Raw genomic sequence first — 57,671 nt, forward strand, 5'->3', positions numbered from 1 at the left:
TGGTTATTGGGTTCAAGGATTTGGATTCTTACAATTTGCTAAAGGCAAAATTCAGAGATCGCTGATAAATGAACATCTCATTCTCCAATAACCATACAAAAGCAAAAAGTCCCATCGAAACAGGACTTTTTGACAGGTATTTTTTAGATGAGGATTCTTACCGGATCTTCCAAGAGACCTTTCAATGTCTGAAGGAAAGCCGAACCTACTGCTCCATCCACTACCCGGTGATCGCAGGAAAGGGTCACCTTCATAATGTTTCCTATTTTCATCTGACCGTCTTTCACGATCACTGTTTCTTTGATTCCACCTACTGCCAGAATACACGCATCCGGAGGGTTGATGATAGCTGTGAATTCATCGATTCCAAACATACCCAAGTTGGAAATGGTGAAGGTGTTACCTTCCCAATCCTTTGGCTGAAGTTCTTTGTTCTTTGCTTTTGCGCCGAGTGTTTTAGCCTGATTGGAAATCTGTGATAAAGACAGGCTGTCTGCAAATCGGATTACCGGAACAAGTAAGCCTTCTTCAACGGCTACTGCCATCCCGATGTGGATGTGATTGTTGTAGCGGATTTTATCACCCAGCCAACTGGAATTCACTTTTGGATGCTGACGCAAAGCAACTGCAGCGGCTTTAATTACTAAGTCGTTGAAGGAGATTTTCACTGTAGAAATCTCATTCATGCTCTTTCTGGCTTCGATTGCCTTATCCATGTTGATTTCCATGGTCAGGTAGAAGTGAGGTGCGCCAAACTTACTTTCTGCGAGACGCTTCGCAATCACTTTTCTCATTTGAGAAACCTTCTCTTCACGGAAACTCTCCTGACCTAAGACTGGAGCTACAGACTGAGCGGAAGCAGGCGCAGATGCAGCAACTGGAGCAGCAGCGGGGACAAAAGTCTCCACATCACGCTTCACGATTCTTCCGCCTTCACCGGATCCACTGACCAATCGAATATCAACTCCTTTTTCTTCGGCAATTTTTTTGGCCAAAGGAGATGCTTTAAGTCGATCACTTCCAACAGCCGGCGCAACTGCCACAGGTGCTGGGGCCACTGGAGTAGAAGGTGCGGCCACTTTTACTTCAGCGGCAGGCTCGGATTTAGCTTCAACTGGGGCAGAAACTTTGCCTCCTCCCTGCTGAGCTTTGAGCAAAGTTTGATAATCAGCTCCTTTTTCACCGATTACAGCGATGACTCCGTCCACAGCAACGCTGTTTCCGGCTTCAACACCAATGTATAATAAGACTCCATCTTCATAAGACTCCAATTCCATGGTAGCCTTATCAGTTTCAACTTCAGCGATGATTTCGCCGGATTTCACCGGGTCACCTACTTTTTTCAACCAAGTAGCAATTGTCCCTTCCTGCATGGTATCACTCATTTTCGGCATGGTGATTACCGTGGCATTAATACCGGATGTGTCTATTTTTTCAGCTGAAGCCTCAACTTTTGCAGGTTCTGCAGCTTTTGCTTCTGGCTTTACTTCTTCTGTTTTTGCAGCTGCTGGAGCAGTAGAGGAACCATTGAGCAAGTGCTCGTAAGCTTCTCCTTTTTCACCGATAATGGCGATTACCCCATTTACTGGTACTGAATCTTTCTCCTGAACTCCAATATATAAAAGGACACCTTCTTCGTAGGATTCGAGCTCCATGGTTGCTTTGTCGGTCTCTACTTCAGCAAGGATATCTCCCGGCTTCACAGTATCTCCAACTTTTTTCAACCACGCAGCGATCACCCCCTCCTCCATTGTGTCGCTCATTTTTGGCATTCTGATTATTTCGGCCATAGGTAATTTCGAGCTTGTTCGTTTTTAAAGAGTCCAAAAATAGATTTTAAAAATGCTTTATTCAAATTTATATCCTGTATTTTCCGTGCTGTTTTAGGCCATTTTACCCCATGCCACTGACTTCTGAAAGCTCCTATCGACGGCCTAATTGGCTCTTTAGCGGACACTTAGAAACGATTTATCCAGCTCTTTTCCGTAAAGTAGAATTACAAAAACCTACCCGGGAAAGAATCGAAACACCGGATGGAGACTTCCTTGACCTGGATTGGTATAGGGATGCTAACCCCCGCTTGGTGATCATCAGCCATGGTTTGGAAGGAAATAGTACTCGGCCTTACATGCTTGGAATGGCCAAAGAATTCATTTTGAACGGCTTCGATGTGTTGACTTGGAACTTCCGCGGTTGCAGTGAGGAAATGAATCGAAACCTGATTTTTTACCACAGTGGTGCTACTTATGATCTAGATACCGTGGTCACCCATGCTCAAGAAAGTTATCAGGAAATCTATCTGGTTGGGTTCAGTTTGGGCGGAAATCTTTCTCTGAAATACCTGGGAGAAAAAAAGTCCACTAACCCAAAACTTAAAAAAGGGGTCGCCATTTCGGTTCCTTTAGATTTAGCAAGATCCTGTGACAAAATTTCCTCCGGAGAAAATATCATTTATTCAAAACGGTTTTTGAAAACCTTGAAAGAAAAAGTGATCCGAAAATCATTGGCCTTTCCTGGAGAAATACCGGTTGGTCTCTTAAGGAAAATCAAAACTTTGAGAGATTTTGACAATTATTTTACCGGACCTTTGCACGGATTTGCCGATGCCGCAGAATACTATGAGGTCAACTCTTCCCTGTACTTTTTGGATCAAATTGAAGTGCCAACTTTGGTCCTGAATGCCCAAAACGACCCCTTTCTGAGCGAATCCTGCTTTCCAGTCCGCTTGGCAAAAAAGCTGGAACTAATTCATTTTGAATTCCCAAAGTTTGGAGGACACGTGGGGTTTTCAGGTCCTTTAGGAGAAAAAAGCTATTTCTCAGAGCAAAGGGCAGTTGAATTTATTACCCGCGATCTCTAACTTCCCCCACAAAACCCATTAACACCCTGACCATGTGCGGAAGATACTCCCTCAGCAAAAGTAAAATTGAATTGGAAGAGCGGTTCCAAGCCGAAATGCTGGCGGATTTCAAACCGAGGTATAATATTGCTCCGACTCAGTTGGTCCCTGTTATTACTTCCGACAGTCCAAAGGGATTTTCCTTTTTTTATTGGGGCATTACCCCTGACTTTGGACACAACAAACCCGTTTCCCAAAAACTGATCAATGCCAAAGCAGAGTCGGTAAACGAAAAAATTTCATTTAAAGGCTCTTTCCAAAGAAGACGCTGTTTAGTTCCAGCAGACGGATTTTTTGAATGGAAAAAACTCGGAAAAAAGACCAAAATCCCCTACCGGTTTACCCTTCGTGACGAAGATATATTTTCATTTGCAGGAATATGGGAGGAATATGAAACCGTATCCGGAGAATCCCAGCATACATTTTTAATTCTGACCACCACTCCAAATGAAGTCGTCGAAGAAGTACATGACCGGATGCCAGTAATCATTCCCCGAGATCAGGAAAAAAAATGGCTGGACAAATACTCCTCCGAGTCAGATCTGATGAAAATGCTGAATCCTTACCCAGCGGAATTAATGTTGAGTTACACTGTTTCTCCATTGGTTAATTCTGTCCAAAACGACTCACCCGGAATTATTCGACGTACTTCTCCAATGGACCAATTTGGGAATTACACCCTATTTGGATAAAACTGGAAACAATTTTCAACAGGAAGGCTTTTTTGTCGGATTGCCATCAAGTAGCGATATTGGCACTCCTTTTTGTTTTTAATTCAATAGACCCAAATGAAAATGAAAAAATCCCGAATCCTCGGAGCTGGACATTATGTACCTGAGCGCATTGTAACCAATGCGGAACTCTCCCAGATGATGAATACCAGCAATGAATGGATTGTGGAGCGAACTGGCATTCAGGAGCGTCGCTGGTTTACGCCCGGTGTGGATACCGTCACTAATATGTCTGCCAAAGCCAGCCGGATGGCAATGGAAAGAGCCGGAATCGAGGCCAAAGACATCGAGTTTATCGTTTTTGCAACCATTACCTCCGACTATTTCCTTCCCGGGAATGGCGTTTTATTGCAACGAGAACTAGGGCTTACAGGGATTGGAGCGTTGGACATCCGAAATGCCTGCTCCGGCTTTATTTATGCACTTTCGGTAGCCGACCAGTTTATCAAAACCGGGATGTACAAAAAAATCCTCGTGGTAGGCGCAGAAATTCAGTCCTCGGCACTTGACAAAAGTGACGAAGGGCGATCCAGCGCGGTCATCTTTGCCGATGGAGCTGGAGCGGTAGTACTGGGAGCTGTTGAACCCGATCAGCCGGGAATTCTAAGTACACATCTACATTCTGAGGGTGCCCACGCGGAGGAGTTGTATTGCATTGCTCCAAGCTCTAGCGGCAAGGTCAGAATCTCTCAGGAGATGATTGATCGGGGTGATTTTTTCCTAAAAATGAACGGAAATGCCGTATTCAAACATGCAGTGGTTCGATTCATGGAGGTAATCCAGGAAGCACTGGATTATAACGGAGTCAAAAAAGAACAAATCGACCTGCTCGTTCCTCACCAGGCTAACCTTCGCATCAGTCAATACATTCAGCAAAAGCTTCAGCTTCCTGATGAGAAAGTGTTTAATAATATCATGTATTTGGGAAATACGACTGCTGGAACCATACCGATTGCGCTTTCACAGGCATGGGAACAAAGTAGGTTAAAACCAGGTGACTTGGTTTGTTTGGCGGCTTTTGGATCTGGATTTACTTGGGCATCTGCTCTATTGCGTTGGTAAAAAATGGATGAGATCCAGACCCCAATTGATCTTGATCTTTGGTTGAATTCCGACCTTTTTCGGAGGCAAAACTTACTTAAAAGTCAATTTATCGCTATTTTGGAGGAGGTCGGAAATAATTTTCCCAATAGGGATTTGACAAGAATTTCTCCAAATTCCAGAGGTATCAAAATCTCCAAGGGAAATGATTTGTTGGGATTTCCTTATCAAGTGTTAGATCTAATCCGTGATTTTGACACTTTGGAAGGAGTCAATATCCGGCTGCTGAACTGGTTTGGAAATGGGTTTTTCATTACAGTTCTGATCGGAAAAAATAGAAATAACCCTATTAAAGAATTTCTTGAAATGGAATTTTCATTTGGCCAAAGTGAAAATCAATGGGACTACCCTGATCTAATTTTAACTAAAAACTTCACGACTAGCCAAGAGAAAATATCCAAGTCTGAATTGGGATTTCACCATTGGATCAAACGAGTTGATCTACTGCCCGAACCCCAAACCATTGTCAAATATCTTAATGGGGAACTAAAAAAAATCATTGGTATTCTGGAGCTTCCGAAAGATTAAAGCCGGAATTACCTTAATTTTAAACAGGAAAAAGATTCGTACGTAGTAACTATATCGAATCTTAATTACCGATCGTTTATTACTGGCTTTGCCGCGAGCTACCCTGAACCCTTCACGACATGAGATACTTGCTTTTAGCAGTTTTTACTTTCGTTTACTTTTCTGCTTTTTCTCAGGAACCCAAACTGATTCAACAATTCAGTTCAGATTCCACCATCATGGGAACCGGTGTAATTATCGGTAATCAACGAGAGGGGCTTTGGAAATTTTATAATCCCAAAAGTAACACCCTTATAGCAGAGGGCACTTTTTTAAAAGGGAAAAAAGAAGGGTCTTGGACTAATTATTACCCAAGCGGAAAAAAACGCGAGACAGCTGAATACCGAGATGGAAAGCTGTTTGGACCTGCCCAGTTTTTCGATGAGGAAGGGGCCCTTAAGAAACAGTTGATTTATCAGGACAGTGTTTTGGTCGGGAAATACACAGAATATTTCGGAAAAGCTGGAAATCCAAGTTATGTTGATCCAAAACAGGTTCAACTGGAAGGACAATATGAAAACGGAAAGCGTACCGGCCAATGGGTGACTTATTACGAATTTGGAGAATTGGCTGCCCGAGAGTTTTATGTGGAAGGACTTAGGGAAGGCCCATATTTGGAATATGACCCCGACGGTAATGTGATTACGGAAGCAGTTTATGTAAAAGGCCGGATGGAAGGCCCAATCAAAAGGTATGCTTTTACAATGCCTCTTGAAACGGGCACCTACCGAAACGGACAAAAAATTGGCGAATGGAAACGATACTTTCCGGCAACCAAAATCCTTGAAGCAGAGGAATATTATGATGACCAGGGAAATAAAACCGGCGATTGGAAATATTACTATCAAACTGGCCGACTAGCCCGAATCGAACATTATCAGAATGACATCGGCATTGGTGTTTGGGAAGAATATTTTCCAAATAAGGCACTCTCTAAAAGGAAAAGATATGAACTAGGGGTTCCCGTAGGAGAATACATCGAATACCACAGTTCAGGTCAAATATCGGTTCAGGGTCAATATGAAAACGGAGCAAAAAGCGGACTCTGGAAGAGTTTCTTTCCCGATGGACAAGTTTATTCCATTGGAGAATATCGAAATGACCTAAAAACAGGACTCTGGAAATACTTTAACAAAATTGGAATTCTGGTTGCGGAAGGAGAATATGTCCTTGGAATGGAAGATGGGCAGTGGTTCTATTACTACGACGGTGGACAACTCAAATCTGTAGGCAGCTACAAACTTGGGTTTGAAGATGGAATCTGGGGTCTTTTCTACGACAACAAACAATTAACCCAAGAAGAGTTCTGGGATAATGGCCGGTTAAAAAATGTCGGAGACTATTTCAACTACGATGGTTCGGCCAAACTTGACAAAGGAACGCTCAAAGATGGGGATGGGACCCGAATCACATACTATATCAACGGGCAAAAAGAATCAGAAGGCACTTTCAAATCCGGTAAAGCCGAAGGATTGTGGATTTTCTATCATGAAACCGGGAAAAAAGCTTCTGAAGGAGCCATGAAGGACGGGAAAAAGGAAGGCCCTTGGAGGTATTACAATTCAGCAGGAAGACTGGAAGACCTGATCAATTACAAAAACGACGAGATTGTCGAGGAGAACAAATTGTAATTACCGCTAGACTGTAAACATTGAGAACAGTCCCGGGTTAATCAACCAAATCATATACCCATGTTCGGACTATTCAAGAAGAAAACAGAAAAAGAAAAATTACAGGAAGCCTATGCCGAAATGATGGCCAAGGTGCATAAGCTATCACACTCCAATAGAACTGCAGCAGATAAACTAATGGCTGAAGCAGAGGAAATCGCTAAAAAAATCGAAAAGCTTTAAATTCAGAAAAAAGCATTTGAAACAGCTCAACGCTAATTTTGAATGTAAATATTTGGATTTTAAATATTTATATGTAAATTCAATTACCTTTTTGGACTTGTCCGCAGACTTTTTTTAAACTGGATTAGTTTATTTTAAGGGTGATTGAGCTTCGGACCAAAACTTATTTCTTTTTAAAGCCCGGGAAACCGGGCTTTTTATTTTCGGGAATAATCATCCTGAAGTCGAACGATATCATTCTCATCTGATGGATGAGTTGGGTCTGAATGCATCCAAATTTCCGCAACAATCCCCCAATTATTTGCACCGATCAATCGATGCCGTTGACCTTTCTCTAAGGAGACCACTTCACCCAAATTCATTACCTCAACCGGCCCCTGTTCATCAGTGGTGCTTTTTGAAATTGCTGAAGTTCCGGCAATGAGTTTCCAAAGCTCTGCTCTGCGAAAATGGTATTGCCAGGAAAGTCTTGCTCCCGGTGCAACTAGAAGAAACTTTGGACTTAACTTTTGCTCCAACTGCTCTTCTGAAAGCTCCACTTCTGAAAAAAATTCATTCTTGAATTTCAGAATCTGGGTTTCATCCAGAACAAAAAAACCTCCCCAAGGTCGATCCATGTCTTTGGCTGAGATTCGAAAACCTAATTCATGAAGGTAATTTTCAACTTCAATAAAAATCTCAGCTTTACTGAGATGTGGGTTAATAGTAAAAGATTCCATAGTCCAAAAATTTCTGGGCAAACATAAGTAATGTTCCTTTTGCAGAAAATAATGATCGGAAATTTTCAAATCTTTTTGAAAAACTAGGTTCTCTAACCAAATAAATCGAGTTTCCTTTCAAAAATCACTTCTCATTAATTAATTTTTTTTAGGAAGTATTTTTTGAAACCTAAAATTTCCCTTAATTGAGGCATTACTTGAAGCCATGAACCTAATAAACCCACAAGAAGTCATCTCCAAAATGGAAGGTGTGGTAGAAATCAAAAGCTACCTCAATAAAATCAAGATCATCAAAAACCTTTACCTAAAGGGAGCCAACACTGCAAGCGAAATCTGTAATGAGGTAGGAATATCCCTACCCACCGTTAATGCTCTGTTGGGGGATTTGATGAATTCAGGAGAAGTAATCAAACAAGGAAGAGCAGAGTCTCAAGGTGGCAGAAAGCCGGATCTTTACAGGCTAGCGGAAAATGCATTCTATGTCCTGTCAGTTGACTTGTCCAAGTTCAACATGAATCTAGCTTTATATTCCTGCACGCATGAGCTAGCCTTTGACAAAGAAGATCATAAGATTACCCTCAACAATGAGAAAGAAACTTTTGATCAACTCTGTGATTTGATCGAGCAATACCTGACAAAAACAAACATTCCTTCTGACAAAGTAATAGCCATTGGATTTTCAATGCCTGGACTGGTGGATTCCATCGGTGGAGTCAATTATACCTACCTGAGATTTGGAAAGAAAACGCTGCTGGAAAATCTTGAAGCTCGATTCCAAAAGAAAATCTTTTTGGAGAATGACGCCCGTGCCATGACTTTGGCTGAATTCAAATTTGGATCAGAACATAACCACAAAAATGTACTGGGTCTCTTTATTGGCTGGGGCATTGGGCTGGGAATCATCATCGACGGTAAAATCTATCAAGGTGCTTCCGGTTTTGCCGGGGAATTTGCTCACTCTCCTATTTTTGAATCCAGAGATGTTACCTGCACTTGTGGCAAAAAGGGATGCTTGGAAGCAGTGGCTTCCGGTACAGCAATCGTCAGAATGGCCGAAGAAGCTATCAAGCTGGACAAAGACAGCATCCTTGCCAGAATGGTCCGGGATCATCAAGGAGACTTGGAGCCGGGCTTAGTAGTGGAGGCCGCATTGGCAGGAGATCAACGAGCCATCACGATACTTTCAGAGGCTGGCCTGGATTTGGGGCGTGGTATTTCCATCCTGATTCAGCTACTCAATCCTGAATTGATCATAATTGGAGGATCTGTGGCAGAGGCCAATCAATACCTCATCACGCCAATCCAGCAAGCCTTGAACATCTATAGTATGGCGAAGTCCAGAGAAAAGTCCCAATTGGCCCTGTACCAACTCGGAAAAGATGTCGGGCTAATGGGTGGCGTAGCCGTTGTGAATGAAAAGCTGTTTGATGATGTAATAAACAGGTTGGGTTAATCCAACCTTTATTTCCCATGATTATTTTTTCCCGAATCCTGATATCCTCTTTGATTTTCGTGGGAATTCTTATTGGGTTTTCAAATGCTCTTTTCGCTCAGGAAAACTCAACCAAATTTGAAAAGCTTCCATCGAAGAAAACCGGCATTTCATTCAAAAATCAGCTCAAAGAAGACGGTCAAAACAACATCCTACGCTATGAATATTTCTACAATGGCGGAGGTGTAGCAGTCGGAGACCTCAACAACGATGGTTTGGATGATATTTTTTTTGCAGGAAATATGACCCAAAACAAGCTTTACAAAAACCTTGGCGAGTTTAAGTTTGAGGATGTCACTAGGTCCGCTGGGGTAGCAGGAAAAAACACCTGGACAACAGGTGCGAGTATGGCCGATGTCAATGGTGACGGACTTTTGGACATTTATGTTTGCTACTCCGGAAAAGGATCTCCCGAATCCAGAAAAAATGAACTCTGGATTAATCAGGGGGATTTCAAGTTTTTGGACAAAGCTGAAGAGCTTGGATTAGCCGACCCATCCAACAGCACCCAAGGACTTTTCTTCGATTTCGACAACGATGGCGATTTGGACCTTTACCTTCTCAATCATCACATTCAGGTCATAAATGAATTGGAATTTGATGCAGTTCGGCAAGTCAGACATCCTTATGCCGGGGACAAACTATATAGAAACGATTCAGGTAAATTCACCGACATCAGCGAATTGGCAGGAATCAAAGGTTCTGCATTGGGTTTTGGATTAGCTGTAATCGCTTCAGACATCAATCAGGATGGTTGGGTAGACCTCTTGGTAACCAATGACTATATCGAGCCGGATTACCTATACATCAACAATGGTGATGGGACATTTTCCGATCGGATAACCAATCATTTTCAGCACATCTCTCACTTCTCCATGGGGGCCGACATCGCCGATATCAATAATGATGGTCTTCCGGATGTTTTTACACTGGATATGCTACCGGAGGACAATGAGCGGCAAAAATTACTTTATGGACCTGAAAACTATGAGCAGTATGCCCTGATGATCAAACGCGGGTTTTATCATCAGAACATGCGAAACATGCTTCAATTAAATCAGGGAAGTGGATTTTTCTCAGAAATCGGACAAATGGCAGGCATATCCAATACCGATTGGAGCTGGTCAGCTTTGTTTTTTGACGCGAATAATGATGGGCAAAAAGACTTATTTGTAACCAACGGATATTACCGGGACTATACCAACAGGGACTTTCTGAAATACAAAGGGGATTATTATTTCAAGCAGGCTGTCGCAAAAGAAAAGGCAGACACGCTGCATTTGGTCACCTCGATGACATCCACCCCTGTTCATGATTATTTCTTTGAAAACAAGGGTGAGGTTAAGTTTCAAAACACTTCGCTAAGCGCTGGCTTTGGTGAAAAAAACTTTTCCAGCGGGGCAGCCTACTCTGATCTGGACAATGACGGTGATCTGGATTTGGTAGTCAATCACCTGAATGAAACCGCCGGAATTTTTGAAAACAAAAGCAATTCAGGCAATTGGCTTCAGCTTGAACTCAGTGGCAAGTCAGGAAACGCATATGCTGTTGGATCCAAAATCAGGGCCTACTCCAAGGGGAAAATCTTCTTTCTGGAGCAACATCCCGTGAGGGGCTTCCAATCCTCAGGAACTTACCGGCTTCACATCGGACTTGGCACAGCCGACCAAGTGGACAGCCTCCAAATCATTTGGCCTGATCGATCGCAATCCCTGCTCAAGTCTATTTCTGGAAACCAGCTTTTGAAAATAGATCAAACGGAGGCAAAACCTGTTTCAGTTGACCCAATCACTTCCCTTCCCCTGGTTTCCAAAACCTTAGGGCCGGATTTTGTATCCACTCAATCCAATGTCAACGACTTCAAGCGCCAACCACTGATGCTGACAATGCCAAGTCATCTGGGCCCAAGTCTGGCTCAAGCCGATTTGGATGGGGACGGAAATTCTGAGGTTTTCATTGGAGGCTCCAAAGGAACACCGGGAAGAATTTATTCCTTCAAAAACGGAACTTGGGAAGTTTATCGTGGTTTTAGATCCTCATCGGATTTCACAGATGCTGTGGCGATTTTCCATGATTTTAACGGAGACCAAAAGCCAGATCTTTTCATCGGCAGCGGTGGCTTTCATGATTACCTCAGCACAGATGAATCCCTCCGAGACCGACTTTATCTCAATGATGGAAATGGGGTATTGATAGCCCAGGGAGATTTTCCAAAATACATGATCAGCACAGGTGCTGCTGCAGTTTTGGATGCAAACGGAGATCGTTTTCCAGATCTTTTTGTCGGAGGAAAAGTCATTCCCGGACGTTATCCTGAAACTCCAGACAGTAAAATTTTAATCAATGACGGGAAAGGGAAGTTTACTGATCAGACAGCTCTTTTTCTTCCCAACAAAGGAAAACTGGGAATGATTACCGCAGCAGTTTCCCAAGATTTGAATGAGGATGGAACCGACGATTTAATCCTCGTTGGCGAATTCATGGCTCCAAGCGTCTTGATCAATCAAGGCGGGAAATCATTTGAAAATCAATCTAAAGGGTATTTCCCCTTAAATCTTTCCGGTTGGTGGTCCAATTTGACTCAAGCCGACATGGACGGAGACGGGGATTTGGACCTGATTGCGGGGAATTTCGGCCTCAATTCTCAACTGGTTGCCAGTCCAGAGAAACCGATCCGGTTATACTCAGCTGATTTTGACCAAAACGGTAGCATCGATCCGATTTTGGAATGCTATATCGGAGACAGTCATTACCCCTATCCGAGTCGGGATGAACTTTTGGATCAAATGGTCAGCATGCGAAGTAAATTCACCGATTATGCCTCCTACTCCAAAGCTAAGCTGACGGATCTCTTTACCCCCGAAGAGCTTCAAAACGCACAAAGATTGGAAATCCAAACCTTGGAATCCATGTATTTTGAAAACACGGGCACTGGATTCAAGCCACATGAGCTACCCAGAATGGCCCAGGCTTTCCCAATCTATTCCATTCTTCCAATTGATTTGAACCTTGACGGAAATCCGGATCTGATCTTGGGAGGAAACCAAAGTCAAACCCGCATCCGAATCGGGAAAATCGACGCGGGATTGGGATTGGTTTTGACGGGCGATGGAAAAGGGAACTTCAAACCCCTGACGCCTTCCGAGTCAGGACTAGGTATCAAAGGAGACATCAAATCCATGTTGAACCTGAAGACCGGAGATACCTCTTTTCTGATTTTTGGAATCAACCAGCAAAAACCCGAAGTCTATCAAATCCGATGAAAAAGCTCATTTCCCTTCTTCTTACCAGCTTTTTCCTCCCTTTGGGGGCTATTCATCTTCACGGACAGAACCGTGAGATTGATTGGTCAAAGATCTACTCTGAACAGCTTTTTCACATCACTGAGGTGATGGTCACCGATGTCGCCAGCCCGCCAGTAGCTGCCAGAATTTATGCTTACACCAATTTGGCCGCCTATCGGGTTCTTCAGGTAGCCAATGTGAAATTTGATCACGGGGACTTTCTTTCATTTTCGCAGATAAATAAACAGGTCGCTGATCTGTCGCTGGAACCAATCCAATCCCCTGAATTTGCTGCGATCTTTGCCCTGTTTTTGGTTGGTGAAAAAGTAATGCCCTCCGGCTATTTGCTTAAGGAAAAGCAAGCAGCTTGGCAGGAATGGGGATTAAAAAACAAAGTAATTACCAAGAAAAACCTGGAACAGCATCTGGCTTTTGCAAAAGCAGTAGCAGATCAGGTCTTGGGAATGGCTAAAAGCGATGGATACATCCAATTGACCGCACTTAACCGCTACAGTCCCAAGGAAGGGGAAGGTTTTTGGTACCCGACTCCTCCGGCTTATATGGCTGCGGTGGAGCCGGAATGGAAAACCATGCGGACTTTTTTCCTGGAAAATCTGGAAGAATACAAACCTGCCCCCATGGCCGACTTTGATCTTTCCCAGGGAAGTCCGTTTCAAATTCAGCTCCAGGAAGTCTATGATAAGGGTAAAAACCTAAGCGAAGAAGAGCAATTGATCGCCAACTTTTGGGATTGCAATCCCTTCAAAGTGGAATTTTCGGGACATATGGCCATAGGCGTCAAAAAGATTTCCCCAGGGGGGCATTGGATTGGGATTACCGGAATTTCCGCGCAAAAGGTAGGCCTCACTTTTTCCGAAACGACCTACATCCACGCCTTAGTGGCCATGACGCTTCATGACTCCTTTGTTTCCTGCTGGAAAGCCAAGTACGAAACAAACCGAATCCGTCCCGAAACCGTCATCAACGAAAAGTTGGACCCCACTTGGAAGCCCCTACTTCAGACTCCTCCTTTCCCGGAATACACCTCAGGCCACTCCGTTATCAGCAGCGCTTCTGCTGAGATTTTGACTGGGTATTTTGGTGAAAATTTCGGCTTCGTTGATTCCTCCGAGGTTTATTTCGGATTACCGGAGCGGGCCTTCGACAGCTTTTCTCAGGCATCGGACGAAGCCGCCATTTCGCGACTTTACGGAGGAATTCACTTCAGGGACGCCATCGAAAACGGGGTTGCTCAAGGGAAAAAAATCGGGAAATCGATCTGGCAGAAATTGGAAGAGTAGAATAACGCAAAAGCCGGAAAAATCCGGCTTTGAATTAGTTGGTCTGACCTGATTTAATGGATTTTCCAGGCACCGACTGGTAGGCGTATTCCAAGATCGACATCCGGTTTGAATACAGATCATTGCCAATCTTGATCCAACCATAGTGGGGCTTTTGACCAATGAAAAACCGAACTCCCACAATCCCATCCGGAATGGTACTCCAGTTACCTGACCAAGAAGGCGCTCCAGTTTGACGCTGTAATTTTGTAATCAATTTCCCTGCACTGAAATTCCACACCAAGTCGTTCTGATCGCTGGTCTCTCCAATTTCAAAATCCACTTCCAAGGGAATAGCTTCCTCTTCAATCAACAGCGCTCGATTAGCTCTGGAAGGAGATACCACATACTGATAATGATCTCCCAGCTGATTGGCAAAAAGGGTAACTCCAAATTGGAAATCAATTACTGCATCTCCGTCCAGGTCCAAAACTTTTGGAGTGCCGTAGGTAAAGAACTCTGGTTGAGTCAATTTTTTATGCACAATTTCTGACACAGGAGGCGATGGAACTTCAGGTTCCTCGTTGCATGCGCTCAAAAGCACCACTGAAAAAAGCAATCCTAAAAGTGGAGCACGATTAACAAATTTGACTGACATAAAGTGATACGTTGGTTTAGTTTTCTATTCCTTTCCAAGACGTGGGCCAATCAAAAAATGCTTCAAATCCCAGAAAAAACCCTAAATCTTCCTCGTACCTGTTCGCTTTCAAGAAGAAATAGATCGATTCCGGGCAACTGACGCCAATAAGTTTTGACTGATTCCGAATGCCGTTAATTCAAAATTGTTTTACTTGAAAACCAAACTCAGTCTTCAAAAATCCATGAGCACACTTTTCTATCCTTTTTCCATTCTGATGAATCTTCTTTTTTCGGTACCTGAAATTCAAGCCGAACCATCCAAACCCAACGTAATTTTGATTTTTGCGGATGACCTGGCTTATGGGGATTTGGGAAGCTATGGAGCGAAGGACTGGGAAACTCCAAACCTGGACCAACTGGCGACGGATGGAGTTAGGTTTACTCAGTTTTACGTTCCCCATGCAGTTTGCACCGCCTCCAGAGCGGCCTTGCTTACAGGAGCCTATGCCAACCGGTTAGAACTCTATGGAGCTCTCGATCATACCGCAACCCATGGGCTGAACCCAGAGGAAATTACCATTGCTGAAATGCTCAAAGCCAACGGGTACCAAACGGGGATAGTTGGAAAGTGGCATCTGGGTCATCAGCCGGAGTTTTTGCCCACTCAACAGGGGTTTGACAGCTATTTCGGGCTCCCTTATTCCAACGACATGTGGCCCAATCATCCGGAATCCAAAAACTACTATCCACCTCTCCCTCTGATTGAGGGAGAAAAAACCATAGCCTATCTGGAAGATCAACAGGAGTTGACTTCGTGGTACACCTACAAATCCCTGGAATTCATCGAAAAAAATCAAGAAAAGCCCTTTTTCCTTTACTTAGCCCACAACATGCCCCATGTCCCACTTTACGTTTCCGAAAAATTCAAGGGAAAATCAGAGCAGGGAATGTATGGCGACGTGATGATGGAAATCGATTGGTCGGTGGGTGAGATCCGCAAAAAACTGAAAGAACTCGGTTTGGAAGAAAACACCCTGATCATTTTCACCTCCGACAACGGGCCCTGGCTTTCATATGGCGGCCATGCAGGATCAAAAGGAAATCTACGAGAAGGTAAAGGAACCTCATGGGAAGGAGGAATACGGGTTCCGGCAATCTTTATCTGGCCTGGGAAAATCCCTGCCGGAATAATTCAGGACCAAGCCGCAATGACAATCGATGTCTTACCAACTCTGGCAAAAGTCACCGGATCCCAACTTCCACAACTCAAAATCGACGGTTCGGATATTTGGCCTTTAGTCATGGGGGAAAAGGCGGATTTGAAACCCTACTTTGCTTATTACAACCGAAACGAACTACAGGCGGTAATCTATGGAAAATGGAAACTGGTTTTCCCCCACACCTATCGCACGATTCCTCCCGGAACTGATGTTCGAAACGATGGAATTCCTGTAAAATACCTCAATGTCCAATTGGAGAAAGCTTCCCTTTTTGACTTATCCAAAGATCCCGGAGAAACGACCGATGTTTCGGCTCAGAATCCGGGGGTTTTGGCTCAACTTAACGGATTTGCTAATCAGGCAAGAGCAGATATGGGCGACGCGTTGACCGGAAAAGAAGGAACAGGAAACCGAAAAGCGGGAAGGATCGGTCCTTCCAATTAATGGGTTATCACAAGTTTTTTATCATAAAAAACTGCCAAGATTTCCCCAGAAATCGCATCCAAATAAACTTCCTGGCTTTGGATTTCTCCCTTGGAAGTCTTGCCGATTTCCTTGGAAAACACCCAAGAAAATGTGTTTCCTCTTGGATAAAACTCTAACCTTGGCATGATTTCGGCAAAAGATTCTCCAAATTCTTTAATTAGAGTCTGCCTGATTTCAGATTGACTTTTTAATTTCCAAGCCTTTTTCTCATCCGATTCCCACAGCATAAATTGGGGGAATTTGGGTGCTACTACCACAGCCCCATTATCCAGAAAAACACTTTCGGTCGTGTATTGGGCAATTCCATTTTCCCTATCACTGAAGGAAAAACAGATCCGGTAGGATGTCGTATGGGGAGCGTAATTATTGGGAACTCTCAATTCGTTAAGGCGATCAGTCTCAAAAATGTGCGCAGTGGAAATATAGATTTTTGAAAAGGCTTGATCACCTACTCGGCTTATTAGTTCCTCTTTGATTTTTTCTCTGACTTGTTGTGGGATTTCCTCCCATTTGCGAAAAGGTTTTGGATAATATTCCCGCATTGTAGGTGTGCCGCCCCATGAATGGAACAATCCTTTTTCCTGATCATGAAAATTGGGATCCAGTTCTAATTTCACAGTCAAGGTGTCAGTGCGGGACAAATCAACCTCTTGCCAAACTGGAAAATACTCCCGCTTATCAATACTGAGGAAAAACTTATTTTGCGATGAAGGAGGTACATCTCTATACGTCCCCCGAATAAAATGCACCCCATTTTTCCCAGACTCTACCGGGGCATAATTCAAATAACCATTCAAAATGATTTCAGCATCGTAACCCGAAATCTCCTGACCTGATTCTTTGTCTATGAATTTGAAATGGCTTTGGCCGAAAAGAATTACCGGAAAAACAATGAAAATTGAGGTAATGAGGAATCTGAAAAACATGGATCTTTTTTAACTAATTCAATAAATGAAAAATTATTGATAGTTCCCCCTCCAATCCACCTCTTTCACGAAGAAATCCAGCAATTCACTCAATAGAACTGACACCTCCCTGCGGGAGAGTTTCTTGTCAGTCGAAAATTCCCCTTCCAATGCTCCGTTTTTCCAGGCCAAGGAGAGATTCTCCTCGGTTAGTTCAGGTTGGATCATCTTCAGAAAAACCAACATTCTTGCTCCTGTAAGATGATCGCCCGAAGCTCCCCAAAAGTCCTTTAATTGGGAATACATCGGTCTCAATCCGTCTACCACTTCATATTCGGAGGCCAGTCGGTCAGGATAAAACCAAGTCTGATTTGCCCAAAGATAGGGAACACCCTCTCCCTTGAAAATTCCCGCAGCACCGGCCTTCTGCATGGCCTGAAAGTGAGGTTGGGCTGGATTCATATCCAAAAAAGGCATGATATAAGCATTTTGCTCAAGCAAAAGCTGCTGAACCCGTCGCACAGACACTTCTGAAAGTGGTTTCTTTTGCTCCAAAGCCACGGTAGCCAAAACTCCCGCTGCATGACCGATTCCCAATACAACGGGCTGAAGCCGAGAAGCACCGTTGACGATATTGGATACGGAAATGCTCTTTTCAGCCAAGATCAGTGCGGGATGATTCGCAGGAATTAAAGCCCCAAGCGGGACATTGTAGGAAGGAACCCGGATTTTAATAAAATCAATGGCTGGTGCCTTCAGATTTTTCTTGTGGTGATGGTCAATGGTGTAGTCTCCTACTGCAACCCCGGTTCGGTAAAGCGGACTGGGTGAAGCGTAAGGAGTTCTAACGTAGGGCAGGGTAAAATCAACTAATCCATAATATCTTCTGGATTCCCGATGATACGGTATCATAGGAAGTCCATCCTTGGTGGGATACTCATTTTCAGCCAAGCCCAAGTGCTTAAAGCCCAATTCGTGCTGAATGTAATAGACAAACCGCAACGTAGTCTGCTTTGCTTTTTCGATTTCGAGCGCCCGCTCTTCAGGACTTAATTCCACCAAATTGGCATAGTGATCATTTCCGCAATTGGGCCAGTTGATCATGTATTTACCATTGGGAAGCTTGCCGTAGTCCAGCATTTTTCCGCAGTCCAAAGTCGGGGCATTGTCCGTGGTGGGATCCGCATGTGCACAGGCACAGGCAAATTCGGCAGGGTCATAATTGGCAGGTTTCGGGATGGTTTTGTCTGCGCCGGCACCAAAATCCTGCAAAGTCGCCACAAAAGTCAAATCTTGAATAATGTCATTCGCCTCCTCTGGAGCAAATTCCTCCCCTATTTCCGCCCGGGCATCCATCCCCAAGCGATAAGGCAAACCTTGGGAAGCGGCCACATCCCCCAGTTCGGTGGCATCGATCAAAAGCGGCGCTGTCACCATTTGTGTTTTTCCATTTTTGGAAAAGGAAACTGTCCAAAGCCCGTTTTTGAAGTCTGCGCTTTTCCAGTCACTTTCCAGAGAAAAAGTCAAATCCTTCACCTCCGAGGCCTTTTTCTTCAGGATCTCATTCCCTACTTTGGGTTCAAATAGGGTATTGCTGACCCAGCCGGTGGCCAGTTTATCGGATCCACCGTAATAGTTCTCAAGTTCAGACTTGAACTCCCCCCAAATTCCGGAAGGTAATCGGTGATTGCCATCAATCGCCGAAACCCCAGCCGAAGTGAGCATTCCCCCCAACCACGGAGTGGATTCAATAATGAGGGTTTTGGTACCCAACCGCCCCGCTGAGATCCCGGCGGCAGTTCCACTGGCACCTCCACCGACAATAATTAAGTCGTAGGATTGTTGGCCAAAAGTGGTGATTTGAAAAAGTGTCAGGAACAAGCCTAGGATAAAATGTTTCATGATTGATTCGATGAGGTGTTTGAAATAAAAGGAAGGCAGGCACCAATCAAGGCTGCTTTCTCTTCAAGTTCTGAAACCCGAATCTGAAGAGGATAGTCAAATTTCTCCAGGTAGGATTTTGTATAGGGCAAAAACCGGTCAGCCGCTCGGGAGATTTTACCTCCCAGTACCACGCCCTGACATTGAAGTCGGATCACATAAATAGACAGAAACTCGCCCAGGGTCTTTCCAAATTGGGAAAAAACTTCCTCGGCTATCGCCTGGTCAAACTCTGGAGAAAGCAGATCTTTTACTCCGTAGACAGACTTTCCAAATCGTTCCTTCAAGTAGCCAACAAACCAGGCAGTCCCTAAATAATCTTCTGCAATTCCATCCCGAAATGGAGCGGTCCAGAGCTTGGCATCTTTGATTACTTCCTGGATTTTGATAGCAGATCCCAGTCCTGTGCCCAAAGTCAGCCCAATTGAATTTTCGAAATTTCGCCCAGCTCCAGCCAGACTTTCTCCGGCCAGAAAGGCCTCGGCATCATTGGTAAAGGCAATGGATTCCGGACTGATTCCCAAACGTTCTGCGAGGAGATTTTTCACCGAAAGCCCATAGAGCGACTTCATTTTACCCTGATCCTTGATCAGCGAAATTCCATTCGGATAGTCATAAGGACCCGGCATGGCGATCCCGATCTGTATATCCTTCCGATCTCCTGCAGCCTTGCGGATCACCGCTGACCAATCGGAGATAATCGCCTCCGAATTGCGGGAGGTGTCCACATCAGCTTCAAAAAAATCAACGGTTTGGGCATTCACTCCATCCCATTCCACTCGGGCTGCTGAAATATGAGAGCCGCCGATATCGACACCGATCAAGTTCATCACTAGTTGCCCGTTTCGGTGGCAGGATAAAAGGAATGGTACATTGCGTCCAACAATGTGCCGGTATTGTCCTCTGACATCTCCCAAAACATCGCCCCAGCCAATCCCTTTTCCTTGATATAGCTTACCTTCCATCTTAGAGATTCCGGGTCCTCGTAGGTAATCCAGGTGGAATCTTTCTCAGAAAATAAATAAGGTGCATGCCCTTTTATATCCCAATGTCTTTGGTAGGCTGAGTTTTTGGAAAGTGCCAAAACCTGCACATAGGGAAGACCCATTTCATATTTTCCTGGCTGAAAAAGTCCGTTTTCCTTCGAGGCTACTCCCTTCCACATGCGACCGTAAAACGGCACACCCAGAACCAATTTTTCAGCCGGAACTCCAAATTCAATATGCTCTTTCACAGCTGTATCCGCAGACCTGCCTTTCGCCCCACTTGGGAAAAGATTGGCGTGATGGCCGGTGGAATCATCCCCCGCAGTATAAAAATCATAGGCCATGATATTGATAAAATCGAGGTATTTCTGAGCCTCGGCTAAATTATTTACTTCCAAATACCCACGGAATCCACCGCTGGCGATTGTACTCAGGTAATGTTTCCCGTTCAAGTTGCCAACCGAATCGAGCGCTTCCCGAAAGCTTTTCAGCATTGCAACAAAGTTCTCTTTGTCCTCAGGTCGGTACGGGTTGTTGTCTCCGGGATATCCGGGATATTCCCAATCAAAATCCAATCCGTCGAGTTGGTATTTCAACAAAAAATCAATTCCTGATGCCGTCAGTTTTTCCCGGCTTTCCGGGGTCAAAACGGCGTCCGAAAAACCTTTGGAATGTGTCCATCCTCCGATCGAAACCATGATCTTCAAGTCAGGATTTCGCTGTTTCAATTCCTGAAGCTTCAGAAAATTCAGACTGTCTTTTTCAGCCCTTCCCTCCATATGTGTTACCATTCCATCGGCAACATTGGCAAAGGCATAATTGATGTGGGTGAGTTTTTCAGCAGGGATTTCATCCGGCTGGATGTCTTTCCAGCCTGCCACATAGCCAATGATGTGAAAGGAACGTGCTTCAGGGTCTGGGCTTTTTTCTTTCGGGGAACAAGCCAAAAACCATAAAAGCATTACTAAGGGCAGGTATTTCATGGACAAAAAGAATTTGAGTTAAAGTAAAATTAAAAAAACAGAGGTCTTGACCGAAATCAAAACCTCTGTCAAAGGAATTTAATAATTAGAAATTACTTTCCGCCATCCCACCAAACTTTGGTGGACATCAGGTCCGCACCCTGTCTGGCTATCGCAGCAGCGTAGTTTTCAGGATTTGAACCGATCTCTGACTCCCAGTATCTCAATCTTCTTGGAATGAAATTTCCTTCAAACGCATTCGGATCTTGGGTTGGAGTCAAAGCTGGAAAACCTGTTCTTCTCCAATTGGACCAGGATTCGATGTCATTGAGGTAGGTAGCTGCCCAGTATTCCTCACCGATCAATCTCAGCTTGTTGTTGGTATTTGCAGCATCAAATCCTCTTCCTGCAATGTAAGCCTGAATTTCCTGGCCGGTACGTGCAAAAGAAGGATCAAACTTTACCCAACTGGTAATAGCAGCTGTTACCCCTTTATTAAAGTGATCACTTGCACTGGTGGTAATCCAACCTTTGACGGCAGCTTCAGCCTTCATCAGTTCCACTTCACCATAAGTCAACAATGCATAGGGGTCTTCCCAATCCAAATACTTCAGGTTGAGCATTGAGAAGATCTGTCTTCCGATTGCATCATACTGAGCATCTTCAGCTGGTGAAAGAGCGTCCTTGATGTTGGTTGAATTATACCCGTTAGGCATTCCTTTCTGGGCTGCAGGATCAGTATTCCAAGTAGCAGAATTATCAGGATTACCGGTTCCACCTGACAAGATCATCAAGCGAGGATCCTTGTTGGTTACCATCCAATCAATGAATGTCTTTGACAGCTTGCAATCTCTGGAGTATTTATAGGTGTTCCAGTATCCGTCATTCAGACCATTTCGGTTGACACCCTGAGGTCCGGGAGCATACTTAATGTAAGCACTGTCGTCGTTGGACAACATGGCGCCGCTGGTGTTGGCCTCAATAAATACTTCTCTGGCTTTGGCCGCATCCACATTGCTCATTCGCATGGCAATTCTCATCAACAGGGAATTGGCAAACTTTTTCCACCTGGTCACATCACCGTTGAACAGGAAGTCCTGTGCACCTAGCGGGTTGGCAGAAGCTGAAAACTTATCTCTAGCCGCCTTCAGGTCGTCCACCATTTTGTAATAGACGTCCTTTTGAGCTTCATACTTAGGGAACCAATTTTCTTCACCTTCCAGGCCATATCCTGCCTGAGTGTACGGAATATCTCCATGCATGTCAGTCATTCGATGCAGGTCAAATACCCGTAATACAGTCGCGGCAGCATTCACATTGGCCTGTGCTGGATCATCTTTGGTTTTTCGGATGACTTCAGAGAAAAGTCTGATTACGTCAGTGAAGTGACGCTCCATGTAAGCACCGCTATAGCCAGCATTGTAGAAATATTTATCTCCGGAGAAATAACCAGCTGTGGAAGCTGTGTGCTGAATCATTGTAGCCGCATACAGCATGTTTGCTCGGGTGTTTTCATATTCCCCTCCGATTCTCAACGTACCCAGTGAAAACAGGTACCTCATGTCGATATCGCTCACCGCGTTGGGGTTCTCATTTAGGTCCAGAAGGGCTTGCTCATCGCAGGAAGTAGCGAAAAGCAACGCTGCCAAAGCCAGACCGGTCATTTTATTTAAAATTCTCATTGTTTCGATCGTTTTAGGTGATTCCTTCAGTCTTAGAAAGTTGCAGACAGGTTAAAACCAAAGCTTCTGTTTGCCGGCACGGAGAAATACTCAAGGCCTTGAGAGTTACCGGAAACGGTGTAGGCTGCTTCAGGATCAATATTTGGCGTATCAGACCAAAGCAAAGCCAGGTTTCTTCCAACCAATGAAAGAGAAAGATTCTGGAAAGGAGTCTTCTCGATCATCGTTCTTGGGAAAGTGTAACCGAAAGAGAACTCTCTTAATTTCCCAAAAGAGGCATCATAGACCACATACTCTGTGATATTGGAGTAGTTTTGATAGTACTGATCCAATTTGTACTGAGCAGGATTTGCAGCATTAGTAGGAATAGTCCAGGTTCCTGGTACATAATTATCCCCTTGCTTGGTCACACCGGATACGGTCAAGTCTCCGTTTCTTCCCACCAAAGTTTGCTCATGTAGACCCAACTGGTATGCGAAATAATCTGTACCGGACATGATGGATCCACCTGATCTGAAGTCAATCAGGAACATCAACCTGAAGTTTTTGTAGCTCAGGTTATTGGTCAAACCACCGGAAATCGGATGACGGCCTTCGGCAATTGTTTCATACCCAGCTGTTGCTACAGGGTAACCATCGGCAGTATACACTTTTTGACCGTTTACAGTCTGGTGTTTAAATCCAGCAATCATACCCAAAGGCTGACCCACAATGTGACGGATTCTTTCTCTTCTGACACGGGATTCATCCAGGTTGATAAACTGAATCGGTTCACCTGCAGCATTGGTACCCAAGCTAAGTACTTGAGAGATGTTGTGTGCGTAGTTGAAGGAAAGATCCCATTTGAAATCACCTTTCTGGATTGGGGTCACATTCAAGAGGAGTTCGATACCCTTATTTTCCAACTCACCGATGTTGATGGTGGTAGTATTAAAACCTGAAGTCGCAGAAATACCGGTATTAAGAATATCATCGGAAGTTCTTCTGTTGTAATAGGCAACATCAAGCCCCACTCGGTTTTCAAAGAATCTCAAATCTGCACCGATTTCATATTCATTGGAGGTATAAGGACCAAGATTGGAGTTAGGAATGGAACCGTTGTTGATTTGACCCAAGCTAGCACCTAAGTGACCAGCTCCCACCAAACCATAAGTCAGGTTCAACGCATATGGATCCGGAGCCCCGCCACCTACTGTAGCATAAGAACCTCTCACCTTTGCAAAGGTGATGAATTCCGGAAGGGATAACATATCAGAAACCACTGCGCTCAGACCTACTGAAGGATAGAACAATTTGCTATTTTCAGGAGAAAGGGTTGAAAACTGATCCTGTCGACCGGTTAGGTTCAGGAAAATCATGTTTTTATAACCCACATTGGCAGCACCGAAGTATGAGTTGATGCCATATTCAGAGAAACCATAGCCAAATGTCGGAGCCGCTACGTTGGTTACAGAATGGAAGAATGGAACTACCAGGTCGTTGCCTCCACCGGTTTTGTTTTCCAAAGTTCTTCTCATCATGTTGCCACCGACGAAACCATCTACGTCAAAGTCACCGAATTTCTTATCAAAGCCAACCAGCAAGTCAGCGTTGTTTTCCCGGATAGTTCTGGCGCCAGTATTGTAATCACCTCTAGGCTTGTAAGCAGTTCCGTAAGCTTCATAGCTGTAGTTGTCTATGATCTGAAAGTCAATTCCATATCGTCCTTGGACATACAGCCAGTCAGTGATGTCATATTTCAAGGACATGTTACCCATGATACGGTCAGTCACATCTTCTCTTCGGAATTGATAAGCCGCCCAATACGGGTTGGTCTGGAATACGTTACCCTGATACCTCAATTCAGTACCGTCAGCCAATGCCCCAAACTTATTAGGATCCCCTTTGATCACATCCAAAGGATAGTGACCTGGTTTTACGATCATGGAGAAGTTGGCATTTCCCGGGGAGTCGGACAATCGAGGTCGGTTTAACGCTTGCTGATTGGAATACTGTCCTACTACTGCCAAGGTGAATTTACCTTGCTGGGAATTGACATTGATGTTTGCCACGTTTCGGTCGTATCCTGAATTAGGCAATACGTCTTCGTTCTTAAGATTGGAGTAGGAGAATCGATAATTGGTTTTATCATTTCCTCCAAAAAGTGCTACGGAATTGTTCCAGGTAAATCCTTGTCTGTAGAAATCATTCAGTCCTTCTCCCAAATAGGAATAAGGTCTTTGCTGACCATCAAACTGAATTACATTCGAACCGTCCCATTTTGCTCCCCAGCCATTGGTGGCATCATCCAGGGCTTCCTGTTGGGTAGCAGATTTATTCCCGTCCCGACCAGCACCGTACTGTCTTTGAAAGTTTGTTCGGTCTACCACATTCTCCACTGTAAAGTTGGAGTTGAAGCTGACCCCAATCCCTTCTCTTGCAGTTCCGCTCTTGGTAGTGATCAAGATTACACCGTTTGCAGCACGGGCACCGTAAAGTGCAGCCGCAGTGTTTCCTTTCAATACGGAAATGCTTTCGATGTCATCGGCATTGATTGCAGCAAGTCCGTCCCCTGCGTCATTACCTCCCCACATACCAGCTGAACCCAAGTTGCCGGATTCGATCGGCACACCGTTTACCACATAAAGTGGCTGATCAGCACCAGTAAGGGAAGACCCACCCCGAATAACCACACGGGTAGATCCGGCAGCACCGGTAGAAGGAGGAGTTACGTTTACCCCAGCCACTTTACCGGTCAGGGCATTACCGACGTTGATCGCACGGGATTCAGTAAATCGGTCACCTCCCAACTGGGTGACTGAATAACCGAGTGATTTTTGATCCCGCTGCATACCAAATGAAGTCACGACTACTTCATTCAATTCATTGGCTTCTTCATCCAATACCACATTCAGTTCGGACTGATTACCCACTGTAATCTCCTTGCTGCTGAAGCCGATGAATGAAAAAACCAGAACGGACTGATCCGTTACCGAAATGGAATACTCACCATCCACATTGGTGGTAGTACCCGTCTGATTACTTTTGTCCAGGATGGTAACTCCCGGCATGGGAAGGCCATCTGTCGAAGCAGTGACCTTTCCCCTCAACACTCTCTGTTGACTCTGGGCGAGGGAAGATATCCCAAGCACCAAAACCAGAGCGAAAGCCATTGATAGAAACTTTCTCATAGGTGGTAATAAAAGGTTAGAAATAATTTGATTGGATTATCCGGACTAGGTCCGAATGCTTTTTGGGAGAGGGGTTCAAGTAGACCTTTCACCATATAATTTCGATTTGGAATTAAAAGCAGTTGAAAAAGACTTGATAAAGAGGGTTAAACCAATGATAAAAAGCCAATTAATCAATCCCACCTAAGTCTGTATAGTCGAAAGCTAAATAATCCAAATGTTCTTTCAAAAAGAATATTATGATTTTTTATCCAAAAACCGATTTCTTAATTGATTTTTTTAAAAAAGTAATACAATTGAAATGGCTTTTTTGGACTTAAAAATGAACCTTTCACCAGATTTTACCCACAACCCTTGGAAAAAGACAAAAAAACAGGGGCGTTTAGAGATACTTTGTCAAACTTTCTTGGCTACTTCTTCGAAAAATTCAAAAAACCCATTCAACTATCTCAAAGAATCACTTTTTTTCAAAGTATCAGAAAAACAAAAAAAGCCATCCCGATTGGGATGGCTTTTTGAGTGTCAATCCTGACCGGATTAACGGATAAAGAGCATTTCACGATATTTTACTAATGGCCAGCTTTCGTCATCTACCAAAAGCTCGAGCTTATCCACAGCGTAACGGATCTTGTCGAAATAGGCTTCTTTCACCTCTTTCTGATATCCTTTGGCCCGCTTCACGATGTCCTCTTCTTTATTGAGTTTCTTACGTGCCTCGGTCATTGCAGTCACGTTGGACTTCAAAGATTCGATATGCTTGGATACTTCTTTGATTGTATCTACGGCTGCAGAATGGTCCAGACCAAGCCCTTTCAGACCGTTTGCGTTCTCGATCAATTTGTTTTGGTATAGAATCGCAGTTGGGATGATGTGGTTCAAAGCAAGGTCGCCCATTACACGGCTTTCGATCTGTACTTTCTTTATAAAATCCTCCAACATGATCTCATGTCGTGCGTGCACTTCAATGTGATTCAAGACATTATGACGCTCATAAAGTTCTTTTGTAGACTTCTTAGCATACACATCCAATGCCTCCGGAGTTGACTTTAGATTGGAAAGTCCTCTTTTCTCAGCCTCTTTTGCCCACTCTTCAGAGTATCCGTCACCCTCGAATCTTACCTTCTTGGATTCTTTGATATACTTTCTCAGGACGTTGACAATAGCAATTTTCTTTTCCTTACCCGCGTTCATTTCTTTCTCAATGTCTTTCAACATCGCTTTCAAAACATCCGCAACGATGATATTCAACGTGGTCATCGGTCCGCCGCAGTTTGCGGAAGAACCTACTGCACGGAACTCAAATTTATTTCCGGTAAAGGCAAATGGAGAAGTTCTGTTTCTGTCGGTGTTGTCCAGGATGATTTCAGGAATCTTGGAAATACCCAACTTCATGTACATGTTATCGCCCTTCTCGATCTTGATGTTTCCGTTTTTCTCCAATTCATCCAAAACCTCAGACAAGGTCGCTCCTAAGAATACGGACATAATCGCAGGCGGAGCTTCGTTGGCTCCAAGACGGAAGTCGTTGGAAGCAGAGGCAATGCTCGCTCTTAAAAGGTCTGCATGGTCATGAACCGCTTTTACAGTAGCTACCAAGAATGTGAGGAACTGAAGGTTTTCTCTTGCAGAATTGCTTGGTTGAAACAAATTGATCCCTGTATCGGTGATCAAAGACCAGTTGTTGTGCTTGCCTGATCCGTTTACCCCTGCAAATGGCTTCTCATGGAACAATACCTTAAATCCATGCTTTTCAGCAACCTTATCCATCAAATCCATCAAAAGCTGGTTGTGGTCGATTGCCTTGTTGATTTCTTCAAAAATTGGAGCCACTTCAAACTGACCCGGTGCCACTTCGTTGTGACGGGTAGAAAGCGGGATACCCAACTTGTGCGCTTCAATTTCAAAATCCACCATGAAGTCCTTCACACGGGTAGGGATAGAACCAAAGTAGTGGTCTTCCAACTGCTGGCCTCTGGCAGGATTGTGACCAAAAACTGATCTTCCGGCCATTACCAAGTCAGGACGAGCATTAAACAGCGCCTTGTCCACCACAAAGTATTCCTGCTCGATACCCAAGGAAGGGATTACTTTGCGAACGTTACGGTCAAAAAGCTGACAAACTTCCACCGCTGCCTCGTTGACAGCCTCCATAGACTTCAACAATGGAGTCTTATAGTCGAGTGCTTCACCGGTATAGGCAACAAATATGGTTGGGATACAAAGCGTTTTGTCGAAAATAAATATTGGGGAAGAAGGATCCCATGCCGTGTAGCCACGCGCCTCAAAAGTGGAACGGATACCGCCGTTAGGGAAAGAAGAAGCATCCGGCTCCTGCTGTACCAACGCTGATCCTTTGAACTTTTCCATTCCGGCATACATATCAAAGAAGGAATCGTGCTTTTCAGCAGTCGAACCAGTCAATGGCTGAAACCAGTGAGTAAAATGGGTAACACCTTTGGAAAGTGCCCAGGTTTTCACAGCAGTTGCTACTTCTTCGGCAGTCGCAGGATCGATTTTGGTACCCTTATCGATAGCCTCCATCACCTTTTTAAATACCGAAGGCGCCAAAGAATTCTTCATTTGACCGTTACCAAAGACATTGGTACCGAAGTATTCAGAAATTTTCAAAGACGGAGGAGTAACAGTTACCCGAGGTCTTGCCTGAACCATTGCCAGGGCTTGTTGTCTTAGTGTTGCCATTTCTACAATAAGTGGTTTGATATTACACCCACAAAAATAGAAAAATATGTATCTAAAAAAGGCTTACCCCCATTTTTGAGGTCTTTTTTTGAAAAATTTCCACTTTTTTCAATTAATCATGGTATTTCAAAAGCCTTTTGGGTAAAAAAAGTGTGTTTTGGACAGAAAAATTGGAAAATTGAAAAAAGCCGGGGATTATTTACCTTTGTCCGCTCAAGATCAGAAGCGCATTTGTGAAAAAAGTAGCCTTTTATACACTGGGTTGTAAGCTAAACTTCTCAGAAACTTCCACAATCGGTAGGCAATTCGAGGAAAAAGGGTTTCTGAAAGTCGATTTTCAGGAAAATCCGGATATTTTCATCATCAACACCTGCTCGGTGACTGAGAATGCCGATAAGAAGTGTAAAAAGATTGTCAAAGAGGCTAAAAAGATCTCTCCCGACTCCTATGTGGCCATCATCGGCTGCTATGCACAACTTAAACCACGCGAAATCTCTGAAATTGAAGGTGTAGATGCCGTATTGGGTGCAGCGGAGAAGTTCCGCCTGATCGAACTACTCGACGGATTTGCCAAAGTGCAGGAAACCAAAGTCCTCGCTTCGGAAATCACCGAAGCCAAATCCTTCAACAACGCCTATTCCATCAATGACCGGACCCGAACTTTCCTCAAAGTTCAGGACGGATGCAATTACGGCTGTGCATTTTGCACCATTCCCCTGGCAAGAGGAAAAAGCAGAAGCAATACCATTGAATCTGTACTGGCATCAGCCCGGGAAATCGCAGCAACTGATGTGAAGGAAATCGTGCTCACTGGAGTCAATATCGGTGACTTTGGAATCGTGGAAGGGAAGCGGGTCGAGCGATTCGCTGATTTAGTGTTTGCGCTGGATGAAGTGGAAGGAATTGACCGATTCCGGATTTCCTCCATCGAACCCAATCTCCTGACCAATGAAATCATCGAGTTTGTGTCCCGATCCAAGCGGTTTGTGCCGCATTTTCACATTCCGCTTCAGTCTGGTTCCAATACGGTCTTACGAAGAATGGGCCGTCGCTACCTGCGCGAACTCTATGAAGACCGCGTGAGCAAAATCAAAACCCTCATGCCTAATGCCTGCATCGGCGTGGATGTGATCGTGGGATTCCCCGGGGAGACCGATGAGCTTTTCCTGGAGACATACAACTTCCTCAATGAACTGGACATCTCCTACCTCCATGTATTTACTTACTCCGAACGTGCAAATACCCGGGCAGTGGAGATGGATGGGATTGTTCCACTGAAAAAGCGAAACGAGCGATCCAAAATGCTCCGGATACTTTCTGAGAAAAAGAGAAGGAAGTTTTACGAAGAAAATCTCGGCAATACATTCACGGTACTTTTTGAAGAAGACGTGGAAGATGGCAAAATGCACGGCTTTACTGAAAACTACATCCGAGTGGCTGCCAAATACGACCCCATGCTGGTCAACGAACTCAAGCAGGTCACCCTCGACACTATCAATCCCTCCGGAAATGTAGAGGTCAGGGAACCGGAGATGGTGTATGAGCGGCATTGATTCCCAAAACATTTAAAATTTCACCACTTCGGGACTCTTAGACTGTTAGATTTTTTTAACCTCGGCACAGGGGCATTGGAGAAGTAGGATTTTACTTCCAAGGTTAGGAAATGGTGTTTTTTGTGTCGGACTGGTAATCCTAAAACATGACCTCAGAATTTCAAATTCCGAAGAACATGAGGAAAGTAAAGTCTTACTGGAAATTCAAACCTCCTTCCTACTCGGCAAACATGAATAAAACCTGCAAGGGCTTGGTCAATGGGTTTGGTGGAATCCTAATTGCAGATCTTTACCATCTCCCGATTATTGGGCTTTTGTAATGGCCGGAGGAGCCCATGATCCATCCATGGCTGCTTGCTCAGGACCATACACCCTCAAAACCAGATAAAACGGTTCCTTTGGAGCGGGCAGCCAATTTGCTTTTTGCTCTGAACCGGCAGGCATATCCGGTTGGATGTAGATTGTAAACCCACCATCCTTGTCATAAACCAAGCCTTCTGTGGTTGAATTTATCAGGAATCGATTGATCGGATTTTTGACCATGTACCCGGCCACACCATCTGCCTGTTTGTTGTACATAGTGATCGACCAGAAATACTTAGCCGGAGGGATATCCGACTTGTTGAAGTGGACTTTGTAGTTATGTTTGCTTCCGTCCAGGACTTCATTGTCGGCATCCACATAGGCTATCGGATAGAACGCTTCCGCCTTATCATTGGCATAGATTCCCACCATTACTGCGGCAGCCCGCAACAACCAGTCACCTTTGTAAAATTCCCTTGGCCCAAAGGCTTCCATCATATTCCAGCCATTTACCCTTTGGGCAATATTTTCGGCCTTATCCTGAATGTCGGCAATGGCAGCCTTTATCCCTTTATCAATGGCTGCAAGTACTTCTGGGGAATACTTGGTTGAATCGAAATCAGCACCAGGTGTTATGCCTATTTTCTCAAAGCGCTGAAGCGCCTCGCTATCTTCGGCATGAAAAGGCTGCAACATGCTCAAGTAAAAATTGACATATTTAATAAACCTGGCGTCTCCAAATTCTTCAGGATTGAGTGGCACCCAATCAATTTTAGGTACCGGCAAAGGCTCCTTCCCAATGAATTCATCTAGGGATTGAAGTTTGTATCCTTTTTGGATTTGAAGCACATTGGGGAGGTCATCATTTCCTTTGAGCTGGGTCCTTCCTATAATCGTGACAAACTGACTCTCGCTGTGAAAAACAGCCTTAAACTTATCTTTTGGTATTTCACCCTTGTAACCCGGTCCCACAAACAGGTAATCCCCAGCTTCTGTGCCCGTAGTACGGGTGCCGATGAATGCAAAATTGTGGGTAAAAAGGTCTATGCATTGAAACACATAGTATCTGTCCTTGATTTCCGGGATGGAGAGTACCATGGGTTCAGCCCTTAAATCCAGACCGAAGGGAGTGTAAGGTGTATCTCCATTCATGGTAACCACATCCTTACGGGTATCATCCGCGGGAATGGTATCATTCGTAATCCGGTTAAGGGGTCCGCGATAACCCGGGCTTTCGGGCATGGCAGAAAAGTATAAAGCCTGATACCCCATCAGCAAAGGATAGGAAAAAATATAGGCTTCTTTGGCAATCGATTCAGCCTCATCGATATCTGAGGTAAGGATGGACTGTTTTTCGGTAGAGCATGATAGAAACATCCATACCAAACCCAAACAAAGGGTAAGAGAAAACTTTTTCATTGCGTGCTTTTATTAATTGTTGGCAATCATTTTCGGGTTCACCCATTTTCCCTGCAATACCTCCTCCTTAGGGCCATAAAGCCTCATCACAGCATAAAAAGGACCTGAAGGAGCAGGAAGCCAATTTGATTCAAGTGCCTTACCCGGCGATTCACTCTGAATATAGAAGGTGATGGAGCCGTCTTTGTTTTTGACAAAACTATTGAGATGGGTAGAGCTTATCAGGTATTTGTTTAAGGAATTGTCGACCAACAGTTGAGTTTTCCCATCATACATGGTCAGTGACCAAAACGATTGCACAGGAGGCAATTGACCCGATTCAAATGTGAGGGTATACTTATGTTTGGAGGCATCGAGGGACTCCCCAAGGTGATCGGTTAGATACATTGGGTAAGTCGCCTCCTGAGCTGAATTCCCATAAATCCCCAAAAAAGCCCCGACAGCCCTGAGCAAATAGAAATCGTCGAATCCGTAATTTTCTTTTGCACTTTTTTCCAGGAATTCCCGGGTTCCAAATATTTTGGAGCTTCCCAATGGATCGGAAGACTGGGATTTGATAAAGGCATTCATCTCCTCGAATCCATCGCTCACGCCCTTTTTGATTGCCTCCTGTATTTCCGGATTGAAAGAAGTCAGTTCAAATCCCTGCTTAGTTCCAATTCCCAATTTTGCAAACTCCGCAAATAAAGAATCCTCCTTTTCAATAGGTTCAATAAACTGGACAACGGCATCAAAGTAGCGGAATGAAGCTTCGGTGAATTGATCTCCCTCCACCCATTCAGGAAACACATTCTGGAATTTATTTTCTACCGCTGCTTTGCCCAGATACTCGTTGAGGGTCTGTACCTGATATTCATTCTGCAGTTTTTTCACATTGTCCAGATCATTGGCATCAAGGAGTTGGGTGCGGATAATCGTAAAAAAGAGCCCTGTTTCGCAGCGCACTACCTGAGTAATACCTTCCGGAATTTCACCCTTCCAATTCTGGTTTGCAATCAGGTAGTTTCCTGCTTTGTTTCCGGTGGTCAAAGAACCGATGTAGAAAAAGTTGTGTGTATATAAATCGACCAACTGGAAGCTGTAGTATCGGTCGGGGTCCACTTCGGGAACTGACAAAACAAGGGGCTCATTTCGAATGTCACTCCAAAACATGCAATAAGGAGTGTCGGAATTTGGGGTAACAATCGCTTTATCCTCTGGGGAGAACAGTCGAGCTTCACAGGACTTTTCATTGAAGTCCCCCTTGTAATCGCCTGAGTTTTTATCAATGGCATTCGCATAGAGCGCTTTATAATTCATGACTAGGGGAAATCCATAAATGAATGCTTTTTTGGCTATTTCCCGGGCTTCGGAAGGATTAAGTTCTTCGGTTTTTTGGCATTGGGTAAAAAGGAGAATGCCCAAAACCAGGAGGAGGAAAAATCTGGATTTTTGTACCATTTGGTTTGTGTTGGTTGAATTGAAAAACTGATTTCAAAAAGAACTTGACTAAAGGAAGAATTAAAAAAACCTCCTCAAAAACATGCTAGCTAAGACCTGAAAAGCATGGCTGATATGGCTAAAACTTAGCTAAAAAGAGCCGATTTCAGGAAAATGGATCGAGCGTAATTGGTTTCAAGAGCTCAAAGAAATTATTTTTTTGGTTTTATTCAAGAAAAAATGTAATTCTAATACCTACCAATTTATCATTTCTTTATTATACTAACTTTTATTATCCCTTTAAAGCCATTGAATTCAAGCCTTCGTTGTAAATTTTCAAACTAGCCTAAGATTGGCTAAACCCCAGAAATTCTTCCGCCCATTCTGAGCAGGAATTAGATATAAGAGAGTGGTTGGTGAGTAATTTGTTAAGTACTTAAAGGGTAAGGATTCCGGCTTAGTCGGATTGTCTAGTCTCGGGTTAAAGTTGCCGAACTTAGCTTAAGCTGTGGGTTGTGATTTAGAGGGAAGGTTTCTTGACAGAAACGATCCAGTGAGAATTTGGATTTTGATACCGAGGTATGGAAAAGATTTCTTTTGGGTCGAATTGGAAATCCTACAACTTAGCCGCGAAGTGGTGAAACTTTTTCATCCCCCCTTCCATTCCTCCCATTTTTTTCTAATTTCATCCTAGGCAAAAACCATTTTTTGTGAAAGACCCAATACAATTACCCCTGATCGCCGACGAACCCTGGCTCGAACCTTTTGAAGCCGTCATCAAAAAGCGATACGACAATTTCCAATCCGCCATCCGCACCATCAACGACTACTCGGGCAGCATCCTCGAGTTTGCGAGGATGCACGAGTACTATGGCGTACACTTCGACAAAATCCGCAAAGGCTGGGTCTATCGCGAATGGGCGCCCATGGCTCGGCAGCTTTTCCTCATGGGGGACTTTAACTGGTGGGACCGAAATTCCCATCCCCTACGTCGAAACCACCGGGGCGACTGGGAGATTTTCCTGCCTTTTGAGCAATACAAAAACACCTTTGTTCACCAAAGCCGCATCAAAGTCCGCGTGATCGGTGCCAACGATACCGACCTCGACCGCATTCCGGCCTACATCCGTCGGGTGATTCAGGACGAAAAAACCCACGATTTCGCCGGCCAACTCTGGTTTACCGAAAAAGAATACGTCTGGACGGATCAGGATTATTCCCTCCAGGAAGCCAAGCAAATGCCCCTGATCTACGAATGTCATGTGGGCATGGCACAGGAAAAACTAGGCGTCGGCACCTACCGGGAATTTGAGAAACTCATCCTTCCCCGCATCAAAGCCGGCGGCTACAATGCCATTCAGTTGATGGCCGTGATGGAGCATCCCTATTACGGTTCCTTCGGCTACCACGTCTCCAATTTCTTTGCGCCTTCCTCCCGTTTTGGCACACCGGAAGAACTAAAGTCCCTGATCAACACAGCCCATCGCATGGGCATCGCCGTGATCATGGACATCGTGCATTCCCACGCAGTCAAAAACGTCAATGAAGGTCTCAACGAATTTGACGGTACGGATGACCTCTACTTCCACCCCGGCGCAAGGGGCTATCACGAGGGCTGGGATTCCAAGCTCTTCAACTACGGCAAATGGGAAGTGCAGCAGTTTCTCCTCTCTAATATCCGCTACTGGCTGGAGGAGTTTCACTTTGACGGGTTCCGATTCGACGGGGCCACGTCCATGCTATATCAGCACCACGGACATACTTCGTTCGATTCAGCGGAAAAGTACTTCAATGCCGAGGTGGACGAAGAAGCCGTGCTCTACTTCCAGCTTGCCAACACACTGATCCATGGCCTGAAACCCAAGGCCCTTTCCATCGCGGAGGAGGTCAGCGGAATGCCGGGACTCTGCCGAAAAGTGGAAGATGGTGGCATCGGCTTCGATTTCCGACTGGCTATGGGAGTACCGGACTTCTGGATCAAGACGCTCAAGCACAAGCTGGACGAGCAGTGGGACATGTTTGAGCTGTGGCACGAACTGACCAACCGACCCAAAAAGGAAAAATCCATCGCCTATGCCGAAAGCCACGATCAGGCGCTGGTCGGGGACAAAAGCATCGCCTTCTGGCTGATGGACAAGGAGATGTACTTCTCCATGTCGGTGCTGGAGCAAAACCTCGTGGTGGATCGCGGCATCGCCCTGCACAAGATGATCCGTATGATCACGCTCAGCTTGGGCGGCGAGGGCTACCTCAACTTTATCGGAAACGAATTCGGGCATCCGGAGTGGGTGGACTTCCCCCGACTGGGCAACGACTGGAGCTACCAATACGCCCGCCGGCAGTGGTCACTGGTAGACACCCCTCACCTGCGCTACCGCCAACTTGACCTGTGGGACAAGGCCATGATCCAACTGGCTCACGACTACCACCTACTGGCTACCCCGCCGGCGGAGCAACTCTACCTCGATCCGGACAAGAAGATCCTGGCCTACGAACGGGGCGGACTGATTTTCGTGCATTCCTTCCATCCGACAGAGTCCTTTTTCGGCCTTCCGATCCGCATGCCTGAGGAGGGCACCTATCACCTACTCCTCCACTCTGACGAGAAAATCTACGGAGGCTTCGAGCGTCTCGACAAGTCCATTTCCTATCCTACTGACCCAGACCAACAGGTGCATTTGTATGTGCCAAATCGGGTGGTAATGGTGATGGAGAGGAAGAAATAAAATAATATACTATTTGATTTAAGTGAAAATGAATGAACTTTTAATAACTGGAGAAATAAATGAAAGTGAAAAAAAAGAAATTGAAAAAATATTTCCAGATTATACTGTTATAAAACACAAAACAAAGTCACATTTACTATCCGAAGTAATTCAGATAGTTTTTTACAATTTTGATCTTTTCGTTTTTAGCAGAGATTTTATCCTATCGAATTCATTAAATCATTTTTTAAACAGAGTAAAAAAAATGATTGATTTTCTAAATTCAAAAAACAAAATTCCAAGTTCAGTTAATTTTCAAANACAGTATAATCTGGAAATATTTTTTCAATTTCTTTTTTTTCACTTTCATTTATTTCTCCAGTTATTAAAAGTTCATTCATTTTCAAATAACAATAAAAATATCAAATAAAAACACTAATATATATTTTTCATCTGATTCAGAGGGACTTGAAACAATGGTTAAACAAACTGAAAGTAATTTAGAGTTACTTCTTAAAAATGCAAAAAAAGGAAGTACTATTCATGTTATATTGGATAAGAATTCAAAATCGGTTAATACATTTTATCTTTAAATTAAAAATCATGAATTCCTTTAAATACATATTAGCCGCCATTCTATTACCACTATTAATCTCAAATTCTTTTGCTCAAAAATATCCAAGCATTGTTGAACCTCCAAAAGATTTACCTATTAAAGACGGGAAAATTATTTACCAAGGAGTTGTAGAAATTGAAGGCTCAAAAATGGCTGAACTTTATGGGTTTGCTAAAAAATTTATCGCTGAAAACTACAAAAGCACCGATGCTGCAATTGATATGGACGACACACTAAATGGAGTGATTGTTATGAAAGGAAGGGCTGATGTTCCTTTAATTTGGTATGAAACCAAGTCTGGAAGGCTAGAGAAAGTAACCGATAAGGCCTCCGTAAAGCATGTGTTGATTTTTGAAATGAAGGACAATAGATTAAGATACACTTTAAAGGATTTTGTCGCTGAGAACAGTGTAACTTACCAATCCCTGTATTCTTTTAGAACTATAGATTTTGAAGTTACAATTGAAGAACATTTAGACCACAGAAAGGCTTTTGACTTAATCAAGGAGCCAAAAAATAAGGATATGGCATCAGCCAATTATTCAGGTGCATTTCTAGTTGGGGTTCATGAATTTTTTACAATTTTTTCTTCTAAAATAGAACCTTACATGAAAAGCCAAAAATCTGAGGATTGGTGATTCCCCTACATAAGCGTAGACTTATCCACCCCCCACTGATCGTAGGCTGCAACTACGCTCTCCTATTCAAATGGATTTGCAATTCGCAAAAAACGCTCGAATTTGAATTAGGCTAATTACAAATTGGAAAGAGAAAATTGGTTAACCCCGGTGAAAAAATCATGATAGCCTGTGCAAACTTGGAGTTTTGTTCCTCAACATAAGTTTGTTCCAGGCCAACAAGAAGGTGCTTCGAAAACCGCAACAATTCATGTACCCGAAACAATGCCAGCAAAACCTTGAGAATAAACTGAATAGCGTTGTTTGATTGTTAAATTTACCAGTACTGGATCAGGATAGTTAGAGAAACACCCTATCCAGTCTTAGCGAATCTAGAATCGTAACAAGCCGTGAAAAATGAAAAATCTTGTCCCCTTTTTATTGGTCGTATTGATCGGGTGTGATAGTCGCAAGGATTCTCCTAGCTATCGACTTGTTGCAGAATATGAACCAACAGAATACGTTTGGATTCCATGGATGGAAGGTGTTATCGATAAGAGCATGCCAGCGGCTGATCCACTTATTATTCAGCTTTGCAAGGAAGTCATTCCCTATTCCAAGGTACTCCTTTGGATCCCCGATGAATCAATGATAGAGGGAATTAAATCAAGATTGATCAAGGAAGGGATAGACACTGCCAGAGTGCGATTTCTCAAGGCAGATCCCCCGGGAGCAACCACAGATGTGAGTCCAGTATTTCTTACCAATGGGAACGGTGAACTTGCTACCGTGGATTTTGATTGGGCTTGCTATGGACTTACTTCTTCCAAGGAACAATGTGCTGAATTTTCCGACCCCGATTTTGACATCAAGCTTGCTCAAAGCCTACATATTCCTGTTTTAGCTAAGTCAAGTCTTGTATGGGAAGGAGGGGGAAAGGAAAATAACAGTAAGGGAACTCTACTTCTGGTTGAGCAACATGAGTTTCAGCGAAACCCCGGCCTTTCAAAGGAGGAAATAGAGCAGGAATTCAAGAAAAAACTAAATATCAAAAAGATCATATGGCTAAAAAAAGGCTTGTGGGAAGACGAGTACAGAATTGAGTTACCGGGAAATATATGGCCCATAGGTGCAGGGGCTCATGTCGATGAATTTTGTCGGTTTGTCAATGACAGCACAATCATGATTTCTTATGTTCCTGAAGAGGAGAAGGACAAGGACCCCATCACGGCAGAAAATTACAGGCGGATGGAGGAGAATTATTCCATCCTGAAGAATGCAACCGATCAAGATGGAAATTCTTTCTCCATTATCCGTGTCCCGGTGGCTGAACACTATATTTTTAAAATGAATTATGACGATATCATTTCATACAACCGTTCTTATTATCCCAAGGCTAAAAGCGGAGATACTGTCAACATTATTGCTGCTTCCAGTTACCTTAATTTTTTGATCGTAAACGATGCAGTCATTACAGCAAAATACTGGCGTGAAGGCAGAGATGAGGCAAAACGAGTTAAGGATCAACAGGTTTTTGACATTTTTACCAAAGCATTTCCCGATAAGAAAATTATTCAAATCGATATGGAGGGATATAACAATGGAGGTGGTGGACTTCATTGTTTAACCTATAACCAACCCTTTGGAGTTACACCAGGCTAAGCGTAGAATTGGCAACTGACTGAGCGTAGTCTGCAACTACGCTCTCCTATTCAAATGAATTTGCAATTCGCAAACAAAGCTCGAAGCTGGATTAGGCCTTTTACAAATTAGAAGGAATAGTTGGGTGTAGTTACCTAGTTTACCCAGTTCCCCATATCCTTTCGGGTTTCCAATTCGATTCATTTCCCCTCCCTAAAATCCCCACGACTGCCGGTTTTTTTCAATTGTTAGGAATTAGCATAACTTGAAAACCACATTTCACCAACCATCAAAATCATGGCAAGTATCAATCCCCACATCAATTTCAACGGCAATGCAGAGGAAGCATTCAACTTTTATAAATCCGTATTTGGCGGGGAGTTTGCGAAAATCATGCGCTTCAAAGACCTGGCAAGTGCTGAATTTCCAGTTGCAGACCATGAGGCAAACAAAATCATGCACATTGCTTTACCCATCGGAAACAATGTGTTGATGGCCAACGATGTGCCTGAAATCCTGGGACGAACCAACGAAAATGAGAACAGAAGCAAAATTGTAATCAGTGCCGAAAGCAAAGAGGAAGCAGATAAATTATTCAACGGACTTTCTGCCGGCGGACAAATTGAAATGCCTATTTCTGACAGTCCTTGGGGCTCCTATTTTGGGATGTTCAGAGACAAATATGGCATTGAATGGATGGTGGATTTTGATCCAAACTATAAGGGGCAAATTTAATCCCTACTTATCAGGTACCCCCTCTCACTTCAAAACTCTAATTACCGAGTTCCAAAGTCCTTTATCCAAGTTCGGAACCTCAATGTTCCGGTTCCTAACCTCGACAAACAGTAAAAAAGACTCGAAATACCGGTTCTGAACCTCGGCAAACAGGAAAAAAGACTGGAAATACAGGTTCAAAGACTCGAAATACAGGTTCCGAACCTCGACAAACAGTAAAAAAGACTGGAAATACAGGTTTTGAACCTCGACAAACCGGTTCAATCACTTAAAATACAGGTGCAGGAGCCCGAGTTTTAGTTTTTTCCCTCCTGCTTTCCCTTGGCCCAAGTTTCTTTCCTTTTTGATTTCTCTTATCCATCCCAGTCTTCAAAGACAGGGGGGCATTGACTCCACCAAATTGTCCTCCTTCGGACAAAAATGTTCACAATCAATTGGGCCAGATGGACTAAAACCTAATTTCCGAGTTGTTTGAAGCTTTTTTGGCTTGGCACTTCCTTGGCAAAACCAGTTCTGTACAACGGATCAAAAACGGAAAGGTGCCCCAGGCTTCTCTTCCGCTCCTTTGACAATCACTTAAACCTAAACCAACAGACTGTACAGACCATGTGGAAAAATTACCTGAAAGTCGCCTTCCGAAATCTGATGAGGTACAAGATCTTTTCCTTCATCAATATTTTCGGCTTGGGGGTGAGTATGGCGCTCAGCTTAGTCGTCATCACACTCGTCCTCGACCAATATAAATACGACCGGCATAACAGTCGCAAAGACCGAATCTACCGGGTCAATACCCTGTCGGAAAAATACAAACCCACCGCCACCACAACTATGGCCCTGAAGGAAGTGCTCCTCACGGAGGTGCCCGGCGTGGAAAAAGCCGCCCGAATCAAACGCGGTTTTGGAAATATGAGCATGATGGACTTCAAACAGGACGTCAACATTCCGATCACGGGATACTTTGCCGATCCGGAGATTTTGGAGGTATTCGAACTCGAGCTCGAATCCGGCAATCCGGCCACTGCCCTATCCGAACCTTACTCTGTAGTATTGACTCAGGAGACCGCCAGAAAACTGTTTAAAAATCCCGATCCACTCGGAGAAACAGTCAAAGTAGGCGATCAGGGTGAGTATAAAGTCACGGGAATTCTCAAGGACAAACCTGATCAAAAATCCCACCTCATGTTTGAGGGATTGGCTTCTTTCTCGACAGTTCCGAGTTTGAATGCAGTGGACAGCACCGCACAAAATTCCCTGGAATCCTGGAGCAGTGTCTATGAGGGCTATCTCTATATTCTCCTGGAGGAAGGACAATCCAACGCCGGAGTCCAGCAGCAACTGCAGCAGATTGCCAAGGCTCACTATGCGGCAGACGATCCGGAAAAGCATGGTTTTGCTCTACAGAGTCTGACGAATATCGCCATGGGACCGGACGTCAACAATGCCATCGGACCATTCCTTCCCCGGATCTTTGTGATTTTTCTGGGAGCATTGGCGGCGATTGTCATGCTGACCTCCTGCTTCAACTACACCAACTTGTCCATTGCCCGTTCGCTGACCCGGGCCAAGGAAATCGGCATCCGAAAAGTCACCGGAGCCAAGCGCTCCCAGATTTTCCTTCAGTTTATCTCTGAGGCAGTCCTCACGGCTACCCTGGCACTGGCATTTTCCTGGATCATCCTGATCCTTGGCAAACCCTACCTGATGAACCTCCGGCTGGTGCAGCTGCTCCGCTGGGATTTTTCGACCTCGTTGGAGGTCTATCCTTACTTGATCGGATTTGCACTGCTCGTGGGCTTACTGGCTGGATTTTTTCCTGCGGTGATCCTTTCTTCCCTGCAGCCGATTCGGGTGCTGAAAAGTTTCGGAAGCATCAAACTGCTTTCCCGATTTGGCCTGCGCAAGACCCTGTTGGTGATGCAGTTTGCCATCTCGCTGATTTTTATCGTCTCGGCAATTTTAGTCTACCGTCAAACTGATCTTTTCCTGAACAAAGACCGGGGATTTGAGGTGGCGCACAAGGTTTTGGTCAAACTCAACCAAACTAGCGCGGAGCAACTCAAGGCCGAACTGATCCAACAGAGCAATGTGGAAAGTGTGTCAGCCGTGTCCCACATCCCGGGTGCCGGGGTGATCATGGGCGATGAGTTCAAAGTGAGTTCGGAAGCCGAGAAACAGGAAATGGACTACTTCCATGTGGACGAGGACTACCTATCCAATATGGGCGTGAAGCTTCTTGCGGGGAAAAATTTCAGTCCCCAAAATCCCGAATCCAACAAGACCAAAATCCTGATCAATGAACTGGCCGTGGAAAAGTTTGGGCTTGGCAGTCCATCGGAGGCTGTCGGTCAGGTGATGTACCGGGGAAATGATCCTGCACTGTATGAAATCATCGGTGTGGTGCCCAATTACATCCACCGGCACATGCTGATGCAGGACGCACCAATGGCTTTGCTGTACAATCCGGAGGAATTCAGCCAGCTTCAGGTCAATTATTCCGGAAGCGATGAGGCGATAGTTGCCACCTTGAATGCTGCCTGGAACAAGGTCAATCCGGACCTGAAAATCAATTACCAGTTTTTCGAAGTGGAAATGAACGAGATGTACAACGTGTTCTTTGGAGTCTTGGGCAAAGTGGTGGGCTTGGTTGCATTTTTGGCCATTACGATTTCCTGTCTTGGATTGCTTGGAATGGCAGCCTACGCCGCAGAGGTCAAAACCAAGGAAGTCGCCATCCGCAAATCCATGGGAGCATCCGTTCCGGAGATCGCATGGCAGTTGTCCATGGGTTTTGTCAAACTGGTAGGAATCGCCATCCTGTTTGGACTCCCGGCGGCCTGGTTTGTCAATAATCTCTGGTTGGAAAACATGGCCTATCGCGTCAACATCGGTGTGGGGACCATTGCACTTTCCCTGCTGTTTATTCTGGTTTTGACGGTGCTTACGGTGGGTTCCCAGGCGCTCAAGGCAGCCTTTATCAATCCCTCCACCAAACTCAGGAATGAGTAAGATTTAGAAGCTTCTCCGATAAAAATGCAAAGCCGAATTGGGTCGAGGAATCGCCCGGTTCGGCTTTTTCCATCCTTGGATATAAGGAAAATCTCCTTTTATTTACCTCACAATAAGCCAACTACAGTCCAGAATTCCGCTAAATTTTCGTCTTCAAAACCTGCTTCATGCCAAAAAACTACTTTTCCTGGGTGAGCATTTTTATGCTGCTTCTTTCCCTAATCGCTTTTTCCGACAATCTTTTTTATGACATAGGCCAGGAAAGCAACAGCGATCCCAAGTTCATTGTCCATGGGCTGTTTTTCCTGGCCTGGTTTGTCATCCTGGTTGTTCAATCCAATTTTATCCGAAAAGGTGACATCCGAGCTCACCGAAAATGGGGCATGTGGGGAATGGGTATCGCCTTAGGGGTGATCTTGAGTACGTTTTATGTCTTTTATGCGGTCTATGAAGGTTGGGAGGCGATGCCGGGATTTGTCAAAGTCAACCGGGTATTCACCGTCAGTTTTACTGTGTTGGTTGCCTTAGCTTATTGGAAACGCACTTATCCTGCTTTACATAAGCGATTCTTGTTTGTAGGAACCTTTTATGTGCTGGGACCGGTGATTGATCGGGTTGGGGGAAAGTTACTCGGAGAGAGCCTGCTCAACATCGTTTTCGTGGAAGGGATTATTTGGAATGGCCTTTTTATTTCTCTTTTCCTTTACGATAAACAAACCCTGAAACGGATTCACCCAATCAGTTGGATTGGCTTCATTTGGTTCTATATTTTTTGGATTTATTCGATTCTTGCTGAATAATTACAACTTGGCTCTTGGGCATTTTTTTCTTTTAGAATCCCTATGAAAAACCTCCTCAAATCCACTAACCTAACCTTGGCCTTATGTGCCATTTATTTGGTTGCGCTCTTTTGGATCATCGTGCTGAAATTCAACATCAGCGCCTACCATGCCGGCGTGGAGCAGAACTGGATTCCTTTTCCTGCGCTTTTTGGAATGGAAGGCCAGGGAGACCGGAATGAGCTCTTGCTGAATGTTTTCATTTTTATTCCTTTTGGATGTTATGTAGGGATTTTGAGGGAAAAATGGAGTTTGAGTCAAAAAGCAGGGCTGTTTTTCTCCATCAGCTTTCTTTTCGAAATCAGCCAATACATTCTGAAATTCGGAGCCTTTGATGCAACGGATCTGATCAACAACACTCTTGGCGGACTGCTGGGGCTTTGGGTTTTTCAAGGACTTGAAAAATCACTCGCCAGCCGGTTGAAAGCTCAAAAAATCATCAATCTCATTGCCTTGGTGGGAACGGTCGTTATTTTCTTTATTCTACTTTACCTAAAAGTGAATAATATCTGGATTTTCCGAATGGAACTTCTTTCCCGGTAGGAATAAGCAGCTAAGGTCAGGGAGATTACTTCGCCATTTCACGCACCACTGGAATCGTGATTTTTTAGCCTAGCCGGAAAAGTTTGACTATTTTGATGAATCTAACTCCACCGAAGATGACTTTTCCCAGCCACCAGAAATTGATTTCTTTTGCCTTCTTTCTAAGTATTGGGATTTTGGCAATTACCGGTGTTTCCAATGCCCAGCAAACCGGTAAAACTCCCCCCAACTTCATCATCATCTTTGCCGATGACCTGGGCTATGGGGATTTGGGCGTGTTTGGAAATCCGACGATCCGCACGCCCCATTTGGACCAGATGGCTTATGAAGGTCAAAAATGGACCAATTTCTATGTAGCCGCTCCTGTTTGTACTCCAAGCCGTGCGGGCTTGCTGACCGGAAGATTACCCATCCGCTCGGGCATGACAAGCGACAAGCGGGGAGTTCTTTTCCCGGATTCCAAAGGTGGCCTACCCCAAAGCGAACTGAGCCTTGCCAAAGCGCTAAAGTCGAAAGGATACCAAACGGCTGCAGTAGGAAAATGGCATTTGGGACATTTGTCTCCCCACTTGCCCACAGACCACGGATTTGACAGCTACTTCGGTATCCCCTATTCCAACGACATGAACCGTACGGAGTCCATTGAAGGGAAAAACTGGATCGATGCCCAGATTCAATTGGCTGAGGAAGAAAGGTTTCAGGTTTATAATGTTCCTCTAATGCGAAATAAGGAAATTATTGAACAGCCCACAGACCAGCGAACCTTGACCAAGCGCTATACCGAAGAAACCATTGCGCAAATCAAAGAAATGAAGGATGGGCCATTTTTTATTTACTTGGCTCATTCTCTGCCTCATATTCCCCTGTTTCGCTCTGAGGAATTCAAGAATGTGTCTCAGGCAGGTATTTATGGCGATGTGATCGAAGAAATCGACTGGTCTGTGGGGCAGATTCTCCAGACTTTGAAAGACGAAGGCCTGGCAGAAAACACCCTGGTGGTCTTTACCTCCGACAATGGTCCCTGGCACATCTTCAAGTCCCAGGGAGGTTCGGCTGGAATGCTCAGAGGGGCAAAAGGAGGAACTTTTGAGGGGGGATTACGGGTGCCGACGATTTTCTGGTGGCCGGAAAAACTGAAACGAGGCGTGGTCATGGATATGGGAACGACACTTGACATCCTCCCTACGTTTACCAAATTGGCAGGGGCTGAATTGCCAAAAGACCGGGAATATGACGGGTATGATATTTCCCCCCTTCTGTTTGGGACAGGAAAAAGCCAGCGGGAGGTGGTTTTTTATTACCACGGCACCCAGGTTCGGGCGCTGAGATGGGGAGATTACAAAGCCCATTTCATCACCCAAAATGAGTATGGATTCCAAACCGCTCATCCGATCACCACACCTCCATCTGAAATCCCCAACCAGAAAACACCACAGGATCCGCCCTTGCTTTTCAATGTTTCCGTTGATCCGGGTGAGCGATACAACATCGCCGAAAATCACCCGGATATCATCGCAGAGATCCGAAGGATTCTTGAAGCCCACTTGGCCACTTTGAAACCCGTGGAGAATCAGCTGGAAAAATAGGAAACTGAAAATCAGAGGACTTACCCATTTGGCCTGTTAAAAACCTCGTGCTTTTTGCTTTGAAAACCTTTATTATCAATCAGTATACCCCCACTTTTCACCATGTCCAATATTCAATTGATCATCGAAGAACGGGCTGCCGATATCGGTAAATTTCTCGTAGGCCGTCTCCTTCCTTTCCGCCAAAAGCGAATGATCGGGCCATTTATATACCTCGACCACATGGGGCCTGTCAAGCTAAACAAACGGGACCAAATGGACATCCTGCCTCACCCGCACATTGGGCTTTCCACTTTGACCTTCCTGTTCGAAGGCAGTATCATGCACCGTGATACGCTTGGAAACGCAGTGGAAATCCAGCCCGGAGCGGTTAATTGGATGACTGCCGGGAAAGGGATCGTTCACTCCGAGCGTACCCCGGATCACCTGCGAAACGAAAACAAAATCATGCATGGATTGCAGATCTGGGTGGCCTTGCCAAAAGATTTGGAGCAAATAGATCCCGAATTTTTTCACATCGAAGCCCAGCAACTTCCAAGCTGGGAGGAAGATGGACTACAGTTCAAATTGGTGGCCGGCGAAGTCTTGGGACATCGCTCCCCAGTACCCGTCTATAGCCCGCTTTATATGCTGGAGATCAAAAGCACCAAAAGACAAACTGTAAATCTGGAAGGAAAACTTTTCGGAGAAAGCGGTCTGTATATCCTCGAAGGAGGGATTGAGAGTGAAGAAAACCGATTTGGTCCAAAGCAAATCCTGGTGGCAAAGAATGCTACCCTTTGCGAATTCACCATCGAAGCCAACAGCACAGTCTATATTTTTGGAGGGGATGCTTTTCCGGAAGAACGGTTTATTGACTGGAATTTCGTCGCTACCAGCAAAGACCTCATTCAGGAAGCCAAGCAAAAATGGATCGCTCAGGAATTTGACAAAATCCCCGGAGATGAAGAAGAATTTGTTCCTTACCCTACTTTTCCCAAGAAATAACCATGGCCAAAATCACAGCAAGCATCAAGAAAGAACTTTATAAAACCGAGATTCACTCTTCCTCGGGTAATGTGCTAATCTCTGATGAGCCAGAGACCGTAGGAGGAAAAAATCTGGGATTCTCACCGTCGGAACTCTTGGCTTCTTCCCTTGCGGCTTGTACCAGTGCCACCCTGCGAATGTATGCCGACCGCAAAGGCTGGGGCTTGGAAGAAGTAAGGCTGGAAGTCAGTCTGGAAGTAAACCGGGAAGAAAACCGAACAGAGATTCATCGGAAAATTGAGTTGATCGGAAACCTGGATCAAACCCAACTCAACCGGATGCTCGCCATTGCCAATGCCTGTCCTGTGCACAAAATTCTGAGTGGGACGATTGACATTCAGACGGAACTTTCAGTCTAAGATTGACTGGGAAAACAGTTCAAAAAAGTAAGCAGTGATCTGTATCAGTTTGCAGAAATACTGCTTACTGCGACTGGGAACCGAACACTACTTTTTCACCCTAGGATCCTATGTGGCAGAAACCAAAAAAAGCGGCCCCTTTCGAGACCGCTTTCTTATTTATAATCCTCTTTAGCTTTTACGCCAAGTCGAATCTGTCCAGGTTCATTACCTTGTTCCAGGCTGCCACGAAGTCTTTGACAAACTTCGCTTTGCCGTCTTCGCAAGCGTACACTTCCGCATAAGCTCTCAATTCAGAGTTGGAACCGAAGATCAGGTCTGCACGGGTTCCGGTCCACTTCGGCTCGCCAGTTTTGCGATCGCTGCCTACGAATACATTGTGCTTGTCAGAAGTCGCTCTCCAGGTTGTTCCCATGTCAAGCAAATTCACGAAGAAGTCGTTGGTCAACTTGCCGGGAGTAGCGGTGAAGACACCATGCTTGCCACCGTCCCAGTTGGCACCCAAAGCTCTCATACCACCCACAAGGGCTGTCATTTCAGGAGCAGTCAAGGTTAACAACTGTGCTTTGTCAATCAATGCTTCCTCAGCCTTCACCGAGCAATCAGCACTCATGTAATTGCGGAATCCATCAGCCCATGGCTTCAACCACTCGAAGGAATCCACTTCAGTCTCTTCCTGGGTAGCGTCTGTACGGCCTGGAGTGAATGGAACACTCACATTGAATCCGGCATCTTTTGCTGCTTTTTCCACTGCTGCGCAACCGCCCAAGACGATCAAGTCTGCCATGGAAACTTTCTTTCCACCAGCAGCTGTGCTGTTGAATTCTTCCTGGATGCTTGCCAATACACCCAATACCTTGTTCAATTGAGCAGGGTTATTGGCTTCCCAGTTTTTCTGAGGCTCCAGACGGATACGGCCACCATTGGCACCTCCTCTAAAGTCAGAACCACGGAACGTAGAAGCAGAAGCCCAAGCCGTAGAAACCAATTCAGATACGGTCAAACCGGAAGCCAGGATATTAGCCTTCAAGCCTGCGATGTCCGCTGCATCAGCCAAAGGATGGTTTACTGCAGGAATTGGATCTTGCCAGATCAGATCTTCAGCAGGCACTTCAGGACCTTTGTAACGTGCTTTTGGTCCCATGTCACGGTGAGTCAGTTTAAACCAAGCTCTAGCAAACGCATCTGCGAAGTAGTCAGGGTTTTCATAGAATTTTCTGGACACCTTTTCGTACTCGGGATCAAATCGCATGGACAGATCCGTTGTCAACATGAAAGGCTTGTGGAATTTGCCAGGAATGTGCGCATCAGGAATTATAGCCTCAGCATTCTTAGCTACCCACTGATGAGCGCCAGCTGGGCTCTTGGTCAGTTCCCACTCATATTCAAACAAGAACTTGAAGTAATCATGTCCCCACTTGGCAGGAGTTGAAGTCCATGCACCTTCCAATCCGGAAGTGATGGTATCAGCACCATGACCGGTGCCATAGGTACTATTCCAACCTGTGCTCATCTCCTCGATGGAAGCTCCGGCAGGCTCAGGACCTACATATTTGCCCGGATCAGCTGCACCGTGTGTCTTACCGAAGGTGTGACCACCCGCGATCAAAGCGCAAGTTTCCTCATCATTCATAGCCATACGGCCGAATGTCTCACGGATTGCCTTTGCTGCCAAAAGTGGATCTGGCACCTTGTTAGGTCCTTCCGGATTCACATAGATCAAACCCATTTCGGTAGCTCCCAGTGGATTTTCCAATGCCTCTGGATTACGGTGAGCAACCCATTCTTTCTCAGAACCCCAGTAGATATCCTGCTCAGGCTCCCAAACGTCTGCACGGCCACCTCCAAATCCAAAGGTTTCAAAACCCATGGATTCCAAAGCCACGTTGCCGGTCAGGATCATCAAGTCAGCCCAGGAAAGCTTCTTGCCATACTTCTGCTTCACTGGCCAAAGGAGTAAACGCGCCTTGTCCAAGTTGGCGTTGTCAGGCCATGAGTTCAATGGAGCGAAGCGCTGCGTACCGGTACCAGCACCGCCACGTCCGTCCTGAACTCGGTATGTACCAGCACTGTGCCATGCCATACGGATCATGAATGGACCATAGTGACCATAGTCAGCCGGCCACCAGTCCTGAGAAGTGGTCAACACTTTTTCGATATCAGCCTTTACTTCAGCCAAGTTCAATGACTCGAACTCCTTTGCATAGTCAAATCCTTCTTCCATTGGGTTAGAAAGAGAAGAATGCTGACGAAGAATGTTAAGCTTCAATTGGTTTGGCCACCAATCAACGTTCTGCTGGCCTTTGCCTGCTGCTGCAGCCATAGAGCCATTGTGGAAAGGACATTTTGAGATGTCTCCTCCGTTTTTGCCGTGTGTATCCATAGTTTGTCGTTAAGTTAAATTGAAATGTATGCGAATTTAGAAAAAGGAACCCGTATTAAAATTATTTTCCGATTGATAAAAACTATGACTCTTGTCAGGAAATGGAAGGTCACTAGAAGAAAACAATTGCAGTGATGAGTCGCAGCTGTTAAGAGTTAAAATTCCTTGGAAAGTAATTCGAGAGAACGCAATAATCGGGTGATTTCCGGATGGGTTTGGTCATCAGGACTATGGATGGAAAAGCTGCTTAGTTCTTGGTTTTCATTGAGGAGCGATAAAGAAAAAGTAGTTCCGTCAAGGACAAATCGATTCGGATTTTTTAGATGAGATTGCTCCACCAAATTATTCCATTTGCTGACCATGAGGTCGATTTCTTCCAGCACTTTTAGATCCGTAATCACCAACGAATCGGAAACATATGTCGTCTTGGATTCGACAAATTCCCGCAGGAGAATTCTTTTTTCGTCAGAGGGTTTTTCCAAAACTGAGGTAAGGAACAGGCTATCCGCTGCACTACCTTTCGCCGAGAAAATCTTTTCTTTGATGATCAAAATCCCACCATCCTCACCGCGCTGAAGCATATAACTTATTTCCTCCTGAATAGCGCTAGGCCTTTTGGTAAGACTCAGTTCGTACTTTAATGGAGATTGGCTGAAAGCGAAAGTTGCCAAAAAGAGTAAAAAGAACGATAGGAAAGCATTTTTGATCATAACTTAACTTACGAATAATTTAAGACCATGTTTTTCCCAAAAAATCAAATTTTCCAAACTAAATTGAAAGACAGGGAAAATAGCTTGCATATAAATTAGTTTCAGCTTCCTTTCATTAAACCACAATAGCCACATAGAGGCACATAGGTTTGATTTTAAAGAGCTTCCTTATTTGGTCTGGTGTATTATTATAATGGTTTTTTAAAAAAGAAAATCCATTGGGAAGAAACAGAATTAACCATTACCTATCAACTCCACTTTTAAAAAACTTTGCGCCTCAGAGCCTTAGTGGCTAAGCATTTTTTTAGCCTTAATGGCAAACTCTCAAAAAGGGAAAATCAACAGCGCATGCTGACTGACGGTGTTAAAATCCCTCCACACCCGGTTTAGTTCAGTATGCGTTTTAGCCGCCTCGAGACCGGCAAAAGGATACATCCTGGCATTGGAATCACGACAGACTTGAGTAAGCTTTCGGCTAGTATGACTAACTGATTTCAGGGAATTCTTGGAAATCTTTCCCTTTTTCTCCAATTCTTCCCAACACTCCTTGACTTTTCGGTAAAACTTTTTTCGCATAGATTCCAACTTTTCAGAAGTCTTGTTATCCAGCTTTTTGAAGTGCCTCAATTGATTTGGATCATATTTCCGAATCTCGTTTCTTCTCCAAAAAGACTCCCTGATCAGCTTTTGCAGATGTTGGGTGATTCCCAAAATATTCACCGCAAGTGTCGCTTCCGCAAACTGCAAAAAGGGAAACTTATATACAGCTTCCGGACGGGTGGCTTTTCCGGGTATAATCTCAAAAGCCCGATTCAGCGGAACTTGAAGATTCTCGGTTTTGAACGCATGGCTACCTGTGGCAATCATGCCCATATAGCTCCAGCCGTCGAGGATTTCCACCTCTTCTTTTTGGAGGATAAAGGCCTTGACCAAAGGTTTTCCTGCTTCATCCAGGATAGGCTTCCCATCCTCCAGAATTTCGCAGTTTGCGGTAAAATGCGTGGCATGTAATGCGCCTGAAGCATAAGTCCAGCTTCCTGAAATCTGATAAGACTCTCCTACCCGATCAGCTTTTCCTCCCACAAATCCACTTCCTGCCAGACAAACCTTGGGATCGGCAAATATCTCCTGACTGAGTTTTGGATCCAAAAAACCCACAAACCAACCGGCACCGGCACATAATGTCACGGTCCAACCCAAACTCGCATCCAGTTGAGCGATCTTCTCCTCCAAACCCAAGGCTTCAGGCAAAGTCAAACCTAGACCGCCAAATTCCTTTGGGACAAACAGCTGGAACCATTTTTCCAGGTAAATCAAGTCAAGCATTTCCGGTGTAAGGCTTCCCAGTTTTTCGGCTTTGGATGCCCAGTCGGAATTGATGAGTTCTGAGGATATCATGAAGCTAGATTACGAATAAAAAATCCAGGAGGCTATTCTACTTTCCCAATAGCTGGGCTCTTAAAATTTACTCTCGCAAAGACGGTAAGTCGCAAAGAAGTCAAACCTCTTAGCGACTTTCGCGGCTCTGCGAGAAGTACATTATTTGTCATTAAGGACTTTACTATGCTTCTTTCCCAAAGTCACTTCTTCTTTTTCTGGGCGGCCATCCACTCCATGATCGTAACGGGACGACCGTTGAGCATTACTGGTGAACCGTCAAAATCGGTGCGGGCCACATTTGCATGGCTGTAAATCCAGGACCAGTGACCATTGTAACGATAGTTCTCTCCTCCATAAAATCCGGTAATGTCGGTGACATTATCGTAGTAGGTAAAGTAGACATTTTTAGCACCAGCCTGCTTCAATCGGTGATATAGCGGCACTACTGTCTCATCCGGTTTGGTGGTCATGTCATCTTTGGAGTGCACAAACCACATCGGAACGTTCTTGATTTTTTGGACTTGGGCATCGGTAATGAATTCGTTGTTGTAAGCCAAGGCTGAGATATAACCTGCCGCGAAATAATCAGGATGCTCCAGAATCAATTTTAAAGACATGTAGCCACCATTGGAACAACCACCAACATAGATTCGGGCTGGGTCAATCTTTGGATTTTTTGCCACATAATCCTGAATCAGCGCAAATACTGCAGCGTTGTAAACATCATTCACCTGCCCACGGGTCATACCCTCTGCTGCCTGCATCCAAAAGGTCGGGGTCTGAGGAACCAAAACAAATGCTCCGTCAAACAGCACCTGAATTTCCGGAGAAGCATAGTTGAATGCTTTATTTCCCATCATGGCAATGGTAGGGTCAGTTCCACCTTCTCCTCCGCCATGCAGCCAAATGATCAATGGAGCCTTTTCTTTGATCGTCTTGGGAGAAAAAGATGCATAAGTCAAGGTAGTATTCTGATGGGTGAATTTACCTGTCAGGTCAAACTCATCCACGATAGGCCGGATACGTCCAGCCTCTTCATTCCAGATGTTTCCGGTTTTAGTGTTTACCACGGTCATGGAATAATCAATCCACACATTTGATCCGCGGTTGCCGGTACGCAAGTATTGAATCGGCGAACCTAATGGATTCACAGGACTGACAGCCAAAACCAAGGTCATGTGATTTCCATCCTCCTTTCGATTTCCATTTTCATCGGAGGGATAGCCATAAACTACCGATCTTTTTCCGGAAGTCTGAGCTGCAGGAATTTCTCCGGCTTGAGAACTGCGGCTGACAAAAATCTCGAAATCAGTCGTGCTCAGGTCTTTTGGATTTTGGTCCACAGGCAAAATCACTTTGCTGACTGCAGGCCCCCAGTCAAAGCCTTCTATTACAAGTTTGTACTTTCCGGGAGCGGGCAGATTGTCATTTTTTGCCCAAACCAGTAAGGGAAGAGCAAAAAGAAATAGCAGTATGGGTAAGGTTTTTTTCATAAAAGGTAGGTTTTGGGTTTGATCAATATTGATGGGGAATTTCGGAAAAGTTGGGGATCGGTCTATGAAAATTACTCGAAAGGCAGAAGTTGGGATGTTTGGAAGTTGGGATGTTTGGAAGAATAGCTTCCGTAAACCAAAACTTCCTTACTTCATTACTTCATTACCTCCAAACTTCCTTGCCTCCTCACTTAATATTCCCCTTTCTCAATTCCCTCACTGCATAATCTACCGCCCGCGCCGTCAAGGCCATGTAAGTAATGGAAGGATTCTGGGTTCCTGTGGAAGTCATGGCAGCACCGTCGGTCACAAAGATGTTTGGCGCTAAATGCATTTGGTTAAAGCCATTCAACAGGGAAGTTTTCGGGTCACGTCCCATACGTACTCCGCCCATTTCATGAATATCCAATCCAGGAGCCTGCTTGCTGTCATTTTTGTAAATATCCGTGATTCCCGCTTTGGTGAGCATTTCCTCTCCTTGTTCCAAAAAGTCTTTGATGACTTTCTCGTCATTATCATCGTAAGCGATATCCAATTGCAGCAAAGGAATCCCCCATTGATCAGTTTGATCCGGACTGAGGGACACAAAATTGGTTTCTTTGGGAATGGTTTCCCCCTGCATCATCATGGAAACCCACCAAGGCCCCGGTTCAGAATTGGCCTCTTTGAAGTCAGCTCCAAAAGGAACCTCCCTCGCCCCTCCCCAGCCTCCCCGTCCGGCAGAGTAAAAGGACATATACCCTCTCAAAAAGTCCATTTCCTGCTTTTTGACATTACGGAAATTGGGAAGCATCACCGCAGTAGGACGGCGACCATAGTAGTATTTATCCTCAAATCCCTCGAATCGTCCTCCTAAGGTCCCCCGATAGTTGTGAAACGCAATGTATTTCCCCAATATCCCGGAGTCATTTCCCAGTCCATTCGGGAATCGATTGGAAATCGAATTGAGCAAAATCAGATTGGTATTCAGGCAGGCTGCATTCAGAAAGATGACATTCGCGAAGTACTCGGTAGCCTCCTTAGTCACCCGGTCGATGACACGAACTCCGGTAGCTTTGCCCTTCTGCTCATCCCAAATCAGGGAATGAACTACCGAATCCGGCCTGATGGTTAGATTTCCGGTTTTGGCAGCAGCCGGAAGTGTTGAGGAATTGGAGCTGAAATACCCTCCAAACGGGCAACCTCGATAGCATTGATTTCTGGCCTGGCATTGACCCCTTCCCTGAGCAAGGTGAACTTCATTGGGCTTGGTCAGGTGAGCACATCTCCCGATCACAAACTTTCGGTCTCCATAGGCTTCCAAAATCCGTTTTTGGATTTCTTTTTCCACACAGTTCATCTCCCAAGCCGGTAAAAACTCTCCATCCGGAAGGGTATCAAGCCCGTCGTAATTTCCACTGATCCCTACAAATTTCTCCACATGGCTGTACCAGGGGGCAATATCTTCGTATCGAATCGGCCAATCCACTGCAAAACCATCACGTCCCGGACCTTCAAAGTCGTATTTGCTCCAGCGCTGAGTTTGACGAGCCCAAATCAGAGATTTGCCTCCCACCTGGTAGCCTCTGATCCAGTCAAAAGGCTTGTTTTGGACATAGGGATGTTCGGAGTCTTTCACAAAAAAATGCTGGGTATCTTCCGCGTAGGCATAGCAGCGATTGACTACCGGGTTTTGTTGTTCATCCGCCAAAGGTATTCGGTTGCGATGAGGCATGTCCCAAGGATTTGAAGTCATGGTAGGATAGTCTTTCAGGTGCTCCACCTGTCGGCCTCGCTCCAATACCAAGGTTTTCAACCCTTTTTCACAAAGTTCTTTAGCAGCCCAACCTCCGGATATCCCGGAACCCACTACGATCGCGTCATATTGATGAGAATTCATAAAGGAAAAATAAGGGTTTCAGATTGGACTATTTTAAAATTCAGGCTAACCAAGGAATTTTTTGCCACAAAAAAACTCCCAAACTCCAGCCTAATCGCCTGAATTTGGGAGTTGAAGGTTGATGTTTAAAGAGCAATTACTCGTATCGCAGTGATTCAATCGGATCGAGCTTGCTTGCCTTGAATGCCGGAATATATCCAGCAACAAGACCAACTACAATACAAATCACGAAGGAAATAATCATCCAAAGCCATGGAACCAAAAATCCTCCCGGACCTATAAAGTTGGCAATGACGTTTCCGATGGCAATTCCAAGTACCATTCCAAATAAGCCTCCGATCACACAGATCACAATGGCTTCAATCAGAAATTGTTGACGAATGCGAAGCGGTGTGGCACCAAGGGCTTTTCGAATACCAATCTCCCGAGTCCGTTCTGTTACTGACACGAGCATGATATTCATCAAACCAATGGAGGCTCCCAAGAGCGTAATAAAGCCAATCCCAAATCCACCGATTCTCAGGTAGCCAGCCACTTCCTCCAAACTTTCAGCCACAGATTCACTTTTTGTCAATTCAAAAGAGTCTTCCTGTGCCACTCGATCCTGACGGATTTTTCGCATGATTCCGATGGCCTGGCCCATTTCATAGTCAATCTTTCCAGGATCGGAGGCCACTCCGGTGATTCGATAGTTGAAAACTCCATTTTTATCAAGACGGGCGGCATTTTCGATTGGAATCAAAATTTGGCGGTCGGCTCCTTGATCCTGACCCACTCCACCCTGCTTATCCAACACTCCAATGATCGTGTAGGGTTTGCCCAAAAAAGAGATTTTCTGATTAATCGCATCTTCACCAGCTGTGAAGAGGTTCTCTTCCAACTCTTTTCCAATGATCGCTACGGCATTTCCATAGCGAACTTCCATATTGCTGAAGTTTCGGCCTTTGGCAAGCTTGATGGCTTTGATGGATAGATAATTTTCATCACCTCCTCGAACCCTGGTATTGGGATTGGTTTTTTTGGAGCCTCTCTTTACTTCTGCTGTACCAGTTACAGAAGTAAAAACTGTGGAGATCCCGATTGAGGCGAAATCTTCTTTGAATTTAATGGCTTCTCTAAAAGTGATATTTGGATAGTTTTTCTCCGTCTTTCCCTCCTGAACTACCCTACCCCCAGTGGCACCTTTATTCCTGATATCAAAGGAATTGGCTCCCAATCCGGCAAAACTCTCCGCGATCTGTGCCTTGATTCCATCAATTGCAGTTAGCATTCCTACCAAGGAGGAAATCCCTATCGCAATAATGGCTCCCGTAAGGACAGTCCGGAGCAAATGGACCTTGACTGAATTAAGCGCCTCGCGGACATTTTCGATCAAATTCATGGATTGTTCGTTTTGGAACAGCTAATTGAAAAATTTCTAATAAACAGGGTTAATTATAAGCAAATACGGAAGAATTGGCGAAGTGAACAGGGAATTTTAACCAAGGCCCGAAAATCTTTCACAAACTTAATGCATTCGGTCTCCGCGAATCCCGATATTTTTCAATACCTCAGCCTCATAGGTCAACCATTCCTGCCATCGCTGATTCACTTTTTCAGGATCCTGATACTTTCTAGCCAATTCAATGAACGTCACGTAATGTCCAGCCTCTGAGATCATCAGCTCGTAGTAGAATTTCTGCAATTCGGCATCGGCAATGTTTTTTGACAATAGCTTGAACCGCTCACAACTCCTTGCTTCAATCAAGGCATTCATCAGCAATTGCTCGGTCAGTTGCTGCATTCGGCTTCCTCCCTTTTTTACAAATTCATTGAGCTTGATCACATATTCGTCTTTTCGCGGAAACCCAAACTTCATGCTCCTCTTTCGGATTTGCTCCAATACCCGCTCAAAATGCCCCCACTCCTCGGCAACTATCGGGGTTAGGGTATCCACTAATTCATCCAAGTCATTAAACCTAAGAATCAGACTAATGCAGGAGGAAGCAGCCTTTTGCTCACAATAGGCATGATCCACGAGGATATCCTCAATCTGCATTTCTGCGATCCCAACCCAACGTGGATCGGTCGGGAGCTTCAGGTGAAGCATTTTCTGACGGGTGCTTTCTTCCCAGTTCATTTGGATTTTGGATTTGTGAGTTTGGATATTGAAGCGGTGCAATTGCTCATTTTCAAATCCATCAATCAAACAAATACCACGTGATCCCCAGATCCAGGAAAGACCGATAACCTGTATAATCAGGAGTCACAAAATATCCTTCCTTACTCATGAGACCGGAGTTTAGGTGATTGTATTTGAAGAGAACACGGGTACGATTGATCCGGAAATCGAGGAACAAATCCGCGACAGGATAAGCGTAGACTTCAAAGGTATTTTGCAGGTAAAATTGCTGAAACGAAGGATTGTAGGCTTCGGCGTAATAGGACGACTTGTACCTTAGATCTATTCCCAGTTGGACGTAAACATTTTCGTCAAACATTGGGCTGTCGAAATAAAACCGGGTATTGGCATAAAACTGAGGAATTCGGAAGTTGTCCGCTCCTTCTCCCGAGATTTCGGTAAAAACCATTTCAGTATCCCAACGAAACTTCTTCCCGACCTGAATATTGGCGATCAATCCCGGCATGATCATAAAAGCTTCTCCACTGGACTGGGTAGAAATCCGATCTTCATTAAAGAAAACGTAATTATTTACCCGATTTAGTGTCAGATTTGGCCGGAGACTTACTTTTTTGAAATCCAGCTTAATCCTTCCTTTGATCTGGTCTACTCCGATATTGTCAAAATCATTGTTCCACTGGTAGTGATTTCCATAGTAGATCTGCTGCATCGAGGTAG

At 44.7% G+C, this 57,671-nt stretch carries 42 protein-coding genes (1 of these 42 cut by a window edge); 22 read left to right on the top strand and 20 right to left on the bottom strand.

Annotated elements, in window-relative coordinates:
* Positions 1-143: 143 nt before the first annotated feature.
* Complete coding sequence (locus D0X99_RS11385; RefSeq protein WP_119477952.1) at positions 144-1,790, bottom strand: pyruvate dehydrogenase complex dihydrolipoamide acetyltransferase; 1,647 nt, start codon at positions 1,788-1,790, stop codon at positions 144-146.
* 110 nt (positions 1,791-1,900) lie between these two features.
* Here D0X99_RS11385 and D0X99_RS11390 point away from each other — a divergent pair, with 110 nt between their 5' ends.
* From D0X99_RS11390 to D0X99_RS11415, 6 genes are all read left to right on the top strand, one after another.
* Positions 1,901-2,860, top strand: a complete 960-nt coding sequence (locus D0X99_RS11390; RefSeq protein WP_119477953.1) for a YheT family hydrolase — start codon at positions 1,901-1,903, stop codon at positions 2,858-2,860.
* 32 nt (positions 2,861-2,892) lie between these two features.
* Positions 2,893-3,591 (top strand): SOS response-associated peptidase, encoded by a 699-nt coding sequence (locus D0X99_RS11395; RefSeq protein ID WP_119477954.1) that lies wholly within the window; start codon positions 2,893-2,895, stop codon positions 3,589-3,591.
* 102 nt (positions 3,592-3,693) lie between these two features.
* A complete protein-coding gene (locus D0X99_RS11400; RefSeq protein WP_119478157.1) occupies positions 3,694-4,692 on the top strand; it encodes a 3-oxoacyl-ACP synthase III family protein in 999 nt (332 codons plus the stop codon).
* Positions 4,693-4,695: 3 nt separating this feature from the next.
* Positions 4,696-5,259 (top strand): hypothetical protein, encoded by a 564-nt coding sequence (locus D0X99_RS11405; protein ID WP_119477955.1) that lies wholly within the window; start codon positions 4,696-4,698, stop codon positions 5,257-5,259.
* Positions 5,260-5,378: 119 nt separating this feature from the next.
* On the top strand, positions 5,379-6,929 hold the full coding sequence (locus D0X99_RS11410; protein ID WP_119477956.1) for a toxin-antitoxin system YwqK family antitoxin: 1,551 nt from the start codon (positions 5,379-5,381) through the stop codon (positions 6,927-6,929).
* Positions 6,930-6,989: 60 nt separating this feature from the next.
* Positions 6,990-7,151, top strand: a complete 162-nt coding sequence (locus D0X99_RS11415; RefSeq protein WP_119477957.1) for a Lacal_2735 family protein — start codon at positions 6,990-6,992, stop codon at positions 7,149-7,151.
* A 197-nt stretch (positions 7,152-7,348) separates the two neighbouring features.
* On the opposite strand, the gene D0X99_RS11420 is transcribed toward D0X99_RS11415, so the two are convergent.
* Positions 7,349-7,870: a cupin domain-containing protein gene (locus D0X99_RS11420; RefSeq protein WP_119477958.1), complete on the bottom strand. Its 522-nt coding sequence runs from the start codon at positions 7,868-7,870 to the stop codon at positions 7,349-7,351.
* Between the two features lie 205 nt (positions 7,871-8,075).
* On the opposite strand from D0X99_RS11420, the gene D0X99_RS11425 reads away from it, so the two are divergent.
* The 3 genes from D0X99_RS11425 to D0X99_RS11435 are packed head-to-tail and all read left to right on the top strand — an operon-like array spanning position 8,076 to position 13,947.
* Positions 8,076-9,323, top strand: coding sequence for an ROK family transcriptional regulator (locus tag D0X99_RS11425; protein WP_119477959.1), 1,248 nt, complete (start codon positions 8,076-8,078; stop codon positions 9,321-9,323).
* Between the two features lie 17 nt (positions 9,324-9,340).
* Positions 9,341-12,625 carry a VCBS repeat-containing protein gene (locus D0X99_RS11430; RefSeq protein ID WP_119477960.1) on the top strand — a complete coding sequence of 1,095 codons (3,285 nt, stop codon included), beginning with the start codon at positions 9,341-9,343 and terminating at the stop codon, positions 12,623-12,625.
* Complete coding sequence (locus tag D0X99_RS11435; protein ID WP_119477961.1) at positions 12,622-13,947, top strand: vanadium-dependent haloperoxidase; 1,326 nt, start codon at positions 12,622-12,624, stop codon at positions 13,945-13,947. The genes D0X99_RS11430 and D0X99_RS11435 overlap by 4 nt, the downstream gene beginning before the upstream one ends.
* Positions 13,948-13,981: 34 nt before the next feature.
* Here D0X99_RS11435 and D0X99_RS11440 read toward each other — a convergent pair whose 3' ends face one another.
* On the bottom strand, positions 13,982-14,584 hold the full coding sequence (locus D0X99_RS11440; protein WP_119477962.1) for a hypothetical protein: 603 nt from the start codon (positions 14,582-14,584) through the stop codon (positions 13,982-13,984).
* Between the two features lie 223 nt (positions 14,585-14,807).
* Here D0X99_RS11440 and D0X99_RS11445 point away from each other — a divergent pair, with 223 nt between their 5' ends.
* On the top strand, positions 14,808-16,229 hold the full coding sequence (locus D0X99_RS11445; protein WP_119478158.1) for a sulfatase family protein: 1,422 nt from the start codon (positions 14,808-14,810) through the stop codon (positions 16,227-16,229).
* Here the strand turns inward: D0X99_RS11445 and D0X99_RS11450 are convergent.
* The 7 genes from D0X99_RS11450 to D0X99_RS11485 all read right to left on the bottom strand — a co-directional run bounded on the left by D0X99_RS11450 (position 16,226) and on the right by D0X99_RS11485 (position 28,617).
* Complete coding sequence (locus tag D0X99_RS11450) at positions 16,226-17,197, bottom strand: RNA-binding protein (protein WP_119477963.1); 972 nt, start codon at positions 17,195-17,197, stop codon at positions 16,226-16,228. The two genes, D0X99_RS11445 and D0X99_RS11450, sit on opposite strands and share 4 nt — an antisense overlap.
* A gap of 33 nt (positions 17,198-17,230) precedes the next feature.
* On the bottom strand, positions 17,231-19,078 hold the full coding sequence (locus tag D0X99_RS11455) for an FAD-dependent oxidoreductase (protein ID WP_119477964.1): 1,848 nt from the start codon (positions 19,076-19,078) through the stop codon (positions 17,231-17,233).
* Complete coding sequence (locus D0X99_RS11460; RefSeq protein ID WP_158587696.1) at positions 19,075-19,947, bottom strand: ROK family protein; 873 nt, start codon at positions 19,945-19,947, stop codon at positions 19,075-19,077. Before D0X99_RS11460 ends, D0X99_RS11455 begins: the two co-directional genes overlap by 4 nt.
* A gap of 2 nt (positions 19,948-19,949) precedes the next feature.
* Complete coding sequence (locus tag D0X99_RS11465; RefSeq protein ID WP_119477966.1) at positions 19,950-21,086, bottom strand: glycoside hydrolase family 18 protein; 1,137 nt, start codon at positions 21,084-21,086, stop codon at positions 19,950-19,952.
* Between the two features lie 92 nt (positions 21,087-21,178).
* A complete protein-coding gene (locus D0X99_RS11470; RefSeq protein ID WP_119477967.1) occupies positions 21,179-22,747 on the bottom strand; it encodes a SusD/RagB family nutrient-binding outer membrane lipoprotein in 1,569 nt (522 codons plus the stop codon).
* Between the two features lie 32 nt (positions 22,748-22,779).
* Positions 22,780-25,917: a SusC/RagA family TonB-linked outer membrane protein gene (locus D0X99_RS11475; RefSeq protein ID WP_119477968.1), complete on the bottom strand. Its 3,138-nt coding sequence runs from the start codon at positions 25,915-25,917 to the stop codon at positions 22,780-22,782.
* A gap of 537 nt (positions 25,918-26,454) precedes the next feature.
* The gene (locus D0X99_RS11485) at positions 26,455-28,617 is read right to left on the bottom strand and encodes a glutamine synthetase III family protein (RefSeq protein WP_119477970.1); all 2,163 of its coding nucleotides are present in this window, start codon (positions 28,615-28,617) and stop codon (positions 26,455-26,457) included.
* A 233-nt stretch (positions 28,618-28,850) separates the two neighbouring features.
* On the opposite strand from D0X99_RS11485, the gene mtaB reads away from it, so the two are divergent.
* Positions 28,851-30,170 carry a tRNA (N(6)-L-threonylcarbamoyladenosine(37)-C(2))-methylthiotransferase MtaB gene (mtaB, locus tag D0X99_RS11490; RefSeq protein ID WP_119477971.1) on the top strand — a complete coding sequence of 440 codons (1,320 nt, stop codon included), beginning with the start codon at positions 28,851-28,853 and terminating at the stop codon, positions 30,168-30,170.
* 176 nt (positions 30,171-30,346) lie between these two features.
* Entirely contained in the window at positions 30,347-30,490 is a 144-nt protein-coding gene (locus tag D0X99_RS20400; RefSeq protein ID WP_158587697.1) for a hypothetical protein, read from the top strand.
* Here the strand turns inward: D0X99_RS20400 and D0X99_RS11495 are convergent.
* Together D0X99_RS11495 and D0X99_RS11500 are read right to left on the bottom strand one after the other, a co-directional pair.
* Complete coding sequence (locus tag D0X99_RS11495; RefSeq protein WP_233553702.1) at positions 30,474-31,892, bottom strand: DUF1254 domain-containing protein; 1,419 nt, start codon at positions 31,890-31,892, stop codon at positions 30,474-30,476. The two genes, D0X99_RS20400 and D0X99_RS11495, sit on opposite strands and share 17 nt — an antisense overlap.
* Before the next feature lie 12 nt (positions 31,893-31,904).
* Complete coding sequence (locus D0X99_RS11500) at positions 31,905-33,332, bottom strand: DUF1254 domain-containing protein (RefSeq protein ID WP_119477972.1); 1,428 nt, start codon at positions 33,330-33,332, stop codon at positions 31,905-31,907.
* A gap of 689 nt (positions 33,333-34,021) precedes the next feature.
* Here D0X99_RS11500 and D0X99_RS11505 point away from each other — a divergent pair.
* From D0X99_RS11505 to D0X99_RS11560, 10 genes are all read left to right on the top strand, one after another.
* Entirely contained in the window at positions 34,022-36,037 is a 2,016-nt protein-coding gene (locus D0X99_RS11505) for an alpha-amylase family glycosyl hydrolase (RefSeq protein ID WP_119477973.1), read from the top strand.
* 582 nt (positions 36,038-36,619) lie between these two features.
* Positions 36,620-37,270 (top strand): DUF4468 domain-containing protein, encoded by a 651-nt coding sequence (locus tag D0X99_RS11515; protein WP_158587698.1) that lies wholly within the window; start codon positions 36,620-36,622, stop codon positions 37,268-37,270.
* 396 nt (positions 37,271-37,666) lie between these two features.
* Positions 37,667-38,911, top strand: a complete 1,245-nt coding sequence (locus D0X99_RS11520; protein ID WP_119477976.1) for an agmatine deiminase family protein — start codon at positions 37,667-37,669, stop codon at positions 38,909-38,911.
* Positions 38,912-39,187: 276 nt separating this feature from the next.
* Positions 39,188-39,625, top strand: a complete 438-nt coding sequence (locus D0X99_RS11525) for a VOC family protein (RefSeq protein ID WP_119477977.1) — start codon at positions 39,188-39,190, stop codon at positions 39,623-39,625.
* A 606-nt stretch (positions 39,626-40,231) separates the two neighbouring features.
* On the top strand, positions 40,232-42,631 hold the full coding sequence (locus tag D0X99_RS11535; protein ID WP_119477979.1) for an ABC transporter permease: 2,400 nt from the start codon (positions 40,232-40,234) through the stop codon (positions 42,629-42,631).
* Positions 42,632-42,798: 167 nt separating this feature from the next.
* The gene (locus tag D0X99_RS11540; protein WP_119477980.1) at positions 42,799-43,431 is read left to right on the top strand and encodes a hypothetical protein; all 633 of its coding nucleotides are present in this window, start codon (positions 42,799-42,801) and stop codon (positions 43,429-43,431) included.
* Positions 43,432-43,473: 42 nt separating this feature from the next.
* Positions 43,474-44,013, top strand: coding sequence for a VanZ family protein (locus D0X99_RS11545; protein WP_119477981.1), 540 nt, complete (start codon positions 43,474-43,476; stop codon positions 44,011-44,013).
* 116 nt (positions 44,014-44,129) lie between these two features.
* A complete protein-coding gene (locus D0X99_RS11550; RefSeq protein WP_119477982.1) occupies positions 44,130-45,599 on the top strand; it encodes a sulfatase family protein in 1,470 nt (489 codons plus the stop codon).
* Positions 45,600-45,701: 102 nt separating this feature from the next.
* Positions 45,702-46,586 carry a pirin family protein gene (locus tag D0X99_RS11555; protein WP_119477983.1) on the top strand — a complete coding sequence of 295 codons (885 nt, stop codon included), beginning with the start codon at positions 45,702-45,704 and terminating at the stop codon, positions 46,584-46,586.
* Between the two features lie 2 nt (positions 46,587-46,588).
* The gene (locus D0X99_RS11560) at positions 46,589-46,987 is read left to right on the top strand and encodes an OsmC family protein (RefSeq protein ID WP_119477984.1); all 399 of its coding nucleotides are present in this window, start codon (positions 46,589-46,591) and stop codon (positions 46,985-46,987) included.
* A gap of 178 nt (positions 46,988-47,165) precedes the next feature.
* Here D0X99_RS11560 and katG read toward each other — a convergent pair whose 3' ends face one another.
* The 8 genes from katG to D0X99_RS11600 form a co-directional block, all read right to left on the bottom strand.
* Positions 47,166-49,370: a catalase/peroxidase HPI gene (gene katG / locus D0X99_RS11565; RefSeq protein WP_119477985.1), complete on the bottom strand. Its 2,205-nt coding sequence runs from the start codon at positions 49,368-49,370 to the stop codon at positions 47,166-47,168.
* Positions 49,371-49,525: 155 nt separating this feature from the next.
* Positions 49,526-50,080 carry a hypothetical protein gene (locus D0X99_RS11570; RefSeq protein ID WP_119477986.1) on the bottom strand — a complete coding sequence of 185 codons (555 nt, stop codon included), beginning with the start codon at positions 50,078-50,080 and terminating at the stop codon, positions 49,526-49,528.
* A gap of 324 nt (positions 50,081-50,404) precedes the next feature.
* Entirely contained in the window at positions 50,405-51,478 is a 1,074-nt protein-coding gene (locus tag D0X99_RS11575) for an acyl-CoA dehydrogenase family protein (protein ID WP_119477987.1), read from the bottom strand.
* 182 nt (positions 51,479-51,660) lie between these two features.
* Entirely contained in the window at positions 51,661-52,953 is a 1,293-nt protein-coding gene (locus D0X99_RS11580; protein WP_119477988.1) for a prolyl oligopeptidase family serine peptidase, read from the bottom strand.
* 187 nt (positions 52,954-53,140) lie between these two features.
* Positions 53,141-54,832: a GMC oxidoreductase gene (locus D0X99_RS11585; RefSeq protein ID WP_119477989.1), complete on the bottom strand. Its 1,692-nt coding sequence runs from the start codon at positions 54,830-54,832 to the stop codon at positions 53,141-53,143.
* Between the two features lie 136 nt (positions 54,833-54,968).
* A complete protein-coding gene (locus tag D0X99_RS11590) occupies positions 54,969-56,213 on the bottom strand; it encodes an ABC transporter permease (RefSeq protein ID WP_119477990.1) in 1,245 nt (414 codons plus the stop codon).
* A gap of 126 nt (positions 56,214-56,339) precedes the next feature.
* On the bottom strand, positions 56,340-56,951 hold the full coding sequence (gene miaE, locus D0X99_RS11595; protein WP_199708076.1) for a tRNA-(ms[2]io[6]A)-hydroxylase: 612 nt from the start codon (positions 56,949-56,951) through the stop codon (positions 56,340-56,342).
* Positions 56,952-57,012: 61 nt separating this feature from the next.
* Positions 57,013-57,671, bottom strand: partial view of a putative porin gene (locus D0X99_RS11600; protein WP_317133429.1) — the 3' end only. It continues 1,297 nt past the right edge of the window; 659 of the gene's 1,956 nt are visible here — the last part of the coding sequence; its start codon lies beyond the right edge, outside the window; the stop codon is at positions 57,013-57,015.

Source organism: Algoriphagus lacus (genome assembly GCF_003583985.1).
GTDB classification, from domain to species: domain Bacteria; phylum Bacteroidota; class Bacteroidia; order Cytophagales; family Cyclobacteriaceae; genus Algoriphagus; species Algoriphagus lacus.

Coding starts and splice junctions, on each gene's coding strand:
- D0X99_RS11545 (WP_119477981.1), top strand. CDS start 43,474: ATGAAAAACCTCCTCAAATCCACTAACCTAACCTTGGCCTTATGTGCC.
- D0X99_RS11440 (WP_119477962.1), bottom strand. CDS start 14,584: ATGTCAGTCAAATTTGTTAATCGTGCTCCACTTTTAGGATTGCTTTTT.
- D0X99_RS11475 (WP_119477968.1), bottom strand. CDS start 25,917: ATGAGAAAGTTTCTATCAATGGCTTTCGCTCTGGTTTTGGTGCTTGGG.
- D0X99_RS11455 (WP_119477964.1), bottom strand. CDS start 19,078: ATGAAACATTTTATCCTAGGCTTGTTCCTGACACTTTTTCAAATCACC.
- D0X99_RS11560 (WP_119477984.1), top strand. CDS start 46,589: ATGGCCAAAATCACAGCAAGCATCAAGAAAGAACTTTATAAAACCGAG.
- D0X99_RS11495 (WP_233553702.1), bottom strand. CDS start 31,892: ATGAAAAAGTTTTCTCTTACCCTTTGTTTGGGTTTGGTATGGATGTTT.
- miaE (WP_199708076.1), bottom strand. CDS start 56,951: ATGAACTGGGAAGAAAGCACCCGTCAGAAAATGCTTCACCTGAAGCTC.
- D0X99_RS11575 (WP_119477987.1), bottom strand. CDS start 51,478: ATGATATCCTCAGAACTCATCAATTCCGACTGGGCATCCAAAGCCGAA.
- D0X99_RS11515 (WP_158587698.1), top strand. CDS start 36,620: ATGAATTCCTTTAAATACATATTAGCCGCCATTCTATTACCACTATTA.
- D0X99_RS11570 (WP_119477986.1), bottom strand. CDS start 50,080: ATGATCAAAAATGCTTTCCTATCGTTCTTTTTACTCTTTTTGGCAACT.
- D0X99_RS11500 (WP_119477972.1), bottom strand. CDS start 33,332: ATGGTACAAAAATCCAGATTTTTCCTCCTCCTGGTTTTGGGCATTCTC.
- D0X99_RS11580 (WP_119477988.1), bottom strand. CDS start 52,953: ATGAAAAAAACCTTACCCATACTGCTATTTCTTTTTGCTCTTCCCTTA.
- D0X99_RS11445 (WP_119478158.1), top strand. CDS start 14,808: ATGAGCACACTTTTCTATCCTTTTTCCATTCTGATGAATCTTCTTTTT.
- D0X99_RS11435 (WP_119477961.1), top strand. CDS start 12,622: ATGAAAAAGCTCATTTCCCTTCTTCTTACCAGCTTTTTCCTCCCTTTG.
- D0X99_RS11535 (WP_119477979.1), top strand. CDS start 40,232: ATGTGGAAAAATTACCTGAAAGTCGCCTTCCGAAATCTGATGAGGTAC.
- D0X99_RS11385 (WP_119477952.1), bottom strand. CDS start 1,790: ATGGCCGAAATAATCAGAATGCCAAAAATGAGCGACACAATGGAGGAG.
- D0X99_RS11450 (WP_119477963.1), bottom strand. CDS start 17,197: ATGTTTTTCAGATTCCTCATTACCTCAATTTTCATTGTTTTTCCGGTA.
- D0X99_RS11585 (WP_119477989.1), bottom strand. CDS start 54,832: ATGAATTCTCATCAATATGACGCGATCGTAGTGGGTTCCGGGATATCC.
- D0X99_RS11465 (WP_119477966.1), bottom strand. CDS start 21,086: ATGAAATACCTGCCCTTAGTAATGCTTTTATGGTTTTTGGCTTGTTCC.
- D0X99_RS11420 (WP_119477958.1), bottom strand. CDS start 7,870: ATGGAATCTTTTACTATTAACCCACATCTCAGTAAAGCTGAGATTTTT.
- D0X99_RS11395 (WP_119477954.1), top strand. CDS start 2,893: ATGTGCGGAAGATACTCCCTCAGCAAAAGTAAAATTGAATTGGAAGAG.
- D0X99_RS11405 (WP_119477955.1), top strand. CDS start 4,696: ATGGATGAGATCCAGACCCCAATTGATCTTGATCTTTGGTTGAATTCC.
- D0X99_RS11525 (WP_119477977.1), top strand. CDS start 39,188: ATGGCAAGTATCAATCCCCACATCAATTTCAACGGCAATGCAGAGGAA.
- D0X99_RS11590 (WP_119477990.1), bottom strand. CDS start 56,213: ATGAATTTGATCGAAAATGTCCGCGAGGCGCTTAATTCAGTCAAGGTC.
- D0X99_RS11470 (WP_119477967.1), bottom strand. CDS start 22,747: ATGAGAATTTTAAATAAAATGACCGGTCTGGCTTTGGCAGCGTTGCTT.
- D0X99_RS11410 (WP_119477956.1), top strand. CDS start 5,379: ATGAGATACTTGCTTTTAGCAGTTTTTACTTTCGTTTACTTTTCTGCT.
- D0X99_RS11520 (WP_119477976.1), top strand. CDS start 37,667: ATGAAAAATCTTGTCCCCTTTTTATTGGTCGTATTGATCGGGTGTGAT.
- D0X99_RS11485 (WP_119477970.1), bottom strand. CDS start 28,617: ATGGCAACACTAAGACAACAAGCCCTGGCAATGGTTCAGGCAAGACCT.
- D0X99_RS11460 (WP_158587696.1), bottom strand. CDS start 19,947: ATGAACTTGATCGGTGTCGATATCGGCGGCTCTCATATTTCAGCAGCC.
- D0X99_RS11415 (WP_119477957.1), top strand. CDS start 6,990: ATGTTCGGACTATTCAAGAAGAAAACAGAAAAAGAAAAATTACAGGAA.
- D0X99_RS11400 (WP_119478157.1), top strand. CDS start 3,694: ATGAAAAAATCCCGAATCCTCGGAGCTGGACATTATGTACCTGAGCGC.
- D0X99_RS11430 (WP_119477960.1), top strand. CDS start 9,341: ATGATTATTTTTTCCCGAATCCTGATATCCTCTTTGATTTTCGTGGGA.
- katG (WP_119477985.1), bottom strand. CDS start 49,370: ATGGATACACACGGCAAAAACGGAGGAGACATCTCAAAATGTCCTTTC.
- D0X99_RS11425 (WP_119477959.1), top strand. CDS start 8,076: ATGAACCTAATAAACCCACAAGAAGTCATCTCCAAAATGGAAGGTGTG.
- D0X99_RS11540 (WP_119477980.1), top strand. CDS start 42,799: ATGCCAAAAAACTACTTTTCCTGGGTGAGCATTTTTATGCTGCTTCTT.
- D0X99_RS11555 (WP_119477983.1), top strand. CDS start 45,702: ATGTCCAATATTCAATTGATCATCGAAGAACGGGCTGCCGATATCGGT.
- D0X99_RS20400 (WP_158587697.1), top strand. CDS start 30,347: ATGAGGAAAGTAAAGTCTTACTGGAAATTCAAACCTCCTTCCTACTCG.
- D0X99_RS11550 (WP_119477982.1), top strand. CDS start 44,130: ATGACTTTTCCCAGCCACCAGAAATTGATTTCTTTTGCCTTCTTTCTA.
- D0X99_RS11390 (WP_119477953.1), top strand. CDS start 1,901: ATGCCACTGACTTCTGAAAGCTCCTATCGACGGCCTAATTGGCTCTTT.